This window comes from Ruegeria sp. AK11 (assembly GCF_056541095.1).
This window is the reverse complement of record NZ_JBQFXU010000005.1, coordinates 1-57,671: the sequence shown is the minus strand read 5'-3', so window position 1 is coordinate 57,671 and position 57,671 is coordinate 1. Positions and strand designations below refer to the sequence as shown.

The following is a 57,671-nucleotide window of genomic DNA, read 5'->3' as shown; positions in this document are numbered from 1 at the left end:
TGTTCAATGCGACCATCCCGCAGCACGACGATCTTGTCGGCCATGGTCATGGCTTCGACCTGATCATGGGTCACGTAAATCATTGTCGCGCCGATTTCCTGATGAAGGCGCGCGATCTCAACACGCATTTCCACGCGCAACTCGGCGTCCAGATTGGACAAGGGTTCGTCAAACAGGAAAACGTCGGGGCCGCGAACGATGGCACGGCCAATCGCAACCCGCTGCCGTTGACCACCCGACAGAGCCTTGGGTTTGCGTTTGAGATACTGGTCAAGCTTCAGAATGTTCGAGGCTTCCTGCACTTTTCTGGTGATCTCGGCCTTTGGGACACCGTTCATGCGAAGCCCAAAGCCCATATTTTCCGCCACGGTCATATGCGGATAAAGCGCATAGGTCTGGAACACCATCGCCACACCACGTTTGGCCGGGTCCATGTGGGTTACGTCCCGAACCCCAATGTGGATCTGGCCTTCCGACGTATCTTCCAAACCCGCGATCATCCGAAGCAATGTGGATTTGCCACACCCCGAAGGGCCAACGAAAACACAGAACTCACCATCTTCGATCTGCAAGTCGATGCCGTGAATGACTTGCGTCTGGCCGTACCGCTTGATTGCCTGATTCAGGGTTACACCTGTCATGTCGCTTGCTTCCTGTCATTGCCGAGGTCTGGTCGCGTTTCAGGGAAACGCCATGCCTGTGCCTCGGTGCTGATTTGTTCAGCCACCCGCCGCACACGAGGCACCCATGCCTCGAGTTGTTCAAAATCCATTCGTTGGGTCGAGCCGGTTACCGAGATTGCGCCCAGGACCCGACCGTTTGTTGTCAGAATGGGGCAAGCAACGCAGATAATCCCGGGTTCATGTTCTTCGTCATCAACGGCAAAACCCTTGCTGCGAATTCGATCAAGATCCGTGCGCAGGTCATTGTCGGACGTCAGAGTCTTGTCGGTAAAGCGGTGAAAACTCTGCTGCGAAATTGCCCGGTTAAGGTCACTTTCATTCAGAAAGGCAAGCATCGCCTTGCCAACACCCGTGCAATATGCCGGGCCTACCTTACCCGCCTGGGAATACATCTCGATCGGTTGCGCCGCGTTGCGTTTGTCTACGTAAAGAACCTGACCTGCATCAAGCTGCGCCAAATGCACGGTCTCTCCGGTTTCCTGGCTTAGAATATCGAGAAACGGACGTGCGATAGGGGCCAGTGAGCTTTGGGTCCAGGCTGCATGCGCAAGTCGTACCAAACGCATACCCGGCGCGTAGGTTTGGCGCTCGGGGTCGTAACATAGCATTCCCTGATTGGTTAACGATTGCAAAAACCGATACAATGTTGCTTTCGGAAAATCGCTGCCGTCCAGCAACTCCGAAAATCGCACAGGGCGCTGAAATGCGGCGACCTGATCCAGCACGTCACATGCTTTGCCAATAGTTCCGTCACCTGACACGGGCGTCCGTTCTCCTCCGCTTGCCCATCGCAGTTCGCACGAGGGTCTTGACAAGACTAACCGAGTCGATGTGTAGTTTTCAATATATAAAACATAGTTTCACTATTTGAAACTTGTGTGGAAACAACAGGGAGGAAACCATGTATTCCACTTTCAAGCGCACAACCGCTGCGCTGGCACTTGGCGTTGCTATCGCGGCACCGGCGGCTGCCGACCTGACCGGAGAACTTCGGATTTTTCTGGACACGTCGAACCCGGCCCCGCGCGCAACGATGGAAGCGATGATCGAGCGGTTTGCAGCGCAGCATCCCGGCCTGGAAATTGAAACCACGGTTATCGACCGCGAGGCGTATAAGACCCAGATCCGCAACTTTCTGACGGCCGACACACCCGACGTGGCCACTTGGTACGCCGCCAACCGTATGAAACCATATGTCGAGGCCGGTCTGTTCGAAGACGTCTCGGATCTTTGGGCGGAACCTGAAATCGCCGAAAACCTGGCATCAACCAAAGGCGCGATGACCATCGACGGCAAACAATGGGGCGTGCCCTATACCTACTACCAGTGGGGCGTTTACTACCGCAAAGACATCTTTGATGAGCTGGGCCTGAGCGAACCGACCACTTGGGAAGAAGAGCTGGCAAATTGCCAGAAGATCGTCGATTCAGGTCGCGCTTGCTATACCATCGGGACCAAGTTCCTTTGGACCGCTGGCGGTTGGTTCGACTATCTGAACATGCGCACCAACGGGTTTGATTTCCACAACCAACTGGCCAATGGTGAAATCAGCTGGGAAGATGACCGGGTCAAACAGACCTTTGCCAACTGGAAGCAGCTGATCGATATGGGGGCCTTCATTGAAAACCATCAGACCTATAGCTGGCAGGAGGCTTTGCCGTTCATGGTCAATGGAGAAGCCGCCGCGTATCTGATGGGCAACTTCGCAGTCGCGCCCTTGCGTGAAGCAGGGCTGACCGATGATCAGCTGGATTTCTACCAATTCGTGTCAATCAACCCTGATGTCGAACTGGCTGAAGACGCGCCGACCGATACATTCCATATCCCGGCGAATGCCTCGAACAAAGAAGCAGCGCGTGAATTCCTGCGCTTTGTTGTCTCGTCGGATGAACAGACCGAGATCAACAACGGATCGAACCTCGGTCAGTTGCCGGTGAACGCGCAATCTTCGGTGGATGATGACAAGTTCCTGCAGCAGGGCTTTTCGATGCTCTCGACCAACAGCCCCGGCGGAGTGGCTCAGTTCTGGGACCGCGACGCACCGGCTGAAATGGCCAAAGTGTCAATGGAAGGTTTCCAGGAATTCATGGTTAAACCAGACAATGTTGACCGTATTCTGGCCAAGCTGGAACGCGCGCGAGAGCGTATCTACGACAACTGATCAGGCTTGGGCCGGGCTGAAGCCCGGCCCATTTGACCCGCTTTGTAGGGCGGGCTTCAGCCCGCCTTCACCTCAAGAAAATCCGGGACACCCATGACCACTGCCGCCGACGCCCCAGAACAGGAAAGCTGGTTCCACAGAAACCAACAGCGCATCGCGCCGTGGCTATTTCTGGCTCCGGGCCTGCTGTTCTTTATGGTCTACGTGATCATTCCGGTCTTCCAATCCTTCAACCTGTCACTTTACGAGTGGGATGGGTTGGGTGCCGCCGAATATGTAGGCATGCGCAACTATGAAGATTTGTATTGGGAATGGGTTGACCGGGACGCATTCTATATCTCGCTCAAAAACAATCTGATCTGGTTGATCCTATACCTTCTGGCCATTCCGGCGGGCCTGTTCATTGCCTTGTTTCTGAACCAGACAGTCTGGGGTATCCGCCTTTACAAATCGCTGTTTTTCTTTCCATTTGTCATTTCTCAGGTTGTCGTTGGCCTCGTATTCACGTGGTTTTACGACCCGACTTTTGGTCTTCTGAATGAGCTTCTTGGCTTATTTGGAATAGGCCCCTTGAATGTGTTGGGCGACGAACGTTTGGTCACCTACGGCATCATCGTCGCGGGCCTTTGGCCGCAAACCGCCTATTGCATGATCCTCTACCTCACCGGTCTGAATGCCGTCGACCCCGAACAGATCGAAGCCGGGCGCCTGGACGGTGCCAAAGGCTTGAGAATGCTGTGGCACATCATTCTGCCGCAGTTGCGCCCGGCGACTTTCATTGCATTCGTCGTGACAATCATCGGAGCGCTGCGCAGTTTCGACCTGATCTCAATCATGACACAGGGCGGGCCGTTCGGATCCTCCCGCGTGCTGGCCTATTACATGTTCGAAGTCGCCCTATCTGAATATGGCTTCCGCATGGGGTATGGCGCGGCAATCGCTGTGGTGCTTTTCCTGATTATGCTCTGCTTCATCGCCTATTTCCTCTGGTCGATGTATCGCGAAGAAAGAGGGCACTGAGATGTTTCCCAAACCCATCGAAAAACAACCTCGCGCCGCGCAGATCACCTATCAGGCGATGCTGCCACTTGCATTGTTGCTGTGGCTGGGGCCCCTGCTGGCGGTGGCTCTGTTTTCGGTCAAACCAGCGGCGGATTTCACCAACGCCAACTATTGGGGCTTGCCATCCAGTTTTGAAGGTGCAGTCAATTACGGGCTGGTGTTCTTCAACTCGGACATGCCGCGATATTTGCTGAACTCTTTCATGATCACCATTCCTACGGTAATCGGTGCCGTTGCTCTCAGTTCCATGACCGGCTTTGCACTAGGCATCTACAAATTCAAATCGAACCTATGGATTTTCTTTATGTTCGTAGCCGGCAATTTCGTGCCATTCCAGATCCTGATGGTGCCTGTGCGCGACCTGACACTGGATTTAGGCCTCTACAACACAAAAACCGGCCTCGTCTTGTTCCACATCGCCTTCCAGACCGGCTTTTGCACATTGTTCATGCGCAACTTTATCCGGGCCCTGCCCTTTGAATTAATCGAGGCCGCGCGGGTCGAGGGTATCAGCGAATGGCGCATCTTCTGGTACGTGGTGCTGCCGTTGATGAAACCCGCAATAGCCGCACTCAGCGTGCTGATCTTTACCTTCATCTGGAACGATTACTTCTGGGCGGTCGTCCTGACACAGGGCGCGGAAAGCCAACCTGTCACGGCAGGCATCACCAGTTTCAACGCCCAGTTCCGCGCCGCCTACCAATTAATGAGCGCGGGCTCGATCGTAGCAGCGCTGCCGCCGGTTGCCATGTTCTTCCTGATGCAAAAGCACTTTATCGCGGGCCTGACCCTCGGAGCTGTAAAATGACAAAGATAACTTTTATCGGAGCAGGTTCCACGATCTTTATGCAGAACATCGTGGGGGATGTTCTGTTAACGCCTGCTCTGGCGGACAGTCATTTTGCGCTGATGGATATCGACCCCGTACGCTTGACGGAAAGCGAATCTGTAGCCCGCGCCATGGTCCGTTCCGTCGGGTCAAACGCGACAGTATCCACACATGCGGATCGTCGCGCGGCACTTGATGGCGCCGATTTCGTTATCACTGCCTTTCAGATTGGCGGGTACCAGCCTTGTACCGTCACTGATTTTGAGATCCCCAAACAATACGGGCTGCGCCAGACCATCGCGGATACGCTGGGCGTAGGCGGCATCATGCGGGGGTTACGCACTGTGCCGGTCTTGTGGGACGTGGCGCATGACATGATGCAGCTATGCCCGGATGCGACATTGCTACAGTACGTCAATCCGATGGCCATCAACACCTGGGCACTGGCCGAGCAATACCCATCCTTGAAGCAGGTCGGTCTGTGCCACTCGGTTCAGAACACGGTGGCGGAACTGGCACATGATCTGGACCTGTCAAAAGACGACATTCGCTACAAGGTCGCGGGCGTCAATCACGTCGCCTTCTTCCTGCGGCTTGAGCATCAGGGCCATGATTTATACCCCGCCCTTCGGCAAGGTTATGTCAGCGGCAGGATCCCCAAGGCACCGCTGCTGATGCCGCGCTGCCCCAACAAGGTGCGCTACGAAGTGATGGATCACCTTGGCTTTTTCTGCACCGAAAGTTCTGAGCATTTGGCAGAATACGTGCCATGGTTCATCAAAGACGGGCGGGCGGACCTGATCGAGAAATTCTCAATCCCACTCGATGAATACCCGACCCGCTGTATGGAACAGATGAACAACTGGAAAGAGCAGGCCAAAACCCTGACTGACGAGCGCGACATAGCGGTCACTCGCAGCCATGAGTTTGCGGCAGACATAATGAACGCAATCATCTCTGACACCGCCTACGTGGCCTATGGCAATCTGCCAAACACCGGCCAGATACCTCAGCTGCCTATGGGGGCTGCTGTCGAAACACCGTGTCTGGTTGATGCAAATGGCATTCAGCCTTCTGTCATCACAGACGTCCCAGCGCAGCTGATCGCCCTTATGCGTACCCAGATCAACGTTCAGGAACTCACAGTCAGGGCATTGGTCGACCAGAACCCCGAGCATATCTATCATGCAGCCATGATGGACCCGCACACCGCCGCCGAACTGGACCTGCGCCAAATTCGAAATCTGGTGAACGACCTTCTGTCTGCCCATGCCGACTGGCTGCCAGATTGGTGCCGCCCATCTCGCGCCGCTTGAATTTCACCTTTTTACAAATACTCAAATCCACCCAGACCTAAAAAAAGCATCACAGAACAATGTCAAAACGCCGCTCACAGCATTGGTACGGGAAACTCGACAAGGATGGGTTCATCCATCGATCCTGGATGAAAAATCAGGGTTTTCCTGATCACGCCTTCGATGGGCGGCCAATCATCGGAATCTGCAACACATGGTCGGAGCTGACCCCTTGCAATTCCGGCCTGCGTGATCTGGCCGAAGGGGTAAAGCGCGGTGTGTGGGAGGCCGGGGGCTTTCCCGTCGAATTCCCGGTCATGTCGCTGGGCGAGACCCAGATGAAACCCACAGCCATGCTGTTTCGCAATCTGCTGGCCATGGATGTCGAAGAGTCGATCCGCGCATATGGCATTGACGGTGTGGTTCTGCTGGGCGGGTGCGACAAGACCACGCCGGGCCAATTGATGGGCGCGGCCTCGGTCGATCTGCCGTCGATCGTTGTCAGCTCCGGCCCTATGCTGAATGGAAAATATCGCGGTCAGGATATTGGCTCAGGAACCGATGTGTGGAAGTTCTCCGAGGCCGTGCGTGCCGGAGAGATGACCCTTCAGGATTTTATGAACGCGGAATCCGGGATGTCCCGCAGTGCCGGGGTTTGCATGACCATGGGGACAGCCAGCACCATGGCGTCTCTGGTCGAAGCGATGGGCATGAGCCTGCCCACCAATGCCGCCCTGCCCGCCGTTGACGCCCGCCGCATGGCCCTAGCCCATTTGACCGGCAAGCGGATTGTCGAAATGGTCGACGAAGACCTGAAACCATCGGACATTTTGACCAGGGAAGCCTTCGAGAATGCAATCCTCGCCAATGCAGCCGTTGGGGGATCGACCAATGCCGTTGTGCATCTACTGGCACTCGCAGGTCGCGTGGGCGTTGACCTGACGCTCAAGGACTTTGAAATCGGATCAGAGATTCCCCTTCTGGTGAACTGCATGCCCTCGGGCACATACCTGATGGAAGATTTCTGTTACGCTGGCGGTGTTCCGGCTGTGTTGAGCGAACTCAAACCTTTCCTGCGCCCGGCCAGAACGGTTCTCAACAAGGACATCTCGGCCCATTTCGAAGGTGCCGAATGTTTCAACCGCGACGTCATCCGCCCCTTCAACGATCCGGTGAAGCCCGCTGCTGGCCTTCGCGTTTTGCGTGGCAATCTTGCGCCCAACGGAGCCATCGTCAAACCTTCTGCCGCAACAGATGCCCTTCTTGAAACCGAGGGAGAGGCGTTCGTTTTCGAAAACATCGAAGACCTGAAAGCCAATATCGACCGGGATGATCTGCCGGTTACTCCCAAAAGCATTCTGGTGCTCAAGGGATGTGGACCCAAGGGTTATCCCGGGATGCCCGAGGTAGGAAACATGCCGATTCCGGCCAGATTGGTGAAGGAAGGCGTTCGCGACATGATCCGTATCTCGGATGCCCGTATGTCCGGCACCGCCTATGGCACCGTCATCCTGCATGTCAGCCCTGAGGCACAGGCGGGTGGCACGCTGGCGCTGGTGAAAACCGGCGACCGCATCCGCGTATCTGCCAGCGCCGGCAAGCTTGAACTGTTGGTGGACGAAAAAGAATTGGACGCGCGCCGAGCTCAATGGAAACCAGACAAGCCGCATTATTCCCGCGGGTATGCCAAACTTTACGTCGATCATGTGCTGCAGGCCGATCAAGGTGCCGATCTGGATTTCCTTGTCGGCAAAGACACCCGCCTTGTGACCAGAGAGAGCCACTGATGACCCAACCAGCAACATTTCATGACTTGAACGGGTCATCCGTCTATATCACCGGCGGAGGCTCGGGCGTGGGCGCAGCATTGACGGATGGGTTTCTGGCTCAGGGGGCCAATGTGGCTTTTATCGGCAGATCGGACGCCAGCGGTTTTGTCGAAGAGATGCGCGACAAACACGGCCGCGCACCTCTGTTCATGCAGGGTGACATGACCGACACCCAGCTTCTTCACACGACAATGGCCAAAGCCGCCAAAGCCCACGGCCCCCTGAACGTTTTGGTTAACAACGCGGCCAATGACCAACGCCATACACTTGAGGAAACCACGACCGAGTTCTGGGACTGGATGATCGAGGTAAACCTGAAAGCCTATTATTTCGCCTGTCAGGAAGCGGCCCGGCAAATGAAAGAAGGCGGCGTTATCATCAACTTCAGCTCGATCAGCTACATGATGGGCAATGCAGGCTATCCGATCTATACGACGTCAAATGCGGGCATTACAGGGATGAGTCGGTCTTTGGCCCGCGAACTGGGACCAAAAAACATACGTGTGAATGCGCTGGCTCCCGGTTGGGTCTTGACGCAAAAACAACTGGATATGTGGGCGACGCCCGAAGATTTGGCCGCGCATTTGGATCGACAATGCCTGAAAGAACATTTGACGCCCGAAGACATGGTTGCACCGACATTGTTCCTGGCATCCAACGCCAGCCGGGCGATGACCGGTCAGTGTATGGCGGTTGATGGCGGCGTCGTGGTTTCAGGGTGACACAATGAATACTGAATGGATCGCCGCCGATTGGGGCACATCTCACCTGCGGGTCTGGGCCATGCAGGGGGCCACGGTGCTGGACTGCGCGCAGTCCGACAAAGGTATGGCACGTATCGAAGCCGACAGTTTCCAGCCCGCTCTGTTGGACCTTGTTGAAAACTGGCTGAAGGATGGCCCCATCGATGTGATCGCCTGCGGTATGGTCGGTGCACGCCAAGGCTGGGTCGAAGCACCTTATTCTACCGTTCCGTCGCAGCCCTTGCCGCAAGTACCGGTCCGTGTTCCCAGCACAGACCCGCGCATCCGGGCCTTCGTCATACCCGGATTAAAGCAATTGACCCCACCGGATGTGATGCGGGGCGAAGAAACACAAATCGCGGGATTTTTGGGAACTCGCCAGAACTGGGATGGTGTCCTCTGCCTTCCAGGAACCCATACGAAATGGGTTCAGGTCAGCGCAGGTGAAATCGTGAGCTTTCGGACGCTCATGACTGGAGAGCTTTTTGATTTGTTAAGTGCGCAATCTGTTCTGCGGCATTCTATAGGTGAAGGATGGGATGAAGATGCCTTTGCAGATGCTGTGGCGGATACATTGTCCAAACCCGAACAGTTGGCTGCGCGCCTGTTCGGCTTGCGGGCTGCAGACCTGCTGCACGATCAGGACAAAGACATCGCGCGCGCACGGCTGTCCGGACTGCTTATCGGTGCTGAATTGGCCGCCACTCGTCCATATTGGCTGGGCCAACAACTGGCTATCATCGGCGCAGATGCCGTATCGCGGGTCTATGCGGCAGCGCTGAGACAACAGGGCGCTTTTGTTGAGACTGCAAACGCCACCGAAACAACCCTGGCCGGGTTGGCGCTGGCGCGCAACATGACAAGGCAAATCGCATGAGCCGCCCCATCATCGCCATTCTGCGTGGTCTGCAACCACAGGAAGCCGAGGCGGTTGGCAGAGTTATCATCGATGCAGGGATCGACCGGATCGAAGTTCCACTCAATTCGCCTGATCCGCTCGACAGCATTTCCATTCTGGCCGAAGCTTTCGAAGATCGCGCCCTGATTGGCGCTGGTACTGTACTAACGGTTGATCAGGTGGACGCAGTTCGGAATGCCGGCGGCAAGCTGATCGTGTCACCCAATTATGATACTGATGTGATCAAACGGTCTGTGGCGTTGGGGATGCAAAGCTGGCCGGGCGTTTACACGCCGACCGAAGCGTTTGCCGCTCTCAAAGCAGGGGCCACAGGATTAAAGCTGTTTCCTGGCGTCATGGCAGGCCCCGCAGGGTTGGCTGCACTCCGACCCGTATTACCCAAGGAAACACGCGTCTTTGCCGTCGGCGGTGCCGGGCCCGAAAATTTCGACCAATGGATCAAAGCCGGTGCCGATGGATTCGGGATTGGATCAGCGCTGTACAAACCCGGCATGGACACAGTCGAAGTCGCAGAACGCGCGGGGCAAATCGTGGCAGCCTTTGACAAGGCGGCAGGATGAGTACGGTCTTTGACGACCGCCCATGCGCGTTGGGCGAAGGTCCGCTATGGCACCCCGCTCGGCAACAGCTTTTCTGGTTCGACATTCTCAACAAACGCATGATGACGCGCGAAGGCGAACATCAGATAAGCTGGGATTTCGATGAACATGTGTCTGCCGCAGGCTGGGTGGATCGTGACACATTGCTTTTGGCGTCAGAAACGGGTCTTTGGCAGTTTGACTTGAAGTCAGGGCATCGAGCGCTGGTCACGCCGCTTGAGGCAGACAACCTAATCACCCGCTCGAATGACGGTCGCGCTGATCCTTGGGGCGGTTTCTGGATCGGCACGATGGGCAAACAGGCTGAATCCGGGGCCGGATCAATCTATCGGTTCTGGAAAGGTACACTCAGATGTCTCGTGCCGGGTGTGACGATTTCTAATGCAATCTGTTTTGCACCGGATCGATCCGTGGCCTATTTCTGTGACACGACGGTCAGGCAGGTCAGGCGCTGGAGCTTGAATGCAGAAAGCGGATGGCCCGAAGGGAAAAGCACGGTATTTCTGGACCTTCGCAAAGAAGGCCTGAACCCGGACGGTGCGGTGGTTGATGCCGACGGCAACATCTGGATCGCGCAATGGGGGATTGGACGTGTCGCGGCCTACACGCCCGAAGGTCAATTCCTGAAGGCCATTTCCTTCGACGCGTCACATACGTCCTGCCCGGCCTTTGGTGGCGACGGCTTGGGCACGCTGTTCTGCACCTCGGCACGGCAGGGGTTGAGCAACGCGGATATTGAATCCCAACCCACCAACGGCATGACCTTTGCAATGCCAAACGCGGGGCGAGGGCAGGCAGAACACAGGATCATATTATGAAGCCGGAACTTGGTGTGTGTTACTACCCTGAACACTGGCCCGAGGCGATGTGGGCGGAAGATGCCGCGCGCATGGTGGACACCGGCATCTCGTGGGTACGCATAGGAGAGTTCGCCTGGAGCCGGCTGGAGCCCCACCCCGGAACCCTGCAATTCGAATGGCTGGACCATGCGGTTGAAACACTTGGCGAGGCGGGATTGAAAGTCGTGCTTGGCACACCAACAGCAACGCCACCGCGTTGGATGCTGGACAAACATCCGGACATGCTGGCCGTGGATGCACATGGAAACGTGCGCAAATTCGGGTCACGGCGACATTATTGCTTTAGCCACCAGGGTTATGTCGATGAATGTGTCCGTATCGCAAGGGTCCTGGGGAAGCGCTATGGTCACAACCCGTATGTGGCGGCATGGCAGATCGATAATGAGTATGGGTGTCACGACACAACCGTCAGCTATAGCACCCCGGCTCTGAACGCATTCAGGCGCTGGCTGGCTGTTCAATACAGTTCCATAGAACAGCTGAACAAGGCCTGGGGAAACGTGTTCTGGTCGATGGAGTACCGTAGCTTCGATGAGGTTGATTTACCCAATCAAACTGTAACCGAGCCTAACCCCGCTCATGTACTGGCGTTCCGTCGGTTCAGTTCAGATCAGGTTGTGGCATTCAACAAAGCTCAGGTCGATGTATTGCGACCTTTGACCGATGCGCCGCTGTTGCACAACTACATGGGCCGTATTCTGGATTTCGACCATTTCGAGGTTGGCGCAGATATGGATATTGCGACTTGGGACAGTTATCCGATCGGATTTCTATCGGACCGATTGGAAGATGACGAAGCCCACAAGACCGCCTTTCTTCAGCAAGGCGATCCGGACATGCAGGCGTTTCACCATGATCTTTACCGGGCAGTAGGCCGTGGCCGATGGTGGGTGATGGAACAACAACCCGGTCCGGTGAATTGGGCGCCCTATAACCCGGCACCCCTGCCCGGAATGGTACGGTTGTGGTCGCTTGAGGCTGTCGCCCACGGTGCTGAGGTTGTGAGCTACTTTCGATGGCGCCAAGCCCCCTTTGCACAGGAACAGATGCACGCGGGTTTGCTAACACCGGACAATCGCCCTGCCCCTGCCTTGCACGAGGCCCGTCAGACAGCGGATGAGCTATCCACATTGGGCGAGGTGCATCAGGCGCAATCCAAAGTTGCCATATTGTTTGATTACCCCTCGGACTGGGCCTGGACATCGCTACCGCAAGGAGCAGGCTTTGATTATTTCCGGTTGGTCTTCTCATCTTATCGTGCATTGCGCCGTGCGGGGTTGTCGATTGATTTCGTTTCGTCCAATGACCTGTCCGCGCATTATGCACTGATCCTTGCCCCCGGACTGGCAACGATTGACCCGGATTTGGAGCGTAGGTTAACGGACAACTCGGATCTGGCAATCCTCGGCCCGCGCAGCGGCGCAATTACTCGTGATTTCCAGATCCCCGTCGTCGGTCGACCTGGCCTGAAAGGGTTGGATTGCAACGTGGATTTGGTCGAAACACTGCCCCCCGCAAACAACCGGACTGTCCGAGGTGGCGGCGCGGTACAACATTGGATTGATCGCCTTTCAGGATCAGCCGAAGAAATTCTGAGTTTTGACGACGGAGCGCCTGCGCTTATGGCAGGGGACGGGCTCTGGTATCTTGCAGGCTTCCCAAACGAAATATTATGGGATCGCGTCATCGGCCTGGCTGCGGAAGAAACGGGATTAAGCCTGAAGCCAATGCCGCCAGGACTGCGACTGCGTGAGACAGCCGATCACGTGTTCCTGATCAACTATAACGCTGAACCGGTGGTCTGGAACGGGTCGACCATCGGCGGTTGTGATGTAAAAATCCTGAAGCGCAATCTGCCCGGACAGATTTGAATCCTGTCCGGGCAGTTGCGTTGGTTGCCGCTTAGCACAGCATTAGTCGCTTTTCAGGCTGTTGGGGTCAAACACCCCTCCGAAACCACTGTTGTTGGATGGCTCACTCTCGGATTCAGAAGTACCTTCGTTGCTTTCATTCTCGCTACCATCCAGCGAGTTCGGAGCGAAGACATTACCAAAACCGCTGTTATTTGACGGCTTTGGCGCGGTTTGGGCATCACCCTGCCCGGCTTTTTCCGCCTCCTGCTGTTTGCGGCGTTCCTCACGCTGCTTGCGAAGTTCCTGAATGCGTTGTTCCGCTTCCAGCTGTTTTTGCTCGCGAACATCGGCAATGCATTGCGCCGGACTGTAGGTCGCCGCTGTGCCGATAACGGTGATCGTTACAACCGCAAATGCGACCAACAACACGGCGGCCATGTTACCGGCAAAGAAACTGGGCAGCTTGATCTTTCCAGCCAGTTCCTCGACCGTTGCGTTCTTACGCGCCGCGGCCACCAGTTCCTGACGTTTCAGCTTGGCTTCGTTAAGCAGAGCGAAGAAAACCGTCAGCGCAACGATGATGAATGCCAGCGCCGAGATCGCAGGCGTGATGCCGTAGCGAACCTTCTGAGCCAGCTCAATCGTCAGCGTCGGGTATTCACCAAAGGTGAAAGTGGTGGTGTTGTAGTTCTCGAACGAGGCCAAGAATGCCAGCACCGCTGCCGAGGCGATTGCAGGGCGCATGAAGGGCAGCAGGATCTTGCGGAAAGCCTGTGCATGGCTGGCCCCAAGGTCCAGTGCCGCCTCGGTCAAGGCAACATCGTACCGTTGCAACCGCGCCACTAGCACCAGCATGCAGTAACTGGCGATGAAGGTGGATTGGCCGATCACCGTCAGGAAGATGCCGTTTGACAGAAAGCTGTCTGCACCCAGCCCCAGCATCCGGTTGATCCGGTCCCAGAAGACCAGCGTCGAGATACCAAGTACCACACCGGGGATCAGGATCGGTGCGATGATGACAGTATAGTAGGTCGCGCGAAGCTTCGGCCAGATCTGGGTCAGCATCAGCGCGCCTGCCAAACCCATCGCCACGGACAGGATCACTGTGCCAATTCCGATGATCAGCGAGTTCTTGATACCGTTTAGGATGCGCTGATCCTGAAACAGTTCGCCAAACCACTGGAATGTCAGACATTCCCATGGGCTCATACGGGGGAAGCCGGACGAGTTGAACGCGGTGATCGACATGATCACAAGCGGGCCCAGCAGATACAGGAAGAAGATCGCCAGATAGACCCAGATGCTTATACGGAGGAAGGAATTGTTCATTTCCCGATATCCCCCATGTTCACTTTGAACAGGCGCATCATGGCCAGCACGAACAGAATACAAGTGACCAGCAGAACGATTGCGTAGGCGGCGCCCTGTGGCCAGTCGTTGTTGTCATTGAACTGCTGATAGATCAGTTGGGTGAACCACAAACTGGACGGCCCGCCCAGAATTTGCGGCGCAGCCAACGCACCGGCGGACAACATGAAGACCATGGTACAGCCCGAGCTGATCCCCGGCTTGGCATAAGGAATGACCACACGCCAATGTATCCGCCACCAAGGCGCCCCAAGGTCGCGTGCTGCTTCGATCTGGTTTTTGTCCAGACTTTCAATCACGTTATACATCGGGAAAATCATCAGCAGAATGTACGCGTATCCCAGACCCGCATAGAGCGCGATGTCATTGCGAATGAAGTCGAACGGCGTATCCCAGATGCCCAACCCCGTGAACAACGTGTTCAACACACCTGTTTCCCCAAAGATGATGCGTAGCGCAAAGGCGCGCAGGATTTCGTTGATCCAGTAAGGGATGATCAGCATGATCGCAAAGATACGAATATGGCTACCTTCGGCCTGACCCAGGTAATAGGCAATCGGATAGCAGATGATCAGGTTGAAAACCGTCACAAAAACCGCAGCCACAAGAGTTCGGAAAAACACCCTCAGATCAACGGTGTTGTAGTCCTGACTGCCGCCTTCGGGGCCATAAATCAGATATTTGTAGTTCTCCAGCGTATATACGTCTTTGGGTCCGCCGATCTCTGGCGGCGGCAGGTTCGGACGGAACGAGAAGTCCAACATCGACAGCTGCGGAAGGATGATCAGGCCGATGGTCCAGAACAGAACCAGACCCAGGATCGCCACTCCCATGCCGGTGCCGTTGCGATTGAAGAAGTCTTTCAGAAACTGGGGCATGAGTTTTTCCCCTTATTCTGCAGCCAGTTCACCCGCAGGAACGATGACGGCATTATGCGTCTTGTATTCCAACGTGATGTTCTGTCCGGTGTGGTCCTCGAAGGATTGTCCATGGTTCGGGATCGACACCTTGATCTCTTTTCCACCTTCACCTTCGGTAAAGATGTTGAAGACGTTGCCTTCGAATTCTTCGTGGTTGACCCGCGCGGTAACAAAATGGTCACCCGAAGCCCCCTCGGGCGCAATGGCGAAGGCTTCGGGACGAATGAACATCATCGCACTATCGCCTTCTTTCATCTTGCCTTGGTTGGCGGTCGATATCCGTGCAACCAGGTCGCCCGAGCGGTTGGTCGAGATCAGCGCCTCGTTGCCCATGACCTGTTTGATCTTGCCACGGAAAACGTTGTTTTCGCCGACAAATGAGGCCGCGAAAGCCGTGTTGGGATCGTTGTAGATGGTTTTACCGTCGGCAATCTGGTCAATCACACCTGCACGCATGACGGCGATATTGTCTGACATGGTCAGTGCCTCGCCCTGGTCGTGTGTGATGTAGATAAAGGTAATGCCCACCCGCTGCTGTATCTCACGCAGTTCCGTTCGCATGTGCTGGCGCAGTTTGAGGTCAAGTGCCGACAAAGGTTCATCAAGAAGCAGAACATCCGGCTCGGCGCAAAGGGCGCGAGCGATGGCCACTCGCTGACGCTGACCCCCAGACAATTCGCTGGGAAGTTTGTCGCCTTGCCCCGGCAGCGCGATCATGTCCAAAAGCTCATCAGCGCGCTTGCGCCGTTCGGCGCTGCTGGCACCTTTGATTTCCATCGAGAACGTGATGTTCTCCCAGACCTTCATCAAGGGAAACAACGCCAGGTTCTGAAAGATCAGAGCAGTGGGGCGTTTGTTAGGTCCGATGCCCCGCATGTTCTTGCCGCCGATCAGGACATTGCCTTCGCTAGGCTCGAGAAAGCCGGAAACAGCCCTTAAGATCGTTGTTTTTCCGCAACCCGAGGGCCCGAGGAACGAAAAGAAATCGCCCCCGTTTATATTGACGTTTGCATCGCGCACGGCGACGAAGTCACCGAAGCGGATCCACAGGTTTTCCAGATCGACTCCGACCCCTGCACTCATTTTTGGTATCTCCCTGAGGTGCGTGCTGTCACCACACCACATAGCTTTCCGTTACGCCGGAGCGGCGCACAGATTGTTGCCCCCCGCAGAACGCGAGGGGCATGGTTTCAGATCGCTTATGCGCTCTTGAACTTGTTGACGAACTCGGTCCGCGTTTCAGCATACCACGGTGCTTCGGCCGGCCACGGGTTGAGGTTGGCCAGCGAGTCGCCCGGATAGGCCTCGGCAAAGTTCTTCTTGTAAGTGTCGCCAGAATACTGGTCAGCCCCCAGAACAGGAGAGTTGTACCCGTGGCTGTCGATGGCAACACCGGCAGGTTTGGCCTGATAGGCGAAGTCGATGAAGGCATAGATCTGGTCGATATTCGCCGCGCCGGATGGAATCGACATCCCGTCAACCCATGCCATCGCCCCTTCGATAGGCGCCTGATAGTGCACCGGTTCACCAGCCGATTTCAGTGCCAGTGGTGGGCCGTCCCAGGTTTGACCGACAACAACACCTTCGTTCAGAAGGCCGTTCTTCTGCGTGTCGGCGTCGTTCCAGATCAGCTTGATGCGATCCTTACGTGCAATGCACCAGTCGGTGATCTGACCCCAGACCTTGCGCATGGTTTCTTCATCGCCATATGCGGCCCAGACCGAACCCGGTTCCATCTCGCCGGAACGCTCCATGTAGAGACCAGCGCCAAGCATCATCGAATGCGCGCGGCCCATGGTCTTGCCTGCGTTTTCTTCCGACCAGACGTCGCCATAGGATGGTGCGTCCCCAGCTGGCAGCCACAAGTCGGTGCGGTATGCAATACCTTCGGTGCCCCAGATATGCGGCAACCAGTGGACCCCGGCGCCGCCAAAGTTCCAAGCATCCGTACCGATTTTGGCCATGGCAGGGTTCACCAAGTCGACCGGAACCTTGTTCATGTCAAAGGGCTGCAACAGCTCCAGAGGCTCCCACTGCAACGAGCGGTTGTTGGTCGGTGAGACGATGTCAAAGCCCTGACCTTTGGTTGCCTTCATCTTGTTGATGATTTCTTCGTTTGAGCCGATCCCGGTGTAGTTCACCTTGATGCCAGTAAGGGTCTCAAACTCTTCGATAAAGCTGGGCGGCAGGTAATCCGACCACATCAGGATATTGATTTCACCGGACGACGCCAGTGCGCTCTTGCTGTAAAGAGGCGCGGCAAGTGCTGCGGCACCTGCTCCTTTCAAAACAGTGCGTCTGGAAAGTGATGACTTGGTAACCATTAGTGTTCTCCCGTTGTTGGACTCGATTTTTTTTGTTTTCTATTCATAGGACTTTCTGCGCCCATCCGTCAGTCCAAAAGTGACAGTTTTCGAAATTCTTATGTCCAGTTTCACGATTTGACACGTCTAAGCTGAATTATGAGGCGCCGCATTCTCCCGCCAAACGGTAACGTTCCTTGGATTGACCGGATCTGAACCAAGTAGAATTTGACGTTCACGACCAACAGGCAAAGGCTTTGAAACGTCACTGAAGTTGAACGCGTAGTAGGTCGAGCCGCGTTGGGTTATGCGCATATCGGGGTCGCAAGGCGTTGCATTTATCCCAGCCCAATTCAGTACCTCACCGACAATCGCCTGCAAAAGCTCATTTCGCGGAACCATTGCCAGATAGGTCGTGCGATCAGAACGGATGACCGCCGGGCTGGCATCACAATAAGCGCTCTTGAAGCGGGCCAATACGTGCTCTTTGGTCTCGATGATTTCACGCCAGCCGGTGAATTCAAATTGCTGCCCATCGTGAAGAACCACAGCCTCCTGCGCAAGTGAAGGGAGTGATTCGACGCGCGTGACACGGATACCTGTTAACTTTGCCAGTTCGCCCGGAGCCAGATTGGAAGGAGTGTTCAACCCGGATGTCTTGCTGCCGGAACGGGCACCTATCAGTATCTTGGCTCCCGAAGCGTCAAGCTTGTCTGCAAGGTCAGCCGTCACGATCATGCTTTGCGGTAATACGATGAGGGCATAGCCGCTCAGTTCATCTTCAGGGCCAACAAAATCAAGATCGACCCCAAAACCACGAATAGCAGTGTGCCACTCGCGAAAAATCTGGACATTGGGGAAATCCCTGTCATGCGGCAGGATATCCGCCGCCCAGATCGAGGTATAATCCAGCAGCATTGCAACCCGCGCTTTTGCCCGCCTCTCGGGTGGCAAAATGGCGCGATCCTTTACGATCTCAGCCAATTCAATAGCAGCCTGATCCAGGCTGCCATCTGACCGCAATATCGCTGTATGGTATTGTTCTTGAGCAGATTTTGCCTGTCGCCAGCGAAAGAACATCACGGCTTGCGCGCCATGTGCATAGGCCGCCCAGGTCCAAAGCCGAACCATCCCCTCTGCCGGAGAGGGGTTCTTATCGGCCCAATCTACCGGACCCGGCTGCTGTTCCAGAACCCACATCCGACCGCGCCCCTGACTGCGATACAAATCACAATGAAATCCCTGATAGTCCGGTGCGCCGGTGCGCAGATAACGGCGCTTTTCTTCATCCGAAAGGGAAGAGCCCAATAGGTTCCCCAGCGGGTAACTGTCGAACCCGACAATATCCAGATCAGCAGCCACGACGTGATGATCGAACTCGAAACTGCCTGCCATAAAGTTATGGGTGATATCCCGGCCCGGCGCATATTTGCGCAGAACATCCACCTGCGTTTTGTTGAACAGCCGAACCCGCTCTGAAGAATAGCGCGCGAAATCCAGCGCGTGGGCTGGATTGGGCATGGCGACCAGCCCGTTGGGCAGTTCGATCTGACCAAACCGTGAGTAAAGCGACCCCCAGAAAACGGTTCCCCACGCGTCGTTCAATACGTCGATTGCACCATATCGTTCCTCCAACCAGTTCTGAAAACCAGTCCGCGCGGCATCGGAATAGCTGAGAACTGTATCATGGTCGTTGTACTCATTGTCGATCTGCCACGCATGGACATACGAATTCTGACCATATCTGCGAGCGTATTCAGTTGCGATCCTTTGCGCCTCGGCCAGATAGACCTCACTGGAAAAACAATAATGCCTGCGCGAACCGAACCCTCTGACCCGACCATCCGGCCCTACAGGCAGGATTTCGGGGTACTCATCGATCAACCATTTGGGGGGGGCGGCAGTTGGGGTGGACATCATAACCCGCAGACCGGCTTGCCCCAAATTCTCAATCACCTCATCCAGCCAGCCCCAGTGGAACTGACCGCGCGCGGGTTCGATCAGGCCCCAGGTGAATTCAGCAATCCGCACCCAATCCAACCCCATATCTGCCATTCGGGCGGCATCGTCTCGCCATTGCAAAGGGTCCCACTGTTCGGGGTAGTAACAAACCCCAAGTTCCAGCGCGCTCATCGTGTGTCCTTTGCCGTGCGTCGTTCGATCCACTTCAGGAAACTGGCGCAGCCGAGTGTGAGAACGACATACAGGATTGCTGCCGTGTTGAAGGGGGCAAAGGGCAGAAAGCTAGCCGCCTGAAATTCTCGCATCCTCTGGGTCATGTCGCGGACGGACAGGATAGACAGCAATGACGTGTCCTTGATCATCGCGATAAACTCATTGCCAAGCGGTGGAGTGACAATCCGCAGGGCCTGCGGCAGAACGATAAGCCGCGCCGTATGCCAGCGCGACAAACCCAGAGAGCTGCCCGCTTCCAATTGGCCTTTCGGTATCGCCTCGATCCCGGATCGGAAAATTTCTGCCATATAGGCGGAATAACCAACTGAGATCGCGATGATCCCGCGGGTCATATTGGTCATGTCGATACCGCCGCCGGTGGCGTCTTTGACTGCGCCCGCCAGTGGCAGTCCGATATAAAGAATGATCACCAGCATCGGAATGCCGCGTATCGTATCCACGAAAAACTCGGCCCCGACCGCCAGAGGATGCAGCTTATGCTGAGCCCCGCCAATGGTCAGTGTCAGCAACAAAAACCCGAACACGGCAAATGCCAGGGCCGGATTGCGGTATTTGTCGGGTAGAAATCTTGTTTGCCACAGGACCGGATAACCTTGCGTATGCGCCTCCTCCGGGACAAAAGCGCCCGAGACACTGTCGACCGTTTCGATTTGTTCAAGCGCGGCAGTGGCATCGGTTGCGCTGCGAATGCGATATTGCTGACCGCCGGCCCCATCGAACTCGCCAAACCGGATAATGTCAGCCTGCGCCTGCGGCGTGCCGCGCACAACCGCGATACGCCCCTCGGTGCTGCCCACCAGAACAAAGCTGACCTGCGGCTGCATGAAGAAAAAGGCCGAAGCTGCCAGCAATGCCAAACTGATCGAACCATAGACGACCGTAGTACGCGCCTTTGGTTTAAACGATTGCAACCCGACCCAGACCAAACCAAGAATGGCCGCGAAGATATAGGCAAAGATGGCCGCGCGGAATGTAATGGCCACCCCGGTCGCGAACTGCCAATGAGCCATGAACATGAGATAAAACAGAACCGCGCCTGTGAGACTCTCCAACCCCATCAAGACGCGCCCGCGCCAGGGCGGCTGCAAACGTGCCGACAGTAGGCAAAGCGCGACTACAGCTGCGTAAACCGCCAGGATAACCTGTAATCCCGTCTGAACCCTGGCGATCACGTCCGGAAACAGTACCCAGGTCTGATTGGACCGATCGATGAGGGGCGAGGTGTTTTCGCTGAGCGCATGAAAGAAGACCGACTCGACAAATGGCATCAGAAGTTGCGGAGAAACAAAGCTGATGACCAAAAGCGCCGCAGCAGCCGGTAACGCGGCAAGCGCGCAGAGCCGCAACCAGCCGGGGGAGTTCTGTGAAAACCGCACGTAGCGTGCGCAAAGATATCCAAGGATCGCAACGGTCGCAATCAGCAGAAATCCAACAAAGATGGCCCCCGCGTCTGTGCCGATCCCCAGAATTGCGACCAGAGACCGCAAGTATTTTGAGGATGTGGCGAACAAGTAGATAATAAAGGGCGCTGCTGCGAGCAACACCAGGTTACTCGGGCGGATCGTGCTGAGGCGCGACATGGAACTTCTCCGCTATGACAAGGCCCGGCGGCACTGGCCGCCGGACCAAAAAAGGGCGCTAATGGATCAGTTGGTGCCCCAGTACTTGGCTGTCAGCTCGTCCAGCGTTCCATCCTCCTGAATGGCTTTCAGACCAGCGTTAATTGCATCCACTGTCGGATCGCCTTCCTGAAACACGATGCCTAACGGGTCGGATTGCAGGCCTGTGATGCCAACAGTCAATTCGCCCGCAAATTCCTGTTCGTAGGCCGCCGCCGATGTGCCATCGATGATCACGCCCTGGACGTCTGCGTTCTGAAGCGCCAGAATGGCGGCCGAGAAGTTGTCGTAAAGGCTGACATTCTCGCGCCCGACAAGCTCTTCCGCCAATTGGGCGTTGGTCGTCGCGGTTTGCGCGGCCAGTTTCTGGCCACCGGCTTTGAAATCCTCAAGTGTCATGTCAGCATTATCGACCTGCAACAGAATGGCCTGGCTGACAACGATGTAAGGCTCGGAAAAATCCATGGTTTCTTCGCGTTCCGGGGTGATCGACACGCCCGAGATAACCAGATCGAACTCGCCCTGCTGAAGAGCCGCAAAGATACCGTCCCAGGCGGTGTTTACGAAGTTGGGAACGCAATTGACCTTCTCACAGATCGCATTCATCACATCGACGTCAAAGCCCACGATCTCTCCGGTTGTTTCATCCACGGTTTCCATCGGTGGGTATGTCGCATCGGTTCCGATTTTCAGAACACGACCTTCCAGGTCGGCAGCAATAACCGCTGGAGCCATAAGTGTCGTGAGTGTGGCAGCGGCAAGTAGGTTTTTAATCATGTTCAGGTACTCCTTTGTTGGATCAGGTGGTCTGCGCCGCATCCGGCGCCGGGGTGTCAGGTTGTCGCTCGATCAATGTGGCCCTGATCTTTTTCTGAATCTCGGACGGATCGACCCCGTCCAAAGCTTTCAACATGTACTCACCCAGCAGACGGCTTGTTTCAGCAATCGGCAAGTAATAAGTGCTGGGTGGCGGTACAAAATACTGGCTGAGCTTCAAGTCGTCGTTCGAGATGACCACAACGTCCCTGCCAACCTGCACTCCGGCTTTGTCGGCAGCTGACAGCGCCCCAAGGGTTATGGCCTCATTGGCGCAGATGATTGCGCTCGGCGGTTTCGGCAACTGCATAAGCGTCGCAAATTTCTGCTGACCGGATTCCGCAGTGGTCGGGCCGGTGGAAACCAGTGTCGGATCGAACTCCACACCGCATTCTGACAGCGCATCAGCATAACCCCGGCGGCGTTGCTGTGCATAGATCAGGTCATCCGGCGGGTTTATCAAAGCGATGCGACGATGCCCCAGCGCAAGCAGCCGGGTCGTGGCATCATAGGCCGCTGCCTGACTGTCGAGATCCACATAAGGATGCGGTTGAGGGCTGTCGCTCATGCCGTATGTGACAAAAGGAAAGCCTTGCCCCTGCAGATACGCGACGCGTTCATCATGAACACGCGTGCCGGAAAAGATCACGCCATCAGCCTGCCCTTCCTGCACGATGGACTTCAACGTTTGCAGCGCGGCCTCGCCATCACATGCGCTGAATACGCTCAGCTGATAGCGTGATCCCATTAGTGCATTGGATATTCCGGCCAGAATTCGCGTAAACTCTACACCTTCCCACTCTTCCGCGGCATCGTTCGAAACACGGACCATAACCGCGATTCGATAGGATTTATTGGTGCGCAGCTTCAGGCCATCCAGATTTACCCGATATCCCAGATCCGATGCAACTTTCTGAATCTCTTCCCGGGTTTCCCGTTTTACCGATACGGAACCCCGCAAGGCATTCGAGACTGTGCCAACCGAATACCCGGTACTTCTGGCAATCGATTTAATCGTCGCCCGCGCCATCACCCAAACCCTGCCAGTTGTTCCGTCAAAAATGACCGACCCGTTTGCAGGGTGCGCACGTGATCATCGGTTTCGTCATGTTCGACAAACAGGTCCGTGCAGTTGGTCGAGGCAAGCGCGCGCAGGGTTGCGTGCCAGTCAACCACGCCTTCGCCCATATCGCGCCAGCGCACGTCACCTGTTCCGCCTGCTGGGTCGATATCCTTTGCATGCACGGACAGGATTCGATTGGCGTTGCGGCGGATCGCGTCCGCCGGATCCAGGCCAGCCGCAACCAGCCAACCGATATCTGGCTGCCAAAAGACATCTCCGCCGGAAAGGATCAGGTCAAGAGGTGTGTCGCCAGCCTCACCGATAAGATCAAAATCATGATTGTGATACGCAAGGCTGATACCATGATCTGTCAGTTGGTTTGCCCATTTGGACAACTGGCCCGACACCGCCCTCCATCCCTCGGCAGCGTCGGGCCGCACCTGGGGCGCCAGCCAAGGCATGACAGCCACCCGGCATTCCATTAGGTTTAATACTTCGACGATATCCGTAAATCGCCCTTCAAACTCTTCCCAATCAAAATGTGCTGACCGAACAGTAAGGCCTGACCCGATAATAATGCCAGCCATCTGAGCGGGGGTCAGGCCATGCAAGCCGGTGGTTTCGACATCTGAATACCCGCAGGCCGCAACCAATTGCAGTTGATCTGCAAGATCACCGCATTGTCGCACTGTGTAGAGTTGGGCAGAAACTCGCATCCCTCACCATTGAAACGTTTCAATTAAGGTGGATTATGAATTATAACCATGTCAAGCGCCGTATAGATGCGATCCGTACGGCCAACCCTGAATAAAGCGCCGAGCCTTTGCCCAAAACCCAGATGGGGTGGGAAATCGAGCCATTTACCCTCAACCGATTTCTGATCCGAACAATGAAGGGCTATACGAGAGGGCCACCAATCTGTATCACCGAAACCGGTATGGCGAGCGCGGAACGTCTTCAGAACGATGATCGCATCGATTATCTCGACCGACACCTGACCGCCGTACGGGACGCTTTGGCACAAGATGTTCCGGTAAAGGGCTGTTTTGTCTGGTCACTACTGTGACATATGCGAATGGCCTTCGGACGTGGAAGAAGGTTTAGACTGGTGGACGTGAGTATTGAAACGCTTGAGAGAACACCAAAAGCGTCGTTCATGGCGCTCAAGTCTGCCCTTTCCGGGGGTCAGAACGTCTCTCAGCCGTTAGCGCAACCATCCGGTGCGGTGCATGAGCATTGGAATCTGGTTGCTGACATAGGGGGCACCAACACACGGCTGGGCGTGGTTACGAACGGAGAGCTGACAGACCTGCGCAAGCGCCCGACGGGGACACTGGAAGATCTGCTTGAAGCGTTTCACGCGCTTCGGGATGAAATCGGAACAAATCCGCAGGCAGTGGTGGCGGCGGGGGCGGGCCCTGTCCGAAACGGCACGATTCGGCTGACAAATGCCAATCTGGACCTGTCCGAGGCCGAATTGGCCAAGGCCACTGGTGCCAGTCATACGTTTGTAATTAATGATTTCACCGCTGCAGCGTGGTCGGTGGCAGAAGTAACCCAGAAAGATGTTGCCGTCTTGCAAGGTCACGCGACACCGCCAGCAGGCACGCGATTGGTGGTGGGCCCCGGCACAGGGCTTGGCGTGGGGGCGTTGCTGTTTTCCGAGGGCCACTATCACACAGTCTCTGGTGAAGGTGGGCATGTGGGTCTGTATCCGCGTCACCGCGACGAAGTTGACATCTTTGAAGCAGCCCGCAGCATTGCGCCCGAGTGTTTCTTTGGTGACAGCCTCGCGCTGGAAGCTGAAATGTTCCTGAGCGGTACGGGCTTGCCTATCCTCTATCAGGCGATCGGGCTGGCGGCAGGCCATATACAGACCCCAACGCGCTCGGCGAAAGACATTCTGCTTGATGCCCGCGACCGTTCTGACCCAATCGCGGTACAGGCCGCTCGGATGTTCAACACCCATCTGGGGGCTTTGATGGGCGACATGGCTGTCACACTGATGCCTGCAGGCGGAGTGTTTCTTGTTGGCGGTGTCGCAGAAAAGAACCGCTGGTTATTCGGTGATGAGTTCAGAGAGGCGTTCAACGGCGGTGGCCGTTTCAGCGAACTGCGCCGCTCATTGAACCTGTATGTGTCCGAGCAAGCAGAATTCGGCATCATCGGGGCGAACAATTTCTGCAAGAACGCTTTGATGCGATAGCAAGTCTTCCTGACAAAAAATTCTGAAAAGGACTACGAAATGATCCTGTGCTGTGGTGAAGCCCTGATCGACATGATTTCCGAGCCGACAGCGTCGGGCGCACAAGGATTTGTACCGCACACAGGTGGGGCGATATTGAACACGGCGGTCGCAGTCGGTCGTCTGGGTGTTTCCGTCGGAATGCTGACCGGCGTGTCGTCTGACATGTTTGGCCAACAAATTACAAAGGCGCTGAATTCAAGCCATGTTGACACGTCACATGTGATTGTCTCTGACCGCCCCACGACCCTTGCCTTTGTACAGCTTAAAGACGGTCACGCCACTTACAGCTTTGTTGATGAAAACACCGCCGGACGAATGCTGCAACCCGAGGACATGCCAGACCAGCTTACAGCCGTGTCCGCCTTATATCTTGGGGGTATCAGTCTGGCATGTGAACCCTGCGCGGATGCCTATGCCTCACTTCTGAATCGCCACGGAGCGGATCGCGCAGTGATGTTGGATCCGAATATCCGACCGGGCTTCATCAAGGATCAGACCCGGTATCGAACCCGTCTGAACCGCATGATTGCGCAGTCCGATATTGTGAAGGTTTCAGACGAAGATCTTGACTGGATCATCCCGGGAGCCGAACCCGAGGCCGCCAAAGCGTCTCTTTTGTTGCAGACCGGTCCGTCAGCCCTCATCGTGACCAGGGGTGGCGACGGGGCGAATGGGTACCTGGCCGACGGATCCAAGGTTTCGGTTCCTGTGAAACCTGTTCAGGTTGTCGACACAATCGGCGCGGGCGACACGTTTAACGCTGGTGTTCTGACTGAACTCAGCCGCGCAGGGCATTTGACAAAGCAGGGGCTGCGCAATCTGACCTCTGAAAGCTTGCGGGCGGCCATGGCGTTGGGCGCAACTGTTGCCGCCGTAACAGTATCACGCGCCGGGGCAGAACCGCCCTGGGCACATGAGATTTGATTGCCTGCAAAAACCCGAAAAAATGAACTGGTGACAATCGCTTCAAGGCCGAGGGCCGTGGCTGCGGAGATTGCGACCGTCTGGCAGGCTCACAAATCACGTTAGGCCACGGCAGAATAAGCACCTATCGCTTCCGGGCAATGATCCACACGGGATGATATGTCAGTGAGACTCCGCGATCCGTGCCGAACTCCTTAGCGTATTCGTTTTCGAACCGAGCCAGCGTGGACTTGGTCCATGTCCCTTGCGCCCTGCCGTTTACACCTGTTCTTCGCAAATACCTAAGTACCTCGCGGGGCGTATCGAAATAGGTTTGCCTCAGGCTTTCACCAACGGCCAATATCTGCATCGGGCCGTCGACAGCCGCGGCAAGAGCAGCCGGAGTAGTAAGTCCCGGTGCACGGGCAGTTGATCCAATCTGACTAAGCTCTTGATATTGCTGAGGGCCAAAACCCGAAACCGCCAACCACCCGCCGGGCTCCAGCGCGTCCATCGCTTTGTGAAGCAATTGCAACGGGCTTTCCATCCATTGGATCATCGAAGCCGAGGCGATCAGATCAATCCGGGAAGGCCAGTGAACTTCACGTGCATCACCGGCAATGAACTTGGCCTGTTCCGCATCAGCCGTTGCCTGAGCCTGCGGCGCGATGTCGTTCAATATGAGGTTTGGCAGGTGAAATTTTTGTCGCATCAGACGGGTCAGATGCCCTGTGCCACATCCCAGCTCGAAGACAGTTTCAAAGCGGTCCGGGGCTCCGGCACGACGCAGTTCGGACACCAGCTTGCCTGCGACCCAGGCTTGCTGATTTGCCGTGTCGTGGTAGGTTTGAAAGCTTCGGCTAAAGCTCCGCTGCACCCTTTCTGCCAGTTGCGCTGTCATGATACCCAACTCGCCCAACTTTGCCCCCGTAGGAATGGTACGTGCGGCCCCGCCACATGCTCGACTCGGGCCGAGGTTGAGGCCCATGCCGTTTCTTGGGCCGATGTCGGAATGATCCGGTCGTTTGTGGGTATCCACACCCTGTCAAAACCCGGATCAGGGGCAGACCCACGTTGGATCACGGCAAATAGCTCCTGTTGCGACGCTGCGATGTCCAGTTCCGGGGGCTCGCCTGGCAACCCCGCACGGCGGCAGAACTTGGCGAAGCTGCGCTCGGAAAGCTGAGCCGCTGTTGCCTTGGTCATGTCAGGCGCAATGCCACGCTCCGGGCACGCCGGGTGCAAAGTGCCGCTGATGGCGATCAAACGGTCGGGACGAAACCCCGAGCACGCCAGCCAATGCGCAGCCGACGCGACACCAAAGGAAAAGGCCAGCATGTCTATGTGATCGAAACGGGAGAGATCGGGCAGGGGATCATCGAGGCTGGTGTAACCTTCCACCAACAGGATATTCCCGCCCCCCGCAAGACCCCGGAACGGAGCATCGCCCAATGCCCATCCACCGAACACAAGGGTCAGAGTACTGTCACCTGATCGCGCCAGCCAACGGCTTTTCATTTCTGCCCCCCAGCCAGAGCCAGCATCGCGGACGTTACCCTGCTCAGTTCGTCAGGTGAAATGACATAGGGGGGCATGCAATAAATATTGCGAGCGAACGGGCGCAGCCAAACACCGGTTTCCGCGGCCAATCCATGTGCGATGGAGGGGTCGACTCGCTCTTCCATCTCGATAACGCCGATTGCGCCAAGCACGCGCACATCTGCAACACCGGGCAGATTGCGCGCGGGGGCGAGTTCGACCTTCATCTGCTGCGAGAGTGATGCAACTTCCTGCTTCCAGTTTCGCTGTTGCAACTGGTCAAGGCTCGCCACCCCTGCCGAACAAGCCAAAGGGTTGGCCATGTAGGTGGGACCGTGCATCAAAACTCCGGCCTCACTTTCCCCGATCCCACGCGCGACAGCCTCGGTCGCGATAGTGGTGGCCAAGGTGATATGCCCACCGGTCAGCGCCTTACCAAGACACAGGATATCCGGAACCACCCCCGCGTGATCCATTGCAAACATTTCGCCGCTGCGTCCGAATCCAGTCGCGATTTCATCAAAGATCAGCAAAACGTCATGCGCATCACACAAAGCACGCGCCCCGCGCAACCATGCGGGATGATAGAAATACATTCCACCCGCGCCCTGCACCACCGGTTCAAGGATCAGTGCGGCAATCCTGTTGCCTTTGTCGTTCAGCAACGCCTCTAGCGCCTCCAACCCGTTCTCGGATGGATTGTTGAGCCACACATCGCCGAACTGGATGTGAGGGCGTGGCAGAAAGTGCTGGATCGACAACGCACCGCGAAACAGACCATGCATCCCGTTGACGGGATCACAAACGCTCATCGCTTTCCATGTGTCGCCATGATAGCCACCCCGGATCGTGGCAAATTCAGACCGTTCGCCCCGGCCTTTGGCAATCTGGTACTGGACTGCCATCTTCAACGCGACTTCAATCGCGACCGAGCCGCTGTCGCTGTAGAAAATGCGATCCAGGCCATCTGGCAGAAGGTCGACCAACCTGCGCCCGAGTTCCACGGCGGGTTCGTGGGTCAGACCGCCAAACATCACATGCGGCAGTGTATTCAGCTGCTTTTGCATCGCATCGATGATGGCCGGGTGCCTGTGGCCATGCACCGTACACCACCAGGACGACATTGCGTCGATCATTCTGACGCCATCAGCACGCGTCAGCCAGACACCTTCTGCCCCGGTAATCAGGTGCATCGGGCCGGGTTCAAGCACATGTGTATAAGGGTGCCACAGGTGGCACGCATCAAATTCCAACGGGGTCACAAGAACCTCCGAATGGTCGCCACATCGATTGCCGAAAATGCGCTGTTCAGGCGCTGCGGTGTCAGGTCGCTCAGAAATGGCAGGCGTCCCAGATGATGCACTTTACACATCTCGACGATGGTTTGCTCTACGTCCGGCACGGGGTCACCCACGAATACGACGCCGACAACCTCGCAGCCAGCAGCCCGAAGCGCCATTAGGGACAATGTGGTGTGGTTGATCGTTCCCAAGGCGGTGCGCGCAACAAGAACAACCGGAGCCTGCCATCCGGCAATCACGTCCAGAAAGAAGGACTGGCGGTTCAGCGGTACCATGAGGCCCCCTGCCCCTTCGACAACCAGAGGCCCGTCCACTTTCGGAATTTCAAGACGCGAGAGGTCAATCTCAACGCCCATGTCTTCGGCAGACAGATGCGGTGAGGCGGGCATGTTCAGCCGGTACGCTTCGGGCAGGACCTCGGCACCGCTCAGCGCGCTGACGGTTTCAGTGTCTGTAACATCCTCAAGACCAGACTGAACAGGTTTCCAGTACCGGGCCTGCAACGCTGCCGCCAGACCAGCCGAAAACACGGTTTTTCCAACACCTGTGTCGGTTCCGGTAACGATCAGCGCGCTCATGCGGCCTCCGACTGACAGATTGAGATAGTGGTGAACAAGGCCGTGATATCCTGAAGGGTGACATTTCCGGTAATCGAGACGCGCAAACGGGATGTGCCTTTTGGGACAGTGGGCGGGCGGATGCCCCGAACGTCAAAACCCTGCTGCTGCAAAGTGGCCGCCATCGCCATTGTGCGCTCGTCATCTCCCAGTACAACCGGGATGATCTGGCTGTTCAACGCGGCTGCGGGCAACCCCAGTTCCCGTGCGGTGTCATGGGCATGGCGCATACGTTCATGCGCGCCTTCAACCAGACTGACATCCTCGGCCAGTTCCCGTAGCGCAGCACGAACCAGAGCAGCGTTCAAAGGCGACGGAGCGGTCGCAAAGATGAAGGGACGAGCACGGTTGATCAGGGTATCTATCATCACGCGCGGACCGCAGATCAGCCCGCCTGAAACACCAAGCCCTTTACCACAGGTATGCAATGTTAGCAGATCAGCGTTCAGGTCATGCGCAAGACCCCGGCCTCGCTCTCCGAAAACGCCGGTGGCGTGGGCCTCATCAACAACCAAAACTGCATCAGCTTCGCGCGCAAGTACGGACAGGTCTTCCAGCGGCGGCAGGTCACCTTCCATGGAATACACGCTTTCGACCGCAATCCAGACCTGACCCGAACCGCCTGTAGATTGCCAGTCGCGCAATACGTTGCGTGCATCCGCAACATCATTGTGACGGAAGGCACGCAGATCCGCGCGGCTGGACCGCATACCTTCATGGGCGCTCGCGTGGACCAGCGCGTCATAAAGGACCAAATCCTCAGCCGCAGGCAACGTGGAGAAGATTGCCTGATTGGCCTGGAACCCGCCTCCCATGAACAGCGCGGCCTCAGCTCCAAAGAATGCGGCCGCTTCCTTTTCCAGTGCTTCATGTTCAGGGTGGTTGCCCCGCAACAGACGTGAACCTCCCGAACCTACAGGCACACCCCGCGACAGCGCATCATGTGCCGCGCGCTGTAACACTTGAGAACCGGCAAGACCCAGATAGTCATTCGACGCGAAATCCAGCCCTTGCGTCGGGATCAAGGCCCGGCGGCGGTGCCGGGCTTGAAGCGCATCAAGCATCGATTCCAGTCGGTTGACTGCTTTCATTCGGCAGCTTCCGTGCAGTTTCGCGTTTCGGCTTTTTCAGCTTGCAGGCCAAGTTTGGCAAACAGGACCGCGTCGGTGTCTTCTTCGGGGTTTTCTGCTGTCAGTAGCGTTTCGCCAACAAAGATCGAGTTGGCACCGGCGAAAAAGCACATCGCCTGCATCTCGTCACTCATGTCGCTGCGTCCGGCCGAAAGCCGCACATAGGACTTGGGCATCAGAATGCGGGCCGTTGCAATGATCCGCACAAAGTCGATCGGATCGATCGGCTCGGCGTCGGCAAGCGGGGTATCGGCCTGCGGCATCAACATATTGATCGGCACCGAGTCAGGTGGAGGCGTCATGTTGGCCAATGTCAGCAACATGTCGATACGGTCGCCAGTATGTTCACCCATCCCGAGAATGCCGCCCGAGCAAACCTTGATCCCGGCTTCCTGCACCCGGTTCATCGTATCGATCCGATCCGCAAAAGTACGGGTGGTGATGACTTCGGAGTAATAACGTTCCGAGGTGTCGATGTTGTGATTGTAATAGTCCAAACCGGCATCGCGCAGCTGCACCACCTGGGTGTCGTCGAGCATACCCAGCGTCATGCAGGTTTCCATACCCAGTTCCTTGACGCCCTCGACCATCGCGACCAGCGCATCCATATCGCGCGCCTTTGGCTCGCGCCACGCCGCCCCCATGCAAAACCGGGTCGCGCCGCCATCGCGGGCTTTTTTGGCCTCGGTCAGAACGCGCTGAACCTCGATCAGCTTCGACGCGGGCAAGGTTGATCCATTGCGGGCTGATTGCGAGCAATAGGCGCAATCCTCAGCGCAGCCACCAGTCTTGATCGACAATAGCTTCGAGGTCTGGATCTGGTTCGGATCAAAGTTTTCGCGATGCACGGTCTGCGCACGAAACAAAAGATCCATCAACGGAAGATCGTGAATAGCTTGCGCAGTTTTACGGGTCCAGCCGGAGTGTGGGATGATCATTTTATCTATAAAACTTTCTGCAGCTTGCGTTGCTGTGGATTTATTATCGATAAAACTTGAATACGCAACTGTGTTGGCGCAAACGATCATAAATCAAGCGGAAATGCCGCGCCTTCAGAAATCGAGCCCCAGATCGACGGTGCGGGCGGAATGCGTCAAGGCACCGGACGAGATGTAATCCACCCCTGTCGCCGCAATTGATGCGACCCGTTCCAACGTCACATTGCCGCTGGCTTCGGTCTTCAACCGCCCGCCCACCATGGCAACCGCTTCTCGCAGCATGTCATTGTCCATGTTGTCCAGCAAAACCACTGAAGCACCGCCAACGTCCAGCACTTCGGCAAGCTGGTCCAGTCGATCAACTTCAATCTCGACCGCCATCATGTGACTGGCCTGCGCCTTGGCGGCTTCAAGAACCTGACGGATACCGCCTGCCGCAGCAATGTGGTTGTCCTTGATCAGGATCGCATCTGATAAGGAATAGCGGTGGTTGAAACCGCCACCGTGCAGCACGGCCTGTTTTTCCACGATGCGCAGGCCTGGCGTGGTTTTGCGCGTGCAGGTCATGCGGGCCGTAGTGCCGTTGGTCTGCTCCACAAATGCGGCTGTCTTTGTGGCAATACCCGTCAGGCGCCCGGCAAAGTTCAGAGCGACACGTTCGCCGGACAGGATCGATGCGGCAGAGCCCTTGATGGTCATCAGTGTATCACCGCGTGCGCAACGCGAACCATCGTTGATCCGCACGTCAACCTCAAGCGACGGGTCCACAAGCCGGAACGCGATTGCGGCGACCTGCATCCCCGACACGACGGCGTTTTCGCGCGCGTTCAGTCTGGCTGTATAGGTTGTTTCCTGCGGAATAACCGCGCGAGTTGTCACATCACCGTAGCTTCCCAGATCCTCCATCAGCGCAGCGCGGACCATGGGTTCCAGGATCAGATCTGGCAGGATCGCATATGTCATGACACTTCCTCGCAGGCTTTGGCCCGAATGCTCATTGCTTCGGACAAATACATCCGGAACCGCTCTCCGGGCCCATCATTGGCTTTTGGAAAATCGGATCGCTTGTGTGCACCGCGGCTTTCTTCACGGTACAAAGCAGCAGCAGCGATCAGGGTCGCGGTGGCACACATGTTGCAAAATGACGGGCAGGCATCGTGCTGCGCCTCCAAATGCGCAATAGTTTGCAGAGCACGGATTAGGCCCGTCCGGTCCCGGACAACACCAACGTCGCGCGTCATGGTTTCGCGCAACTCCTGGATAGCCCTTGTCGTGTCTGGAGTCACCACATGGACAAACTGCAATGTAACGGGGTCGGCATTTGACACCACCGGAACGGATGCCCCGATGCTTTCGGCGCAGATGCGCGCAAAGACAAGCGCCTCAAGCAGCCCGTTCGAGGCCAGCCGGTTGGCGCCGTGAAGGCCGGTCGAAGATGCCTCGCCGCAGACCCAAAGCCCGTCAAGTGTCGCGCGACCGTCAGTGTCGGTGGCAATACCACCCATGTGATAATGCGCTGCCGGTGCGACCGGAATCGGTTCGTTGACCGGGTCGATACCATTGCGCGCGCAGTATTCGGCAACTGCCGGGAACAGGTCCGTTATCTTCGAGCCTAATGCGGTACGGGTGTCCAGCATGGGTCGGTTACCCGCCTGCACTTCGGCAAAAATTGCACGCGCAACGACGTCTCGCGGGGCGAGTTCTGCGTCCGGGTGAACGGATAACATGAACCGGTCACCCTTATTGTTGATCAGCGTTGCCCCTTCGCCGCGCAACGCCTCGGTTGCCAGCGGAGCCGGATCTTCACCAACATCCATTGCCGTCGGATGAAACTGAACGAATTCGGCGTCAGCAATAAGCGCACCAGCACGTGCGGCCATCCCGATGACCTGCCCGCGAATGCGTGCCGGATTGGTCGTCAAGGCATACAACCCGCCAGAGCCACCCCCGGCAAGCAATACGGCAGGCCCGCAGATCGTAACGGGCTCGGACCCTGTTTCTGATGCGTCCTGAACCGTGACACCTGTCACCCGACCGTTTGATACGTCCAGCGCCGTGGCAAGGACACCTTCCAACACTTGAACCGAGGGTGTTTCATGCACCCGTTCGATCAGGGCAGCCATGATTTCACTACCTGCCTGATCCCCCTTCACCCGTACGACACGGGCGAAGCTATGCGCCGCTTCGCGTGACAACACGTAACTGCCATCCTTGGTGCGATCGAATGGTGTGCCCAATATCGTCAGGTCAAGGATATATTGCCGAGCCTCGCGCGTGACCAGATCGGCAACGGCCGGAACGACTATTCCCGCGCCAGCCTTGACGGTGTCCAGGCTGTGGCTTTCCGGGCTATCCGACAAATCCATTGCCGCGGCCACACCGCCTTGCGCCCATGAGGAACTTGCACCTTCGCCCAAAACATCGGGTGAGATTACAACCACTGGCCGCGGCGCGAGCTTCAATGCTGCATAAAGCGCGCCGATGCCAGCCCCCACAATAATGACGCGATCCGTGGTGACTTTGGTCATTTCAGATCAAATGCCGAGCTTGCGGGACAGATCAATCATCGCCTGAACGGATTTTCGCGCCTTTTCAGCCACATCTTCGGCGACCTCGACCTGCCCTTCCATCGTGTGCAGGGCGAAGAGGATCTTTTCAAGCGTGATTTTCTTCATATACGGGCACATGTTGCATGGCCCTACAAATTCGACCTCGGGCAATTCATCGGCAATGTTGGATGCCATCGAACACTCGGTGATCAGCATCGCCTTTTTCGGCTTTTCATCATGCACGTATTTGATGATGCCGCTGGTCGAGCCGGAATAGTCTGCCTCGGCCACCACATCCGGCGGGCATTCAGGATGCGCGATCAGCCGTGTTCCCGGGTTCCATTCGCGGAAGTCGCGCAGGTCCTGTGCCGTATATTGTTCGTGCACAATGCAAGAGCCGGGCCAATACACCACGTTCTTGTGGCTTTGATTGGCAACATTTTGCGCCAGGTACTGATCCGGCGTCATGATGACCGTATCACTTTCCATGGCGTTGACGATCTGAAGCGCGTTCGAAGAGGTGCAGCAGATATCCGAAGCTGCTTTGACCTCGGCAGTGGTGTTTACATAGGACACAACCGGCGCGCCGGGGTATTTGGCGCGCATTTCATCGATTCCCTCAGCGGTGATCGATTCTGCCAATGAACAACCGGCTTCCATGTCGGGCATCAGCACAGTCTTCTGAGGGCTGAGGATTTTCGATGTCTCGGCCATGAAATGAACACCGGCCTGAACGATCACATCTTCTTCGACTTCACTGGCCTTGATCGCAAGCTGCAAACTGTCCCCAACGAAATCGGACACACCGTGAAAAATCTCGGGCGTCATGTAATTGTGCCCAAGGATCACGGCATTACGCTCTTTCTTGAGCGTATTGATGGCTCGCACGTAAGGCGCGTAGATTGCCCAATCTGGTGGGCTGACCACGCGATCCATGCGGGCAAACGTTTCTTTCATCTCATTGGCCAGAGTGGCCGATGGGGCAAGGTCATAAACGTCCGAAATCACCGAGCGGACATGTGCAATATCGAGCAACGGGTAGCCACCTTTGTCAGTTGCCTTCAACCCCACGGGGTTGTTGAACGGCTTAGCCCTAGCCGAAACAGCACCGGTTCGAAACCGGAAAATGTGACGTTAGCGCTAAGGCAAACCGACAAAACAAAGGTTGGCGTGGTAATCAGCCCAAAATGCCCGGCAATCGCAGCCCATGTTCACGAGCGCAGGCTTTCGCGTCCTCGTACCCGGCGTCCGCGTGACGCCAAACCCCCGACGCGGGGTCATTCCAGAGCACCCTCTCCAATCGCTTGGCGGCGGCATCGGTTCCGTCTGCGCAGATGACGACGCCTGCATGCTGACTGAACCCCATGCCAACTCCGCCGCCGTGATGCAGCGAAACCCACGTTGCACCCGATGCCGTATTGACAAGCGCGTTCAGCAGCGGCCAGTCCGAAACAGCGTCCGAACCGTCCTTCATCGCCTCGGTCTCGCGGTTAGGTGAGGCGACAGAACCACTGTCAAGATGGTCTCGGCCGATGACGACCGGAGCTTTCAATTCGCCGTTTCTAACCATCTCGTTGAACGCCAGCCCGGCCTTGTGGCGATCTCCTAGCCCAATCCAACAGATCCGCGCCGGCAGGCCCTGAAACGCAATACGCTCCTGCGCCATGTCCAACCAGTTGTGCAGATGGGTATTGTCGGGGAACAGTTCCTTCATCTTGGCGTCTGTCTTGTAGATATCTTCAGGGTCACCGGACAACGCGCACCAGCGGAAGGGTCCGATACCCCGACAAAACAGCGGGCGAATATAGGCGGGTACGAAGCCGGGGAAGGCAAAAGCGTTCTCCAACCCCTCATCCTGAGCCACCTGTCGGATGTTGTTGCCGTAATCCAACGTCGGCACGCCCGCGTTCCAGAAGTCCACCATTGCAGCGACGTGTTGCTTCATCGAAGCACGTGCAGCCTTTTCGACCGCCTTCGGGTCACTTTCGCGCTTGTCTTTCCATTGCGCCATGGTCCAACCAAGCGGCAGGTAGCCGTTTACCGGATCGTGGGCACTGGTCTGATCCGTGACAATATCCGGGCGCATCCCGCCAGCTTGCATCCGGGCGTAGATTTCCGGGAAGATTTCAGCGGCATTTCCCAACAAACCAACGGATTTCGCTTCGCCCGCCCTGGTCCAGCGATCAATCATTGCCAGCGCTTCGTCCAGCGTCTCGGCTTTTTCGTCCAGGTATTTTGTACGCAAGCGAAAGTCGATGCTGTCCGGGTTGCATTCCACGGCCAGACAACAAGCCCCTGCAAAGACAGCGGCCAGAGGCTGCGCGCCGCCCATTCCACCCAGTCCCCCGGTCAGGATCCACTTACCTGTCAGGTCGCCGCCATAGTGCTGACGCCCGGCCTCGGCAAAAGTTTCATAAGTGCCCTGCACGATGCCCTGTGTACCAATATAGATCCACGAGCCAGCGGTCATCTGGCCGTACATCATCAGACCTTTCTTATCGAGTTCGTTGAAGTGGTCCCAATTGGCCCAGTGCGGCACAAGGTTCGAGTTTGCAATCAATACGCGGGGTGCATCGCTATGGGTGCGAACAATGGCAACCGGCTTGCCGGACTGGACGACCAGAGTTTCATCCTCTTCCAGATCTTTCAGGCTGGCAACGATGGTGTCAAAATCCTTCCACGTCCGTGCCGCGCGGCCAATCCCGCCATAGACCACCAGCTCATGCGGGTTTTCGGCCACGTCAGGATGCAGGTTATTCATCATCATCCGCAACGGCGCTTCGGTCATCCAGCTTTTGGCGTTCAGTTCAGGTCCGGTGGGTGGAAAGATGTCACGGGTGTTTTTGCGAGGATCGGTCATCGGGCAAGCTCCAATGCTGTGTCATTGAGGACGTCTAGAATGTCTTTCAACCAACGCCGGAGACGGGTGGCTTTGGCGGTGTCAAAAGTCCAGGGTGGCGTTTCTGATGTCAGGTAGGTCGACTGCGCCAGCTCCATCTGGATCGCGTGAATACCGTTATCCGGGCGTCCGTAGTGCCGTGTCGTCCACCCGCCTTTGAAGCGCCCGTTCAAAACGGTGCTGAAAGGGGATGAAGAGGCGAATTCATGTGCAATTGTTTCGATTTCCGGTGCACAGGTCATCCCGTTATTTGTTCCAATGTTCATGTCGGGCAAAACGCCGTCGAACAGAAAAGGAATGCGGCTGCGGATTGAGTGGCAATCATACAGCACAGCGATGCCATGGATCGCCTTCACCCTCTCCAGTTCGGCCAGCAAAGCGGCATGATATGGCGCATGAAATGCGTCACGTCGTTCAATGGTATCTTTTTCAGTTGGAAGGATGTCCCAGATATCCTGCCCGTCGAAATCCGTAAGCGGCACCAAGGTCGTCGTGTTTTGGCCAGGGTAAAGAGAAGTACCGCCTGGGTCACGATTGGCATCGATCACATAGCGATGAAAGGTGGCCCGCACCGTGGTAGCACCGGGCAAAAGCCCGTCGTAGAGCATGTGGATGTGCCAATCCGTATCTGTCAGCGCCCGACCCCGAGCATTCAGTTTGGCATCAATCGCCGCAGGCACATAAGTGCCCGTGTGAGGCAGGCCCAAAACAATTGGACTATCGCCCTGAACTACTTCGACTGGATCAGTCATGCGCCAAGCTCCGGCATGGCGACACCAGCGCCATCGGAAATCTCACCGCTTGCAATAAGGGCCGAGGCTGCTTCGATGTCATTTGCCATGTACCTGTCATCTTCCAACGCCGGTACAACAGAACGCAGACGCGCCATGACACCTTGAAGGCTTTCACTGGTTGGCAGCGGCGCGCGATATTCAACCCCTTGCGTTGCGCACAGCAACTCGACCCCCAGGATACGTTCCAGATTGGTCACCATTTGCCCCAGCCGCCGTGCGCCATGGGCGGCCATTGACACGTGATCTTCCTGATTGGCCGAAGTCGGTGTTGAATCCGTGACGCAAGGATTGGCCAGATGCTTGTTTTCGCTCATCAGTGCGGCTGTCGTGACTTCGGCAATCATCAGGCCAGAGTTCAAACCGGGGTTGGGTGTCAAAAACGGAGGCAAATCAAAGCTGAGCACCGGATCGACGATCAGCGCGATGCGTCGCTGCGCAATCGCCCCGATCTCGGCCACTGCCAGAGCAATCATGTCGGCGGCAAACCCGACCGGTTCTGCATGAAAGTTTCCGCCTGATACGATCAACCCGGCCTCGGCCAGAACCAGAGGGTTATCGGTGGCGGCGTTGGCTTCGGTTTCCAGTGTCACCGAAGCCTGACGCAGCACATCCATCGCGGCACCAACAACCTGCGGCTGGCAGCGGATGCAGTACGGGTCCTGAACCCGCGTATCACCGTCCCGATGGCTTTCGCGAATGACCGACCCAGCCAGTAGCGCGCGCATGGTTGCGCCCGCTTCGATCTGGCCCCGGTGACCACGCAAGGCGTGAATTTCGGGCTGCAAAGGCACGGTAGACCCCATAATCGCATCAGTTGTCAGGGCTGAAGTGACCAAAGCGCTTTGCGCCGCCCGCCAAGCGCCGAAAAGCCCCGCCAGCGCAAACGCCGTCGAAAACTGAGTGCCGTTGATCAGCGCCAGACCTTCTTTGGGACCAAGTTCGACCGGGGTCAAACCTGCCGCTGTCAGTGCATCGCCGCCAGACATAACGGTACCGCCAAACTCAGCCTCGCCCTCGCCCATCATGACGGCTGCCATGTGCGAAAGCGGTGCCAAATCACCCGAAGCGCCAACAGACCCTTGTGCCGGGATCACCGGTGTCACGCCTGCGGCCAGCATCGCTTCCAGCAGGTCAATCAGTTCCAACCGCACACCCGACGCGCCACGTCCGAGGCTGAGCAGTTTAAGCACCATCATAAGCCGCGCAACTGCACGCGGGATCGCTGGTCCGACGCCACAGCAATGGGACAGGATCAGGTTGCGTTGCAGCGTCGCGGTATCCTCGGCCGCGATCTTGACGCTTGCCAGTTTTCCAAAACCCGTGTTGACCCCGTAAACGGCGGCTTCGCCAGTCGCCGCCTCAATGATGCGAGCGTGCGCCGCAGCTATGGCAGGCCTGCAATCCGGGTTCAGTCGAACGGCGCATTCCTGGCGAAAAACCTGTTCCAGATGCGCCAGAGACACAGCGCCGGGAGTTAACGTCAGAGTGGTCAAAATGCGCCTCCGAATATGCGGGCGTGAAGGGGATTAAAACCGATGCGGTAGGCAAGCTCGGCCGGGTGAGTGACATTCCAGACAGCCAGATCCGCCCGCAGGCCTTGGACGATCCTGCCGCAGTCTCTCAGGCCCAGTGCACGCGCGGCATTTACGGTGACACCTTTCAATGCTTCCTCGGGTGTCATTCGAAACAAGGTGCACCCCATGTTCATCGCAAGCAAAAGCGACGTCATCGGAGCCGAGCCCGGATTGCAGTCGGTCGCAAGGGCCATTGGCACGTCGTACTTGCGCAACAGATCAATTGGCGGTTGTTGCGTCTCGCGCAGGGTGTAGAAAGCCCCGGGCAGGATCACGGCCACCGTGCCTGCCGCTTCCATGGCTTTGACACCGCTTTCGTCCAGATACTCAATGTGGTCGGCAGAAAGCGCACCATAGCTTGCAGCAAGTTTCGTACCGCCCAGGTTGGACAGTTGTTCAGCATGCAGTTTGACCGGCAGTCCTAGTTCCTTGGCAACGCCAAACAGTGGCACCAGTTGGCCGGGCAGGAAGGCAATCCCTTCGCAAAAGGCGTCCACTGCGTCTACCAATCCCTCGGTATGAGCCGCGCGGAGCGTCGGAATGCAGACTTCGTCGATATAAGCCTCGGGCCGGTCTTCATACTCGGCGGGCAATGCATGAGCGCCCAGAAAGCTGGTTACAATGCGCACCGGGCGGCTTTCCTGCAAGGCCCGCGCGGTTCGCAGCATGGTCAACTCAGTTTCACGATCAAGCCCATAGCCCGATTTGACCTCGATCACCGAAACCCCTTCGGCGATCATCGCGTCCACGCGCGGCAGGGCCTGCGCAATCAAATCCTCTTTACTGGCCGCACGCGTGGCTTTCACGGTCGAAATAATCCCACCACCCGCGCGGGCCACCTCTTCATAGCTGGCACCGTTAAGGCGCATCTCAAACTCAGCCGCGCGGTGGCCGCCATGCACTACATGGGTATGGCAATCGATCAGAGCCGGCGTCACCAGCCGCCCGTCCAGCGAGGTTTGAGAGAACGTCGCGTATTCTTCCGGCAACTGCGTCTTCGGACCGACCCATGCAAGCTGGCCCCCACGCACGGCAATCGCAGCATCTTCGATCAATCCGTATGCATTCGCACCAACCATGGTGGCAGCGTGCAGATCTGTGAACAGTTGATCGTGGGTTTGCATTCGAATCCCTCTTCGGTGCAATTCTCTCTTTTCTGGTACAGGTCTTTATGTCATATGTCTATTCATAAAACCGGAGGTAGGGATGACGGTCATTTTCGCAAAACGGGCCTATCTGGCAGCCGGCTGGGCAGAGAATCTACGACTCGAGATCAAAAATGGTCGTATTGCCCGTCTGACACCCGACGCGGTCGCGCAACTCGGCGACACCTGCGTTGACACTCTACTGCCCGCTTTGGCCAACCTTCACAGCCATGCCTTTCAGCGTGCCATGGCGGGAATGACCGAATATCGGCAGGCTGGCCGTGACAGTTTCTGGACTTGGCGTGATCTGATGTATCGCTTCACAGCCCGCCTGAACCCCGAACACATTCAGGCCATCGCTGCGCAAGTCTATGTCGAGATGCAGGAGGCCGGGTACGCCTCGGTCGGGGAATTCCATTATCTGCACCACCAACCGAACGGGCAACCCTATGACAGGCTTTGCGAACTCAGCGACCGGATCATGGCCGCTGCTGCTGAGACCGGAATTGGCCTGATCCATCTGCCCGTGCTCTACAGCTATGCAGGAGTTGGGGAAAAACCGCTGGAGGCGGGGCAGAGACGCTTTGGAAATGATGTGGACCGTTTTTGCGAACTTGTCGCGCAGGCGCGGGATGCGCTCGGTAGTCTTCCCGACGACTGTCGCGTCGGCATCGCGCCACACTCCTTGCGCGCCACCTGTCCGCGCGATCTGGCGCAAGTTGTGGCATCACAAAGTTCCGGTCCAATTCATATTCACATTGCCGAACAACCCAGAGAAGTTGAGGAAGTTCAGGCTGGCCTTGGCGCGCGTCCGGTCGAATGGCTGCTGGATAATGCCCCGGTTGATTCCAACTGGTGCCTGATCCATGCCACCCACATGACTGACGAAGAGACTCGCGCCATGGCCCATAGCAAAGCCGTTGCCGGTCTGTGCCCGGTGACAGAAGCCAACCTGGGCGACGGGCCTTTCAACGGCCCTGTCTATCTGAGCGCAGGCGGCGCTTTTGGCGTGGGATCGGACTCCAACGTGTTGATTTCCATGACCGAAGAACTCCGCACACTCGAATACTCGCAACGACTGCGCGACCTGTCACGTAACGTGATGGTGGTCGGCGAAGGCTCGACCGGACAAACCCTTTATCGCGGCGCAGCTATGGGCGGCGCGCAGGCGCTTGGTCGCAATGCGGGGCAAATTACCGAAGGAATGCTGGCTGATCTCGTCGCCATCGACAGTCAGGCCCCTGCCCTTTGTGCACTACAGCCCCACCAGTTGCTGGATGGTTTAGTCTTTGCCGCCAAAGATAATGTCGTTACTGATCTTTGGTCCGCAGGCCGACACCAGGTTCAAAACGGGCGTCACATCCTGCGCGACAAAGTCGCTAACAACTACAAACAGGCAATAGGTGGGCTTCTTGCTGAGCTTTAGGTCCGGGTCTTATTGAAAATCACGCGAAGGATCTTAGAGCCCGCAGCCGGACTGACCGTAACAGCGGCGTTCAGCGTCATTGCGTCTCCGGCAACCAGCTGCGTTTTGTCTGACATGTGGCCCATTCCCGAGACGACAAAGACGAACTCGCCCGCAGCCCCTTCGAATTCCTGATCATTTGCAAAAACGTTCACTACCACAACGACGATCTTTGGATCGTAGATCACATTGAGCGCACGACACGGCCCGCCCAACAGACGCGCATTCAGCGCGAGCGCTCCGTCGAACGAAACCGGCAGGAATGGCCGCGCTGGTAAAACACCACTATCACCGAGCAAATCAAGCCCGGTCCCTTCGATGATCGTGTGTACGCGCGACATCCCCGGAAATCGGGAAAATGGCCCATCCTGATCGATCCGGGCCACACTGATACGCCAGACGACATGTTTACCGACCCGCTTCGCGGCAAGTTCGGTTGTTACCCCGCCACCATTGGCCCATGGCGTAACCGCACAATCCTGCAATCTGATAAGGTTCTGGGTCAAATTCTTTGCATCTCACCGTTAACCTAGACATAATATGAATAAGGTCGAAAATATAGTGAGCACAATGTGAACGAGCAGAAAAACGTCGGCTTTCAGGATATCCGCGATGAAGTTCTGAATCGCATCCAGACCAGAATTTGGCCGCAAGGCAGCCTGCTACCCACCGAACTGGAACTGGCCGCCGAGTTCGGCTGCGCCCGCGCGACTGTCAATCGAGCTCTGCGTGAACTTGCTGATCAGGGTATTGTAACACGCAAACGCAAAGGCGGCACACGTGTGGTTACAACACCGGTCAAACAGGCCAGATTGCCGATTGCGGTAGTCCGTCAAACCATTGAAGATATGAATGCAGAATACCGGTATGCGTTGGTCAGCCGTACACTGATTGATTGCCCGGCATGGCTACAAGCCAAACTCGGGCTGCCCGAGGGTACGCAAATTCTGCATTTGCGCTGTATGCACCATGCTGACAATCGCCCCTTCCAGTTCGAGGAGCGATGGATCAATACAGCCGCAGTACCGCACGTCATGAATGAGGACTTTCTGACCACCGGTCCAAACGAATGGTTGCTGGCCGAGGTTCCTTTTTCGAACGCGGAAATTGCATTCTCAGCTGTTCCGGCAACCGGTCCGCTTCAGGACTTTCTTTCTGTTCCGCCCGGAACACCTTTGTTCCAGTTGGAGCGGACAACGTGGTTTCGCAATACCCCAGTCACTTTCGTACGAATGACCTTTCATCAGGGTTATCAAATGCGGACAACGTACTGAGGCTTTTTCCGCTATTGGTGGTACTGCCGAAAGCCAAATCTCGACCCGCTACTCCGCTTGTCTCAAATAGGCACTACATCAAGTGCATGTGCATTCGGGTGGCCAAATTGCCAAGAACCCAGACGGTGCCAAGGATCATTATCATCAGAACCAGTGTCGAAAACAGCACTAGGTGCAGATCTTCGCGGCTGCTGCGCCGGCGGTCGATATGCAGGAAGTAGACAAGCTGCAACACAAGCTGTGCCAACCCAAGCAACCCGATGGTCAGGTAAACACCAACCGTTTCAATCCCATAAACCTGTGCCACGCCAAACATTGCCAAGGTCAGCAACAGCGAGCCACCGTACCCGATCACATAGCGCCGACGCTCGCGACGATGCATTTCAGAGCGCCTATCCATAGGTCAGACCTCCGAAATACACGATGGCAATGATCCCAATCCAGATCAGATCGAGAAAATGCCAGAACAACGCCAGCCGCACCACGCGCGAGATAACCACGTCGGTCATGCCCTTGATGCGCAGCTGAATACCCAAAACGATCAGCCAAAGGCATCCAGTCGCAACGTGCAGACCGTGCAGTGGGACCAACCCAAAAAAGGCTGACAGAAATCCACTGCGCTGTGGAATGCCACCTTTTTCCGCCATGGCCATGAAGTCACGCACTTCCAGCACCAGAAAACTAAGGCCCAGAACAAGCGTGACGCCAAACCACAAGACAATGCGACCGCGCGGCAGATTGTACTTCAGCGCCAGCATCGCAAGACCGACTGTCAGGCTGCTGGTCAGCAGTATCAGGGTTTGCGCAAAGACACTTTTCAGATCAAACAGCTCGTGCGGGCCGGGGCCACCTGCCTGCGCATTGATCATCGTTACGTAAATCGCAAACATCAGGCCGAAATAGACCAGATCGCTCATCAAGAAGACCCAGAACCCAAAGGTGACAACCTCGGTCGCCTTGTGGGCGCTGGCGTGATGTTCCCCAAGATTGATACCGGGATAGCTGTGAGTGGGCGCGCGCTTCATGTCGCAACCTCCAGATCCGGGCGGGCAAGGCCGCGGTTTTCCGGAGAAGTTTCAAAGTCGCGATCAACTGCGGCTTCACTGTGGACCAACGCCAGCCAGGCTTCGTAATCCCTTCGCACCTCTTCCGCGGGGATGGTGAGTTCTGTACTGTCATCGAATGTCCAGATGATCACCGCAAGGATCATCAAAACCGTCATTATCGCTGCAAGCCACCAGATCCACCAGACCAGCGCAAACATCCATATGCCACTGAGAACGCACAGGACGAAGCCAATTCCTGTGTTTCGGGGCAATTCAATATCTTCATAAGCGTCTGGTGTCGGATAGGCCGTTCCTTTTGCCTTCTGTGCCGTGAATTCATCCCGATCCGTAACCTTGGGGATTATCGCAAAGTTGTAAGCTGGAGGCGGTGAAGGGATAGACCATTCCAATGTACGACCATCCCAGGGATCCCCAACAGGAACGCGGGTTTGGGCACGGTCACGAATGCTGACCCATAGCTGGATCAGGACCGAGAACAATCCACAGGTAATAACAATCGCTCCGATGATAGCTACGATCATGAAAGGGTGGAAAGACGGATCGCTATAGCTGAAAGAGCGGCGTGGCATGCCCAATAGCCCGACGAAATAGAGCGGCATGAATGTCAGCAAAAACCCCCCGGTCCAGCAAAAGACAGAAACCCGGCCCCAGAATTCGTTCAGTCGGAATCCAAAGGCCTTGGGGAACCAGTAATTGTATGCCGCCAACAATCCGAACAACACGCCAGGCAATAACGCGTTGTGGAAATGAGCTACCAAAAACAGCGTATTGTGAACCTGGTAATCTACGGTTGGGTTTGCCAGGATCACACCGCTCAGCCCACCGATGGCAAACAGCATCAAAAATGACAGCCCATAGAGCATCGGCACCGAAAACCGAATGCGCCCCCGCCACAGCGTCGCCATCCAGTCATAGACTTTCACGCCGGTTGGGATGGCAATCAGCATGGTCGCAATGCCAAACACCGCGTTGATCAGCGCGCTTTGACCCATGGTGAAAAAGTGGTGCAGCCAGACTGTGAACGACAACACTGCGATCGACATGGTCGCAATAACAAGCGAGTTGTAGCCATAAAGCCGTTTGGCCGAGAAGGTCGCAAACACCTCGGAATAGATGCCATAAGCAGGCAAAACCAGCAGGTAAACCTCGGGGTGGCCGAACAACCAAAACAGATTGGCATAGTTCATCATGTTGCCACCGAGGTCGTTTGTGAAAAAGTGGAAATCAAGATAGCGATCAGCGGCAAGCATCAGCGCGGCGACACCCAAAGGCGGCATAGCAAAGACGATCAGGATCGAACTGCAAATGATTGTCCAGCAATACATCGGCAGCCGCATGAACGTCATGCCCGGCGCGCGCAACTTGTAGATCGTAACGGCAAAATTGATACCCGTCAGCGAGGTGCCAATGCCCGAAACAACGATGGCCCAGATCCAGTAATCCGGTCCAACACCGGGATTGAACGCTGCGCCGGTATACGGTGGATAGGCTGTCCAGCCGCCGGTCGAAAACTCTCCAATCACCAGCGACACCATCAGCATCATGCCTGACGAAACCGTAAGGCCCAGACCAATCTGGTTTAGTCGCGGGAACGCCACATCGCGCGCGCCGATCATCAGCGGGACAATGTAATTCGCAACACCAAAGACAAAGGGAACGGCAACAAAGAAGACCATGATTGTGCCGTGAGTGCTGAAAAGCTCGGCAAAATGTTCGGCTTCGAGGAAACCGTCGCCGGGCCCGGAAGCCTGCTGCGCGCGCATGACAACGCCTTCAAGCACACCGCGCGCCAGCATCACGATGGCAAAGACGATATACATGATACCGATCTTTTTGTGATCGACGCTGGTCAGCCAATCGCGCCACAGGGGTGTCCACAGACGAAACCAGCTCAGCAATCCTACGACAACAACAACGCCAATAATCACAACAGCTGCGGCTGTATTGGCCACAATCTCATTAGTATTTGGGTTCTGGATCAACCCGGCAATCGGAAAAGCGTCCCAACTCAGACGCCCGAAGAAACCTGTCTCGGTCGGCGTCATTTTTGCGCCTCCTGCCCAAATGATGCAGTTCCAGGCTGTAGATCGATGGGCAGCGGCTGACCGCTGTGGTAGCGGCTCAGGATATTCCGGAACAGATCGTCTTTTATTGTGAAGTAGAGCGCATCATCCGGCATCCGAGATGTTCCCAAAGCGGCCTGAACTTCATCCCTGTCGGTCCGCATGGCCAGTTTCCGATACGTTGCCACATCTAGTTGGATGCTGTTGTTACGCACTTTTTCGACCCAAGCGTCGAAATCCTCATCACTCATTGCGATGGTGCGGAACTTCTGCTTGGTAAAGCCCCGTCCGTTGTACTGAGTGTTTTCACCCTGCATCACTTCCGGCGCATCCGCGACAAGATGTAACTGGGTGGTCATGCCCGGCATCGCATAAATCTGTCCGGCCAGCGCGGGTATCATAAACGACTGCATCACGGTATCGGTTGTCAGCGTCAATGCAACTTGCCGCTTTGTCGGAATTCCGAACTCTCCTACAGTGGCGACCCCAAGATCGGGGTACAGAAACAGCCACTTCCAATCCAGACCGACAACCTGAACCCGCAGCGCCGGATCTTCACCAAACGGTGCCGAATACGGGTCAAGCCGATGCGTCGCCTTCCAAAGGTAAAAAGACAGCAAGGCCACGATTATGACAGGCACACCCCACATTACAAATTCCAGCTTTGCCGAGAAATCCCAATCCGGCGCGTAGGGCGCAATGCGGTTGCTCCGGCGGCGATACCGAAACGCTATTATCGGGACCAGCACCAATACCGGGATAACGGCCAGCAGGATCAATACGGTCGCCCGAAGCAAATGCGTTTTCTGAACTGCCGCTATTGGGCCTTCCGGGTCCATAAAGCTGTCGCTGGCCAAAGCTGGTTGCGCCGAAACGATCAACAGGAGCACAACGACAAGCCTGAGCAAGGATGGATTGGACGAAATGACTTGTGCCACAGCTGACTGTCCTCTCCTCATCTCAATCCCATCCAACTATCGGCAAGCGGGTGAATTTTCTCAAGAGTTTTTCCGAACCGGGGATTGCCATCCTCAATTTTCTTTCAACTTTGGGTGTAAACGGCGACGGGTCGCGCGGCATCTTCCCGTTGACTTGCAAGGCCAGTCGGGACAGATAAATCGTCAATGCGTATTTTGCTGTTCACTCTAGGATTGATCATTCTGTCCCAGACCGCACTGGCACAGGATCGTGCAGCAATTGAACGCCAGTTTCAGTCGTGGTTGTTGGAGACGATCTGGCCGCAGGCGCAGGCCAAAGGTGTTTCGCGCAACACACTGCAACAGGCGTTTTCTGGTGTTACTCTGAACTGGGACCTGCCTGATCTGGTTCCCCCCGGACATAAACGCAAAACGCCCAAGGCGCAAAAACAAGCCGAGTTTGGATCGCCCAGCCGGTATTTCAATCCGGGGTCAATTCAGGGCGCAACGTCTATCGGGCGCAGGATGGCGAGGCAACACTCTGCGATTCTTGCCAAAGTCGAACGTCAAACGGGCGTTCCTGCTCGTATCATTCTGGCAATCTGGGGCAGAGAGAGCGGCTATGGGCAGGTGCCGATCCGCCATGATGCGTTCAGGGTTTTGTCGACCAAGGCATTCATGAGCACGCGCGCGGACTACTTCACGGCCGAGCTTATCGCGGCTCTGCAAATCGCGGAAGCAGGACCTCTGCCAGCCCGGCAATTGAAAAGCAGTTGGGCGGGCGCGTTAGGACAACCCCAATTCATGCCATCAAGCTATTTGGCTTACGCCGCAGATGGCAACGGCGACGGACAGGTCGATATCTGGGGGTCATCCGATGATACAATCACATCGATTGGCAACTACCTGAAACAGCACGGCTGGATCGCCGGGCGTGACTGGGGTTTCGAAGTGTCTGTGCCAGCAACCGTTTCATGTGCATTGGAAGGACCTGATCAAGGGCAGTCAATCCAGCAATGGGAAGCGATGGGCATAAACCGGGTCTCGGGCAAACCTTTTCCAGCCCACGAGTTGAAGGGGGCAGGTTACCTGATGATGCCGGCAGGACGATTTGGTCCTGCTTTTCTGGTCACTCCGAATTTTTACGTTTTGAAGGAATACAACAAAAGCGATCTGTATGCTTTGTTCGTCGGCCATGTCGGTGACAGAATCCAATTTGGAAGCGACGATTTTGCAGGGCGGTGGGGCAAGGTCGGCGGTTTTTACCGTTCTGACATCGCAAAGATGCAGGGCGCACTGGAAAGCTTGGGGTACGATGTCGGAGGCGTTGACGGCTTGCCAGGTTTCAAAACCCGCCGATCCATAGGCAGATGGCAGGAAACGATGGGTGTTGCACCTACCTGCTTTCCCGAAACCTCGATGACAACGAAACTGGCCCGATAAGGCACCAAGCATGCGTTGAACGGTCGCTCTCGACTTGCTTAAGCATCTTATCGCCGGTCGCAACAGACCGCATTTATCATCAATCTTAATGATTTCGACCCTATTGTTGCTCATCCTAAAACGGACTTGATGCGTCAGATCATGTATTTCCAAGAAGCTCGGATGTTTGCCGACGGGTTACTTGTGCCGTTAAGACACGTTACTTGACGCAGCTTGCGACTAAGTGAGCCGTGTTAATTTCAGTTGCACAGTCCCTGCCATCTAAATTCTTTTCGGCCGCGCAGTCCTAAACTACTCGTCATAACAAGGCGCTATGCCCATCCAAAGAAAAATATGCAGGACTCCGTCCGGGAGTTTTTCAAGACAACCGACGCCGCTCCAAACATATCAACTTTCCGTGAACGACAAATCGTCGTCAGATTTTTGGCACAGAGTTATAGCGGAAGGGTCTCTGGGAACTGTGGTTCAGGCCTTGTATACAGGAAACACCGGAGTCGGCTTTTGACTCATCTGGACCGAGGTGGCACGATTTGGTCAATAACGGCCGGCACACCGGGCATGATTGATTGACGCGGTTTTGAAGACTAAGAGGACATTCCGGATGTTTTCTGCTTTTCCGGCCAAGTTTTGTTTTGAGAGGCACCATGACACGCAAAGTCACCAAAGCAGTTTTTCCAGTGGCGGGAATGGGAACCCGGTTTTTGCCGGCAACCAAATCTGTTCCGAAAGAGATCATGACGTTGGTGGATCGCCCGCTGGTGCAATATGCAATCGATGAAGCCCGCGCCGCTGGTATCAAAGAGTTCATCTTTGTGACTTCTCGTGGGAAATCCGCGCTTGAAGATTACTTTGACCACAACCTTGTCCTCGAACAGGAGTTAATGGCCAAGGGCAAAAACAAGCTTCTCGATATCTTGAACAAGACGAATATGGAAAGCGGCGCGATTGCCTATATCCGCCAACACAAAGCCCTGGGGTTGGGGCATGCTGTATGGTGTGCACGCCGTTTGATAGGCGATGAACCCTTTGCTGTAATGCTGCCTGACGATGTGATTGCTGCAGATAAACCATGTCTGCAACAAATGGTTGAAGCCTATGAGGAAACGGGCGGCAACATGGTGGCAACGATGGAAGTTTCACCAGAAAAGACCAGTTCGTACGGCGTTCTGGATGTCGTCGACAGTATCGGCCCGGTCATTCCGGCCAAGGGTATGGTTGAAAAACCCGAACCCTCAAAAGCGCCATCCAATCTGGCGGTTATCGGGCGCTATATTCTTCGACCTTCCGTATTGAACAACCTGAACGCAATGAAAACCGGAAGCGGCGGTGAAATCCAACTGACTGATGCGATCGCCGAGGATATCGCATCCGGCGTGCCCGTTTTTGGCTACAAGTTCGACGGGCAGCGTTTCGATTGCGGTTCAAAATCCGGTTTTCTGCAAGCGACCGTTTCCTTTGCCCTTGCCCGTGACGACCTGCGCGATGATCTGAGCCAATATCTGAATGACATCGTTGCAACTGGAAAAGCGGCCCAGTAGCCACGGGATCTCCCATTCCACAAAAAAAGAATTGAACAATATCGTTGGTCATCAGCAATTCAGGGGCACGTGTATGAACAGAACGGTCTATCCAGTCATCCTGTGTGGTGGTTCAGGAACGCGTTTGTGGCCCCTGTCGCGCAAAAGCTATCCCAAGCAATTCGTTCCACTTGTCGGAAAAACCAGTCTGTTACAGGATTGTGCCGACCGGATGCTTGGACCCTCGCATACGCCCTATGCCAAACCAATGGTTCTCACCAACGAAGCCTTTCGGTTTATTGTACCTGAACAGCTGACCGCTATTGGGATCGACCCCGGTCCGATTCTGATTGAGCCTGAAGGGCGAAACACGGCCCCTGCCGTACTGGCGGCTGCGTTGTACCTTGCCTCACGTGATCCGGATGCCATCATGCTGGTCGCGCCTTCAGATCATGTGCTTCCAAACAAGGCCGCTTTTCATCAGGCCGTCGCCACAGGCGTGCGCGCAATTGCCGAACGAAGCGATCTGGTGACATTTGGCATCACGCCCACTCGACCCGAAACCGGGTATGGCTACTTAAAGCTGAACGACGCCCCAGACGCGTCCGGGGGTGCAGTTCGCCTGGATCGGTTCGTGGAGAAACCGGATTTGGAAGCCGCGCAGGCGATGGTGAAAGATGGCAGTTACCTGTGGAATTCCGGCATCTTCTTGTTTGCGGTACGTGACATCGTTGCAGCATATGAAAAATACGCAAGCACCCTTGTTGCACCTGTCCAACAGGCCGTCGACAACGCAAAGTCAGATTTGGGGTTCCTGAGATTGGACCCTTCGGCTTGGGCTGACGTCGATGACATCTCGATCGACTATGCGGTCATGGAAAAAGCCCCCAACCTTAGCGTGGTTTCGTATTCCGCAGGTTGGTCGGATGTTGGAAGTTGGACGGCTGTTCAAGAATTGTCAAACCCTGATGAAAACGGCATCGCGACATATGGGGAAGTAACCACAATCGACTGCCGCAACGTTCTGATACGATCAGAATCGCCAGCGCAGGAAGTGGTGGCAATGGGGCTTGAGAACGTTATCGCAGTTGCGATGCCAGATGCTGTGCTGGTTGCCAGCATGGATAAAGCCCAGGACGTCAAGCAGGCTGTCGCTGCCTTAAAGGCAAAAGGGGCCAAACAGGCAGATACGCTTCCGGTCGATCACCGCCCCTGGGGCTGGTTTGAGAGCCTCGTGATCGGTGACAGATTTCAGGTCAAGCGAATCCATGTGCATCCGGGCGCAGCGCTCAGCCTGCAGTCCCATCACCATCGGTCCGAGCATTGGATTGTGGTAGAGGGCACCGCCAAGGTCACAATCGATGATCAGGAACGGTTGGTCAGTGAAAACCAGTCAGTCTATATCCCGCTGGGTGCTGTGCACCGGATGGAGAACCCTGGCAAGGTGCCCATGGTATTGATCGAAGTGCAGACCGGCACCTATTTAGGCGAAGATGACATCATTCGATATGAAGACATTTATGCCCGGGATTAAGCGGCGACATAGTTCTCCACAGGCCATACTCGGGTCGGCTTGTCCCCGGGGATACTCAAGTTAACAGATTATTTCCTGTGCGGTCGGCCAGGTCAGACGGGATTGACGCGCCTTACGGCAGAGTGGCGCGCAACCGACTTTCGGACCGACAGCCACAGGAGGACCCTCGTGTCAATGACCTCACCCAGATTGCGCCTGCCTTTTCTACAACCTTCGCAGGCTCAAAAGCACGTCACCCACAACGAGGCACTGCGACAACTTGATCTGGTCGTTCAGCTAACAGTTCAGACGACCAATGCCAGCACCCCGCCCGTTGTCCCCGAGCAGGGTGATATCCATGCTCTGGGCGTCACCCCCACCGGGGACTGGGCCGGACATGCAGGAGAGCTTGCCGCATGGCTGGACAACGCCTGGCATTTCTTGACCCCGTATGCGGGCTGGCGCGCCTGGGACGAGGCCACTGGTGAACTGAAGTTCTGGAATGGGTCTGACTGGCTGCCCTTGCCCGTCAATACTCAGAACCTGAATGGTGTTGGGGTGGCAACAAGTTCGGACGCTACGAATCGCTTGTCTGTCCGAAGCCCGGCAACGCTTCTGAGCCATGAGGGCGGCGGGCATCAGCTAAAGATCAACAAGGCGGGTGCCAGCGATACAGCATCGCTGGTGTTTCAGTCGAACTGGACCGGTCACGCTGAAATGGGGTTATCCGGAAGTACGTGGTTTTCAATCAAAGTGTCCCCTGACGGAGGTACCTGGACGGAAGCTCTGACTTTTGACCCCGCGACCGGAACAGCGGCTGGTGCAGCTGTTCAGGGCAATGCGACGGATACCACTCCGGGTCGCCTGATGCGTGCCGACTACGGTTATGGGCCGGGTAACCTTCTGGGGTCGGTATCAGAAGTTGGCGGTATACCAACCGGTGCGGTCATAGAGCGCGGAAGTAACACCAATGGCGAATTTACACGTTTTGCCGATGGAACCCTGATCTGCACCGCCGCGTTGCTTCCTGTCGCATGCACGGCCGCGGAAGGCGTATTGTTCGCAAGCGCTGCAATGACGTGGAACTACCCAGCTCCATTTTCCTCTGCGCCAAGCGTTAGTGGCAGCGCTGGAGCCAATAATCGTTTCATCGGGTTTGATGTGCCCGGAAACACTCAAGCCACGTGCAAAGCCCTCTCTGTAACTTCGGATACAGCGGCTTTTTCACCAAGTGTCATCGCCATAGGGCGCTGGTTCTGAGCACAGCTGCCGCCTGAACTGTGGTTCGGGCGGTTTTTTTGCGTCGTCGGTCTATTTCTATAGCAATCGCCAATTCCATTGGACCCGCTACAGGCGCCTTGCTCCGGGCGAAAAGTGGGCGGCGCAACACCGCCCGCTTACTGGCTGTTTATTACTGGTCCATGCCCAGAATTGTATCTTTTCAGCTGACAATGGACGTGATTCAACAAGTTCTGCGCAGCACGACGGATTGTAAAAACTCTGTTCCCGCGCATATTGCCTCAAAAACAACAAGAAAACATGGGAACTCAGCAACCATACCTGTAAATCATTGAAACCGGCGCTGGATTCTTCGATTTTGCCCGCGCCGTTGATAGTAATTGGTATAAAAGGATTAGGCAGATGCGCATTGCAATGATCGGCACCGGGTATGTGGGCCTTGTTTCCGGTGTGTGTTTCTCGGACTTCGGTCATGATGTGATTTGCGTTGATAAGGCTGAGCAGAAGATCGATATGCTCAAAGCCGGACAGGTGCCTATTTATGAACCAGGTCTGGACGTGCTGATGGCGCGAAACGTCGCGGCTGGCCGCCTGAGCTTCACAACCGATCTTGCAGCCGCAGTGGACGGCGCGGATGCTATCTTTATTGCAGTTGGAACGCCAACCCGGCGTGGAGACGGCCATGCGGATCTGACCTATGTGATGGCAGCGGCGGAAGAAATCGCTCAGGCTGTCACCGGGTATACCGTTATCGTCACAAAATCGACTGTGCCCGTCGGAACAAACCGAAAAGTGCAGGAAACAGTCAAGGCCGCTAACCCCCTGGCCGAATTTGACGTGGCTTCGAACCCTGAATTCCTTCGCGAAGGCGCGGCAATAGACGATTTCATGCGCCCGGACCGCGTTGTGGTCGGCGTCGAAAATGACCGCGCTGCCGAGGTGATGGCAGAAATTTACCGCCCTCTTTACCTGCGCGACTTCCCGATCCTGACCACCGATCTGGAAAGCGCCGAGATGATAAAATACGCCGCCAACGCGTTTCTAGCGACCAAAATTACCTTCATCAATGAAATCGCCGGGCTATGCGAAAAAGTTGGTGCGGATGTCAAAGAAGTATCGCGTGGCATTGGCCTTGACGGGCGGATTGGCAACAAATTCCTGCATGCAGGACCTGGCTACGGTGGTTCATGTTTTCCAAAAGACACGGCCGCGTTGGCCCGGATCGGGCAGGACCACGCGCATCCGATGCAAATCACCGAGACCGTCATCCGCGTGAATGACGAAATCAAGAAACGGATGATCGAGAAAATTCGTGACGCATGTGACGATCATTTCAACGGCAAGACCGTGACGGTTCTGGGTGTCACGTTCAAACCCAATACGGACGATATGCGCGACGCGCCATCACTGTCCATCGTCCCCGCCCTGATAGGCGGAGGCGCAAAGGTGCGTGTTGTTGACCCACAGGGAAAATCTGAAGGAGAGGCGCTTTTGCCGGGCGTCGAATGGTGCGACGATCCGTACATCGCCGCGCGGGGCGCGGATGTTGTTGTGCTGCTGACGGAATGGAATGAATTCCGCGCGCTGAACCTTTCCGAAATTGCGGCGTCAATGAAATCAGCCAGGATGGTCGACCTGCGCAACATCTACTCGAAAACTACAGCGCTGAAATCGGGGTTCGAAACCTACGTCGGCGTTGGACGCTGAAAGCACCCGTCCAATCATACCGTTTCGCAAGTAGTTGACGGATCATAGTGCGGCTGTCCAAACCCGGTAGCGGCCTTGTCCGGTGACTTCGCGCACCAGACCTCTCCGGGTGAACAGGTCAAAATTCCGTTGAACCGCCGCGCGGGAAGAATTGGTAAGTTCTTCTGCAAGTGGGGCCGAGACCATCGGCCACGCCGCCAGAGCATCAATCAGACGCGGGGGGGTGCGACCGCTCAGATCCTGCGTCGCGTCGCGGGCCTTACCCTCCCAGACACTGATCCTGTCGAGGTGCAGCAAAGCCGCAAGAACAGCTTGCCCGGCGCCCTGTATCCAAGACCCTAACTTTTCCGTCGGCCCACCTGTTCCGCGCAACGCACCCGGACCAGACAACGCCAGTGGCATGAACATTGCGCCGCCCCGCCCCATCGAAGCCGCGTGCCGCGCTGCGATGATTGCCGCCTCGGTGTCTTGTCCGACCCCCTGCGAAACCGCTCGCCATGCATGAAACGCGATGGCCGATTGTGTCACCGGGTGCAGCCTTTCAGCATTCCGCATGACTTCGGCCAGATCAACGATCGCTTCAGGCGTCGCATCGGCCCCCTGAGCCAGACGGTCGAGAAACGCGGTCAACCCGCTTTCCCACCCGCCTGTCGCAGGGCCCGCGCCAGAGCTCAGACGGCGCACGGCCCAACCTGCCCGGAACAGCGCCTGCACGTCATCGTGGGTCGCGCCGATCCTCAGACCCGTCCACAAAGCCAGGCGGTCCACGCTGACCCGATCCCCTGTCCACCACCCCAGATCGGACGTTTCCATAAGTGCCAAACGATGCGTCCACCCCTCAGGCCCCGAACGCAGCCGCTCATCCAGAGCGCCAAAGGTCAGGGCAAGATCAGCAAGCTCTGCCGACAATTCTGATTGTGCCGAATACCAATCGCGCGGATCGAACAATGGGCGCTGATCCGATCGGGGACCAGGCAAAAAGAAACCTTCCTCCACGTCCTGGTCCGGGGGCAAAAACCAAGGGTCGTCTTCTTCTGCCGGATCACCGTCATAGATGCTGGCTGGGCCAAGATCATCGACCTCGTCTTCTGGAAGGGGCATGGTTTTCTTCGACGTCATACCCGGCATTCTTCGGGCATTTGCAACAGTTCACAAGGGTTTTCCATCAGCCCGAGAATGTACGGGTCAACACTTCCAGTTCGTTGCTTAAATCCGTCTGCGGGGAACTGCCCAACAGCATATATCCATAACCGCCCTGCTCCCATTTTGCAGTTGCCAAACCGCTCAACACCGTTTGTTGAACTTCGGTATCTGCGGCATTCGGTCCCTGGCGAATGACACAGAAGGCAAGTGGTTGACCCTGATCGTCGGCAAAAACCACTTGGATCAAGGGCTTGCCTTTGAATGAAAGAACCTGCGCCCGCTTCAGCTCCAACCCTGGCAACGCTTCCAGTGTTTCCTTATTCAGCGATCGTCCCAGCTCGGCTTCGGCCATTGCAAATTGTTTGGTCAGCGACGCGTCCGAACTGTCCAGCGATGCAATCGTTTCCGGCACGTAAAGTGATTGATAGATCGCGGCCTGCTGGGCCCAGCTTAAGTCTGCTGGCCGGGTGGCCCAGAATGTTACGGCGACGGCTGCAAACGCCGCGCTGGCAGCCACCGCAACAAGACGCAGAAACCCGTTATTGGCGGGCCGCGTCGTTTTTTCCGGAAGGTCCACCTTCGGCGCTTCAGCGGGCAGGTTCTCAAAAACATCCCGAACAACAGGCGCAATCGGATCCAGCGCCATCAGACGATGTTCCAACGTAGCGTCATCTTCAACCGCAACATCAATAGCGCGGGTCTGAGCCTCATCCAGGCTGCCTTCCAGATACGCTAATAGCGTCTCGTCGGAAAACGTCATTTGCCACTCCGTCGCGCGGTGTCCGCTGCATCAACCTGCATCACAGTTTTAAGTTTCTGCCGGGCATTCGAAAGCCGGCTCATGATCGTGCCAATTGGAACCTCCAACAAAGCGGCGGCTTCGCGGTAACTGTACCCCTCAACGAAGACGAGCATAACCGTTTCGCGCTGTGCCTCTGGCAACTGCATCACTTGAGTAAACACTTCAGCCGCAAAAATATTCGTTTCCGTGTCCGGTCCCGTTGCAACCAGATCCGCTTCGGGGGTCACCGACAGCGCCTGCGCGCGCCGAACCGACCGCGAACGCAGCTCATTCAGCCAAATCGACCGGCAGATTGTCATCAACCAGCTGTCCAGACGGTTGTGCGACGTCACCTGATGATGTCGTTCAAGCGCGCGCAAACATGTGGCCTGTAACAAATCATCGGCTACATCCGAGGCACCCGATAATGCCAGCGCAAACCGCCAGACACGCTTCGAATGCGTCTGAACCGCATCGCGGACGGCTTGTTCAGAAGTCATCTCGGCTCTCATCGAATGATCGCGACCTGCTTGTGTTTCTCAATCACGGACCGGACCCGCAAGGGCAGAATTGTCATATTTAGCGGTGAAATGAAACGAAACTCCTGCTCCATGCAGTCACGTTTGCGTCTGTAATTGTTGCAGCGCCTGTTTCTGCAACCAACTTGGCGTTGGATATTGGCCATTTGCGACGGTTGTTTTGGTTGTGGGTTTGGTGGTGAGGTCTTATTTAGCGTGTTTGGATGTTGGGATGGGTTGGTCTGCCGCAGGGTAGCATCAGCCCTTTA

The 57,671-nt window shown here is 56.2% G+C and carries 52 protein-coding genes (1 of these 52 running past the window's edge); 20 read left to right on the top strand and 32 right to left on the bottom strand.

All coding sequences use genetic code 11. The annotated features are described in order from the left end of the window. On the bottom strand, positions 1 to 641 hold the 5' portion of the coding sequence (locus tag ACR0D9_RS13425) for an ABC transporter ATP-binding protein (RefSeq protein WP_480483667.1). The gene continues 418 nt to the left of window position 1, outside the view; 641 of the gene's 1,059 nt are visible here — the first part of the coding sequence; it begins with the start codon at positions 639 to 641; the stop codon falls past the left edge of the window. Continuing rightward, positions 638 to 1,444 (bottom strand): IclR family transcriptional regulator, encoded by an 807-nt coding sequence (locus tag ACR0D9_RS13420; RefSeq protein WP_480483666.1) that lies wholly within the window; start codon positions 1,442 to 1,444, stop codon positions 638 to 640. The genes ACR0D9_RS13425 and ACR0D9_RS13420 overlap by 4 nt, the downstream gene beginning before the upstream one ends. Positions 1,445 to 1,584: 140 nt before the next feature. Here ACR0D9_RS13420 and ACR0D9_RS13415 point away from each other — a divergent pair, with 140 nt between their 5' ends. From ACR0D9_RS13415 to ACR0D9_RS13370, 10 genes are all read left to right on the top strand, one after another. Next, entirely contained in the window at positions 1,585 to 2,844 is a 1,260-nt protein-coding gene (locus ACR0D9_RS13415) for an ABC transporter substrate-binding protein (protein ID WP_480487399.1), read from the top strand. Between the two features lie 93 nt (positions 2,845 to 2,937). Then, positions 2,938 to 3,864 (top strand): carbohydrate ABC transporter permease, encoded by a 927-nt coding sequence (locus tag ACR0D9_RS13410; protein WP_480483664.1) that lies wholly within the window; start codon positions 2,938 to 2,940, stop codon positions 3,862 to 3,864. A 1-nt stretch (position 3,865) separates the two neighbouring features. Continuing rightward, positions 3,866 to 4,714, top strand: a complete 849-nt coding sequence (locus tag ACR0D9_RS13405; RefSeq protein WP_480483663.1) for a carbohydrate ABC transporter permease — start codon at positions 3,866 to 3,868, stop codon at positions 4,712 to 4,714. Beyond that, a complete protein-coding gene (gene melA, locus ACR0D9_RS13400; protein ID WP_480487397.1) occupies positions 4,711 to 6,051 on the top strand; it encodes an alpha-galactosidase in 1,341 nt (446 codons plus the stop codon). The genes ACR0D9_RS13405 and melA overlap by 4 nt, the downstream gene beginning before the upstream one ends. Positions 6,052 to 6,110: 59 nt before the next feature. Beyond that, the gene (locus tag ACR0D9_RS13395) at positions 6,111 to 7,817 is read left to right on the top strand and encodes an IlvD/Edd family dehydratase (RefSeq protein ID WP_480477104.1); all 1,707 of its coding nucleotides are present in this window, start codon (positions 6,111 to 6,113) and stop codon (positions 7,815 to 7,817) included. Beyond that, positions 7,817 to 8,581 carry an SDR family NAD(P)-dependent oxidoreductase gene (locus ACR0D9_RS13390; protein WP_480483660.1) on the top strand — a complete coding sequence of 255 codons (765 nt, stop codon included), beginning with the start codon at positions 7,817 to 7,819 and terminating at the stop codon, positions 8,579 to 8,581. Before ACR0D9_RS13395 ends, ACR0D9_RS13390 begins: the two co-directional genes overlap by 1 nt. Before the next feature lie 4 nt (positions 8,582 to 8,585). Then, positions 8,586 to 9,479, top strand: coding sequence for a 2-dehydro-3-deoxygalactonokinase (locus ACR0D9_RS13385; RefSeq protein WP_480483659.1), 894 nt, complete (start codon positions 8,586 to 8,588; stop codon positions 9,477 to 9,479). Then, a complete protein-coding gene (locus ACR0D9_RS13380; RefSeq protein WP_480487396.1) occupies positions 9,476 to 10,081 on the top strand; it encodes a 2-dehydro-3-deoxy-6-phosphogalactonate aldolase in 606 nt (201 codons plus the stop codon). Before ACR0D9_RS13385 ends, ACR0D9_RS13380 begins: the two co-directional genes overlap by 4 nt. Further along, a complete protein-coding gene (locus ACR0D9_RS13375) occupies positions 10,078 to 10,938 on the top strand; it encodes an SMP-30/gluconolactonase/LRE family protein (RefSeq protein ID WP_480483657.1) in 861 nt (286 codons plus the stop codon). Before ACR0D9_RS13380 ends, ACR0D9_RS13375 begins: the two co-directional genes overlap by 4 nt. After that, complete coding sequence (locus ACR0D9_RS13370) at positions 10,935 to 12,851, top strand: beta-galactosidase (protein WP_480483656.1); 1,917 nt, start codon at positions 10,935 to 10,937, stop codon at positions 12,849 to 12,851. Before ACR0D9_RS13375 ends, ACR0D9_RS13370 begins: the two co-directional genes overlap by 4 nt. Before the next feature lie 42 nt (positions 12,852 to 12,893). On the opposite strand, the gene ACR0D9_RS13365 is transcribed toward ACR0D9_RS13370, so the two are convergent. From ACR0D9_RS13365 to ACR0D9_RS13325, 9 genes are all read right to left on the bottom strand, one after another. Beyond that, a complete protein-coding gene (locus ACR0D9_RS13365) occupies positions 12,894 to 14,162 on the bottom strand; it encodes an ABC transporter permease (protein ID WP_480483655.1) in 1,269 nt (422 codons plus the stop codon). Beyond that, complete coding sequence (locus ACR0D9_RS13360) at positions 14,159 to 15,079, bottom strand: ABC transporter permease (protein WP_209597330.1); 921 nt, start codon at positions 15,077 to 15,079, stop codon at positions 14,159 to 14,161. The genes ACR0D9_RS13365 and ACR0D9_RS13360 overlap by 4 nt, the downstream gene beginning before the upstream one ends. Before the next feature lie 12 nt (positions 15,080 to 15,091). Then, on the bottom strand, positions 15,092 to 16,204 hold the full coding sequence (locus ACR0D9_RS13355; RefSeq protein ID WP_480487392.1) for an ABC transporter ATP-binding protein: 1,113 nt from the start codon (positions 16,202 to 16,204) through the stop codon (positions 15,092 to 15,094). Between the two features lie 116 nt (positions 16,205 to 16,320). Further along, positions 16,321 to 17,445, bottom strand: coding sequence for an extracellular solute-binding protein (locus ACR0D9_RS13350; protein ID WP_209507630.1), 1,125 nt, complete (start codon positions 17,443 to 17,445; stop codon positions 16,321 to 16,323). 126 nt (positions 17,446 to 17,571) lie between these two features. After that, positions 17,572 to 19,557, bottom strand: coding sequence for a beta-galactosidase (locus ACR0D9_RS13345; RefSeq protein WP_480539108.1), 1,986 nt, complete (start codon positions 19,555 to 19,557; stop codon positions 17,572 to 17,574). Then, entirely contained in the window at positions 19,554 to 21,200 is a 1,647-nt protein-coding gene (locus tag ACR0D9_RS13340; protein WP_480539106.1) for an amino acid ABC transporter permease, read from the bottom strand. Before ACR0D9_RS13340 ends, ACR0D9_RS13345 begins: the two co-directional genes overlap by 4 nt. 66 nt (positions 21,201 to 21,266) lie before the next feature. Next, a complete protein-coding gene (locus ACR0D9_RS13335; protein WP_480487386.1) occupies positions 21,267 to 22,016 on the bottom strand; it encodes a basic amino acid ABC transporter substrate-binding protein in 750 nt (249 codons plus the stop codon). A gap of 22 nt (positions 22,017 to 22,038) precedes the next feature. Continuing rightward, a complete protein-coding gene (locus ACR0D9_RS13330) occupies positions 22,039 to 23,085 on the bottom strand; it encodes a LacI family DNA-binding transcriptional regulator (protein WP_480539104.1) in 1,047 nt (348 codons plus the stop codon). Next, entirely contained in the window at positions 23,085 to 23,834 is a 750-nt protein-coding gene (locus ACR0D9_RS13325; protein ID WP_480539102.1) for a sugar phosphate isomerase/epimerase family protein, read from the bottom strand. Before ACR0D9_RS13325 ends, ACR0D9_RS13330 begins: the two co-directional genes overlap by 1 nt. A 107-nt stretch (positions 23,835 to 23,941) precedes the next feature. Between ACR0D9_RS13325 and ACR0D9_RS13320 the strand changes: the two genes are divergently transcribed. The 3 genes from ACR0D9_RS13320 to ACR0D9_RS13310 are packed head-to-tail and all read left to right on the top strand — an operon-like array spanning position 23,942 to position 26,290. Next, positions 23,942 to 24,184 carry a family 1 glycosylhydrolase gene (locus ACR0D9_RS13320; protein WP_480487380.1) on the top strand — a complete coding sequence of 81 codons (243 nt, stop codon included), beginning with the start codon at positions 23,942 to 23,944 and terminating at the stop codon, positions 24,182 to 24,184. Between the two features lie 42 nt (positions 24,185 to 24,226). Continuing rightward, complete coding sequence (locus ACR0D9_RS13315) at positions 24,227 to 25,324, top strand: glucokinase (protein WP_480487378.1); 1,098 nt, start codon at positions 24,227 to 24,229, stop codon at positions 25,322 to 25,324. A gap of 39 nt (positions 25,325 to 25,363) precedes the next feature. Beyond that, complete coding sequence (locus ACR0D9_RS13310) at positions 25,364 to 26,290, top strand: carbohydrate kinase family protein (RefSeq protein WP_480487376.1); 927 nt, start codon at positions 25,364 to 25,366, stop codon at positions 26,288 to 26,290. Between the two features lie 124 nt (positions 26,291 to 26,414). Here the strand turns inward: ACR0D9_RS13310 and ACR0D9_RS13305 are convergent, their stop codons facing one another. The 13 genes from ACR0D9_RS13305 to hutI all read right to left on the bottom strand — a co-directional run bounded on the left by ACR0D9_RS13305 (position 26,415) and on the right by hutI (position 40,734). Beyond that, entirely contained in the window at positions 26,415 to 27,170 is a 756-nt protein-coding gene (locus ACR0D9_RS13305) for a methyltransferase domain-containing protein (protein WP_480487374.1), read from the bottom strand. Then, positions 27,167 to 27,787, bottom strand: coding sequence for a pimeloyl-ACP methyl esterase BioG family protein (locus ACR0D9_RS13300; RefSeq protein ID WP_480487372.1), 621 nt, complete (start codon positions 27,785 to 27,787; stop codon positions 27,167 to 27,169). The genes ACR0D9_RS13305 and ACR0D9_RS13300 overlap by 4 nt, the downstream gene beginning before the upstream one ends. Further along, positions 27,784 to 29,070: an adenosylmethionine--8-amino-7-oxononanoate transaminase gene (bioA, locus tag ACR0D9_RS13295; protein WP_480487370.1), complete on the bottom strand. Its 1,287-nt coding sequence runs from the start codon at positions 29,068 to 29,070 to the stop codon at positions 27,784 to 27,786. Before bioA ends, ACR0D9_RS13300 begins: the two co-directional genes overlap by 4 nt. After that, positions 29,067 to 29,687, bottom strand: a complete 621-nt coding sequence (gene bioD / locus ACR0D9_RS13290; RefSeq protein WP_480487368.1) for a dethiobiotin synthase — start codon at positions 29,685 to 29,687, stop codon at positions 29,067 to 29,069. The genes bioA and bioD overlap by 4 nt, the downstream gene beginning before the upstream one ends. After that, positions 29,684 to 30,817 carry an 8-amino-7-oxononanoate synthase gene (locus tag ACR0D9_RS13285; protein WP_480539100.1) on the bottom strand — a complete coding sequence of 378 codons (1,134 nt, stop codon included), beginning with the start codon at positions 30,815 to 30,817 and terminating at the stop codon, positions 29,684 to 29,686. The genes bioD and ACR0D9_RS13285 overlap by 4 nt, the downstream gene beginning before the upstream one ends. After that, positions 30,814 to 31,794, bottom strand: coding sequence for a biotin synthase BioB (bioB, locus tag ACR0D9_RS13280; protein ID WP_209507670.1), 981 nt, complete (start codon positions 31,792 to 31,794; stop codon positions 30,814 to 30,816). The genes ACR0D9_RS13285 and bioB overlap by 4 nt, the downstream gene beginning before the upstream one ends. Positions 31,795 to 31,908: 114 nt before the next feature. Continuing rightward, positions 31,909 to 32,757: a carboxylating nicotinate-nucleotide diphosphorylase gene (nadC, locus tag ACR0D9_RS13275; protein ID WP_480483640.1), complete on the bottom strand. Its 849-nt coding sequence runs from the start codon at positions 32,755 to 32,757 to the stop codon at positions 31,909 to 31,911. After that, positions 32,754 to 34,322: an L-aspartate oxidase gene (locus ACR0D9_RS13270; protein WP_480539098.1), complete on the bottom strand. Its 1,569-nt coding sequence runs from the start codon at positions 34,320 to 34,322 to the stop codon at positions 32,754 to 32,756. Before ACR0D9_RS13270 ends, nadC begins: the two co-directional genes overlap by 4 nt. A 6-nt stretch (positions 34,323 to 34,328) precedes the next feature. Then, positions 34,329 to 35,378, bottom strand: coding sequence for a quinolinate synthase NadA (gene nadA, locus ACR0D9_RS13265; RefSeq protein ID WP_480483638.1), 1,050 nt, complete (start codon positions 35,376 to 35,378; stop codon positions 34,329 to 34,331). 142 nt (positions 35,379 to 35,520) lie between these two features. Then, complete coding sequence (gene hutU / locus ACR0D9_RS13260; protein ID WP_480487358.1) at positions 35,521 to 37,203, bottom strand: urocanate hydratase; 1,683 nt, start codon at positions 37,201 to 37,203, stop codon at positions 35,521 to 35,523. Then, positions 37,200 to 37,994 (bottom strand): N-formylglutamate deformylase, encoded by a 795-nt coding sequence (gene hutG / locus ACR0D9_RS13255; RefSeq protein ID WP_480539096.1) that lies wholly within the window; start codon positions 37,992 to 37,994, stop codon positions 37,200 to 37,202. The genes hutU and hutG overlap by 4 nt, the downstream gene beginning before the upstream one ends. Then, on the bottom strand, positions 37,991 to 39,529 hold the full coding sequence (hutH, locus tag ACR0D9_RS13250) for a histidine ammonia-lyase (RefSeq protein WP_480539094.1): 1,539 nt from the start codon (positions 39,527 to 39,529) through the stop codon (positions 37,991 to 37,993). The genes hutG and hutH overlap by 4 nt, the downstream gene beginning before the upstream one ends. Then, entirely contained in the window at positions 39,526 to 40,734 is a 1,209-nt protein-coding gene (gene hutI / locus ACR0D9_RS13245; RefSeq protein ID WP_480539092.1) for an imidazolonepropionase, read from the bottom strand. The genes hutH and hutI overlap by 4 nt, the downstream gene beginning before the upstream one ends. Positions 40,735 to 40,816: 82 nt before the next feature. On the opposite strand from hutI, the gene ACR0D9_RS13240 reads away from it, so the two are divergent. Continuing rightward, positions 40,817 to 42,181, top strand: a complete 1,365-nt coding sequence (locus ACR0D9_RS13240) for a formimidoylglutamate deiminase (RefSeq protein WP_480539090.1) — start codon at positions 40,817 to 40,819, stop codon at positions 42,179 to 42,181. Here the strand turns inward: ACR0D9_RS13240 and ACR0D9_RS13235 are convergent. After that, on the bottom strand, positions 42,178 to 42,726 hold the full coding sequence (locus tag ACR0D9_RS13235) for a HutD/Ves family protein (protein ID WP_480539088.1): 549 nt from the start codon (positions 42,724 to 42,726) through the stop codon (positions 42,178 to 42,180). The genes ACR0D9_RS13240 and ACR0D9_RS13235 overlap by 4 nt on opposite strands. 66 nt (positions 42,727 to 42,792) lie before the next feature. Here ACR0D9_RS13235 and ACR0D9_RS13230 point away from each other — a divergent pair, with 66 nt between their 5' ends. Next, on the top strand, positions 42,793 to 43,494 hold the full coding sequence (locus tag ACR0D9_RS13230) for a GntR family transcriptional regulator (protein ID WP_480539086.1): 702 nt from the start codon (positions 42,793 to 42,795) through the stop codon (positions 43,492 to 43,494). Between the two features lie 73 nt (positions 43,495 to 43,567). Here the strand turns inward: ACR0D9_RS13230 and ACR0D9_RS13225 are convergent, their stop codons facing one another. The 4 genes from ACR0D9_RS13225 to ACR0D9_RS13210 are packed head-to-tail and all read right to left on the bottom strand — an operon-like array spanning position 43,568 to position 47,562. Continuing rightward, positions 43,568 to 43,894 carry a cytochrome o ubiquinol oxidase subunit IV gene (locus ACR0D9_RS13225; protein WP_245220760.1) on the bottom strand — a complete coding sequence of 109 codons (327 nt, stop codon included), beginning with the start codon at positions 43,892 to 43,894 and terminating at the stop codon, positions 43,568 to 43,570. Next, on the bottom strand, positions 43,887 to 44,519 hold the full coding sequence (locus ACR0D9_RS13220) for a cytochrome c oxidase subunit 3 (protein WP_480539084.1): 633 nt from the start codon (positions 44,517 to 44,519) through the stop codon (positions 43,887 to 43,889). Before ACR0D9_RS13220 ends, ACR0D9_RS13225 begins: the two co-directional genes overlap by 8 nt. Next, entirely contained in the window at positions 44,516 to 46,606 is a 2,091-nt protein-coding gene (locus ACR0D9_RS13215; RefSeq protein WP_480539082.1) for a cbb3-type cytochrome c oxidase subunit I, read from the bottom strand. Before ACR0D9_RS13215 ends, ACR0D9_RS13220 begins: the two co-directional genes overlap by 4 nt. Next, positions 46,603 to 47,562 carry a cytochrome ubiquinol oxidase subunit II gene (locus tag ACR0D9_RS13210; RefSeq protein WP_480483627.1) on the bottom strand — a complete coding sequence of 320 codons (960 nt, stop codon included), beginning with the start codon at positions 47,560 to 47,562 and terminating at the stop codon, positions 46,603 to 46,605. Before ACR0D9_RS13210 ends, ACR0D9_RS13215 begins: the two co-directional genes overlap by 4 nt. Positions 47,563 to 47,748: 186 nt before the next feature. On the opposite strand from ACR0D9_RS13210, the gene ACR0D9_RS13205 reads away from it, so the two are divergent. From ACR0D9_RS13205 to ACR0D9_RS13185, 5 genes are all read left to right on the top strand, one after another. After that, the gene (locus ACR0D9_RS13205) at positions 47,749 to 48,984 is read left to right on the top strand and encodes a lytic murein transglycosylase (RefSeq protein WP_480539080.1); all 1,236 of its coding nucleotides are present in this window, start codon (positions 47,749 to 47,751) and stop codon (positions 48,982 to 48,984) included. 644 nt (positions 48,985 to 49,628) lie between these two features. Next, positions 49,629 to 50,522 carry a UTP--glucose-1-phosphate uridylyltransferase gene (locus ACR0D9_RS13200; protein WP_480483625.1) on the top strand — a complete coding sequence of 298 codons (894 nt, stop codon included), beginning with the start codon at positions 49,629 to 49,631 and terminating at the stop codon, positions 50,520 to 50,522. Between the two features lie 73 nt (positions 50,523 to 50,595). Then, entirely contained in the window at positions 50,596 to 52,035 is a 1,440-nt protein-coding gene (locus tag ACR0D9_RS13195) for a mannose-1-phosphate guanylyltransferase/mannose-6-phosphate isomerase (protein ID WP_480539078.1), read from the top strand. A 174-nt stretch (positions 52,036 to 52,209) separates the two neighbouring features. After that, positions 52,210 to 53,274, top strand: a complete 1,065-nt coding sequence (locus ACR0D9_RS13190) for a DUF2793 domain-containing protein (RefSeq protein ID WP_480539076.1) — start codon at positions 52,210 to 52,212, stop codon at positions 53,272 to 53,274. A 381-nt stretch (positions 53,275 to 53,655) separates the two neighbouring features. Next, on the top strand, positions 53,656 to 54,960 hold the full coding sequence (locus ACR0D9_RS13185) for a UDP-glucose dehydrogenase family protein (RefSeq protein WP_480483622.1): 1,305 nt from the start codon (positions 53,656 to 53,658) through the stop codon (positions 54,958 to 54,960). A 42-nt stretch (positions 54,961 to 55,002) separates the two neighbouring features. Here the strand turns inward: ACR0D9_RS13185 and ACR0D9_RS13180 are convergent, their stop codons facing one another. The 3 genes from ACR0D9_RS13180 to ACR0D9_RS13170 all read right to left on the bottom strand — a co-directional run bounded on the left by ACR0D9_RS13180 (position 55,003) and on the right by ACR0D9_RS13170 (position 57,384). Further along, positions 55,003 to 56,061 carry a helix-turn-helix domain-containing protein gene (locus ACR0D9_RS13180; RefSeq protein WP_480483621.1) on the bottom strand — a complete coding sequence of 353 codons (1,059 nt, stop codon included), beginning with the start codon at positions 56,059 to 56,061 and terminating at the stop codon, positions 55,003 to 55,005. Between the two features lie 64 nt (positions 56,062 to 56,125). After that, entirely contained in the window at positions 56,126 to 56,863 is a 738-nt protein-coding gene (locus tag ACR0D9_RS13175) for an anti-sigma factor (protein WP_480483620.1), read from the bottom strand. Beyond that, positions 56,860 to 57,384: an RNA polymerase sigma factor gene (locus tag ACR0D9_RS13170; RefSeq protein ID WP_245220757.1), complete on the bottom strand. Its 525-nt coding sequence runs from the start codon at positions 57,382 to 57,384 to the stop codon at positions 56,860 to 56,862. The genes ACR0D9_RS13175 and ACR0D9_RS13170 overlap by 4 nt, the downstream gene beginning before the upstream one ends. Positions 57,385 to 57,671 lie beyond the last annotated feature (287 nt).

Coding starts and splice junctions, on each gene's coding strand:
- ACR0D9_RS13225 (WP_245220760.1), bottom strand. CDS start 43,894: ATGGATAGGCGCTCTGAAATGCATCGTCGCGAGCGTCGGCGCTATGTG.
- bioD (WP_480487368.1), bottom strand. CDS start 29,687: ATGAGCGCGCTGATCGTTACCGGAACCGACACAGGTGTTGGAAAAACC.
- ACR0D9_RS13185 (WP_480483622.1), top strand. CDS start 53,656: ATGCGCATTGCAATGATCGGCACCGGGTATGTGGGCCTTGTTTCCGGT.
- ACR0D9_RS13170 (WP_245220757.1), bottom strand. CDS start 57,384: ATGACTTCTGAACAAGCCGTCCGCGATGCGGTTCAGACGCATTCGAAG.
- ACR0D9_RS13175 (WP_480483620.1), bottom strand. CDS start 56,863: ATGACGTTTTCCGACGAGACGCTATTAGCGTATCTGGAAGGCAGCCTG.
- ACR0D9_RS13415 (WP_480487399.1), top strand. CDS start 1,585: ATGTATTCCACTTTCAAGCGCACAACCGCTGCGCTGGCACTTGGCGTT.
- ACR0D9_RS13380 (WP_480487396.1), top strand. CDS start 9,476: ATGAGCCGCCCCATCATCGCCATTCTGCGTGGTCTGCAACCACAGGAA.
- ACR0D9_RS13360 (WP_209597330.1), bottom strand. CDS start 15,079: ATGCCCCAGTTTCTGAAAGACTTCTTCAATCGCAACGGCACCGGCATG.
- ACR0D9_RS13285 (WP_480539100.1), bottom strand. CDS start 30,817: ATGAAAGCAGTCAACCGACTGGAATCGATGCTTGATGCGCTTCAAGCC.
- ACR0D9_RS13305 (WP_480487374.1), bottom strand. CDS start 27,170: ATGACAGCGCAACTGGCAGAAAGGGTGCAGCGGAGCTTTAGCCGAAGC.
- ACR0D9_RS13410 (WP_480483664.1), top strand. CDS start 2,938: ATGACCACTGCCGCCGACGCCCCAGAACAGGAAAGCTGGTTCCACAGA.
- ACR0D9_RS13195 (WP_480539078.1), top strand. CDS start 50,596: ATGAACAGAACGGTCTATCCAGTCATCCTGTGTGGTGGTTCAGGAACG.
- ACR0D9_RS13345 (WP_480539108.1), bottom strand. CDS start 19,557: ATGAGCGCGCTGGAACTTGGGGTTTGTTACTACCCCGAACAGTGGGAC.
- ACR0D9_RS13385 (WP_480483659.1), top strand. CDS start 8,586: ATGAATACTGAATGGATCGCCGCCGATTGGGGCACATCTCACCTGCGG.
- ACR0D9_RS13355 (WP_480487392.1), bottom strand. CDS start 16,204: ATGAGTGCAGGGGTCGGAGTCGATCTGGAAAACCTGTGGATCCGCTTC.
- bioB (WP_209507670.1), bottom strand. CDS start 31,794: ATGATCATCCCACACTCCGGCTGGACCCGTAAAACTGCGCAAGCTATT.
- hutG (WP_480539096.1), bottom strand. CDS start 37,994: ATGACTGATCCAGTCGAAGTAGTTCAGGGCGATAGTCCAATTGTTTTG.
- ACR0D9_RS13395 (WP_480477104.1), top strand. CDS start 6,111: ATGTCAAAACGCCGCTCACAGCATTGGTACGGGAAACTCGACAAGGAT.
- ACR0D9_RS13405 (WP_480483663.1), top strand. CDS start 3,866: ATGTTTCCCAAACCCATCGAAAAACAACCTCGCGCCGCGCAGATCACC.
- hutU (WP_480487358.1), bottom strand. CDS start 37,203: ATGACCGATCCTCGCAAAAACACCCGTGACATCTTTCCACCCACCGGA.
- ACR0D9_RS13340 (WP_480539106.1), bottom strand. CDS start 21,200: ATGTCGCGCCTCAGCACGATCCGCCCGAGTAACCTGGTGTTGCTCGCA.
- ACR0D9_RS13190 (WP_480539076.1), top strand. CDS start 52,210: ATGACCTCACCCAGATTGCGCCTGCCTTTTCTACAACCTTCGCAGGCT.
- ACR0D9_RS13330 (WP_480539104.1), bottom strand. CDS start 23,085: ATGGCGCGGGCGACGATTAAATCGATTGCCAGAAGTACCGGGTATTCG.
- ACR0D9_RS13180 (WP_480483621.1), bottom strand. CDS start 56,061: ATGCCCCTTCCAGAAGACGAGGTCGATGATCTTGGCCCAGCCAGCATC.
- ACR0D9_RS13220 (WP_480539084.1), bottom strand. CDS start 44,519: ATGAAGCGCGCGCCCACTCACAGCTATCCCGGTATCAATCTTGGGGAA.
- ACR0D9_RS13240 (WP_480539090.1), top strand. CDS start 40,817: ATGACGGTCATTTTCGCAAAACGGGCCTATCTGGCAGCCGGCTGGGCA.
- ACR0D9_RS13270 (WP_480539098.1), bottom strand. CDS start 34,322: ATGACCAAAGTCACCACGGATCGCGTCATTATTGTGGGGGCTGGCATC.
- hutI (WP_480539092.1), bottom strand. CDS start 40,734: ATGCAAACCCACGATCAACTGTTCACAGATCTGCACGCTGCCACCATG.
- ACR0D9_RS13200 (WP_480483625.1), top strand. CDS start 49,629: ATGACACGCAAAGTCACCAAAGCAGTTTTTCCAGTGGCGGGAATGGGA.
- ACR0D9_RS13350 (WP_209507630.1), bottom strand. CDS start 17,445: ATGGTTACCAAGTCATCACTTTCCAGACGCACTGTTTTGAAAGGAGCA.
- ACR0D9_RS13205 (WP_480539080.1), top strand. CDS start 47,749: ATGCGTATTTTGCTGTTCACTCTAGGATTGATCATTCTGTCCCAGACC.
- ACR0D9_RS13365 (WP_480483655.1), bottom strand. CDS start 14,162: ATGAACAATTCCTTCCTCCGTATAAGCATCTGGGTCTATCTGGCGATC.
- ACR0D9_RS13370 (WP_480483656.1), top strand. CDS start 10,935: ATGAAGCCGGAACTTGGTGTGTGTTACTACCCTGAACACTGGCCCGAG.
- ACR0D9_RS13215 (WP_480539082.1), bottom strand. CDS start 46,606: ATGACGCCGACCGAGACAGGTTTCTTCGGGCGTCTGAGTTGGGACGCT.
- melA (WP_480487397.1), top strand. CDS start 4,711: ATGACAAAGATAACTTTTATCGGAGCAGGTTCCACGATCTTTATGCAG.
- ACR0D9_RS13335 (WP_480487386.1), bottom strand. CDS start 22,016: ATGATTAAAAACCTACTTGCCGCTGCCACACTCACGACACTTATGGCT.
- ACR0D9_RS13325 (WP_480539102.1), bottom strand. CDS start 23,834: ATGCGAGTTTCTGCCCAACTCTACACAGTGCGACAATGCGGTGATCTT.
- nadC (WP_480483640.1), bottom strand. CDS start 32,757: ATGACATATGCGATCCTGCCAGATCTGATCCTGGAACCCATGGTCCGC.
- ACR0D9_RS13310 (WP_480487376.1), top strand. CDS start 25,364: ATGATCCTGTGCTGTGGTGAAGCCCTGATCGACATGATTTCCGAGCCG.
- ACR0D9_RS13375 (WP_480483657.1), top strand. CDS start 10,078: ATGAGTACGGTCTTTGACGACCGCCCATGCGCGTTGGGCGAAGGTCCG.
- ACR0D9_RS13390 (WP_480483660.1), top strand. CDS start 7,817: ATGACCCAACCAGCAACATTTCATGACTTGAACGGGTCATCCGTCTAT.
- ACR0D9_RS13300 (WP_480487372.1), bottom strand. CDS start 27,787: ATGAAAAGCCGTTGGCTGGCGCGATCAGGTGACAGTACTCTGACCCTT.